The sequence below is a fragment of the Aeromonas sp. FDAARGOS 1404 genome, from assembly GCF_019047085.1.
Lineage (GTDB): Bacteria > Pseudomonadota > Gammaproteobacteria > Enterobacterales > Aeromonadaceae > Aeromonas > Aeromonas veronii.
On record NZ_CP077237.1, the window covers coordinates 3,112,501 to 3,169,001 of the forward strand.

At 59.2% G+C, this 56,501-nt stretch carries 50 protein-coding genes, 1 tRNA gene, 2 rRNA genes, 2 pseudogenes and 1 riboswitch (2 of these 56 only partly in view); of the genes and pseudogenes, 31 read left to right on the forward strand and 24 right to left on the reverse strand.

Annotated elements, in window-relative coordinates:
- From I6L34_RS14515 to I6L34_RS14550, 8 genes and pseudogenes are all read left to right on the forward strand, one after another.
- Positions 1–1,315 (forward strand): 23S ribosomal RNA (locus I6L34_RS14515) (it extends 1,575 nt beyond the left edge of the window).
- 109 nt (positions 1,316–1,424) lie between these two features.
- Positions 1,425–1,539: ribosomal RNA gene (gene rrf / locus I6L34_RS14520) — 5S ribosomal RNA — on the forward strand.
- 95 nt (positions 1,540–1,634) lie between these two features.
- A tRNA-Asp gene (locus I6L34_RS14525) sits at positions 1,635–1,711 on the forward strand.
- Positions 1,712–1,786: 75 nt separating this feature from the next.
- A pseudogene (locus tag I6L34_RS14530) lies at positions 1,787–1,888 on the forward strand (pullulanase); the annotation flags it as partial.
- Positions 1,889–1,955: 67 nt separating this feature from the next.
- A pseudogene (locus tag I6L34_RS14535) lies at positions 1,956–3,135 on the forward strand (IS3 family transposase).
- Between the two features lie 214 nt (positions 3,136–3,349).
- Entirely contained in the window at positions 3,350–5,497 is a 2,148-nt protein-coding gene (locus I6L34_RS14540) for an adenosylcobalamin-dependent ribonucleoside-diphosphate reductase (protein WP_216954888.1), read from the forward strand.
- Between the two features lie 10 nt (positions 5,498–5,507).
- Entirely contained in the window at positions 5,508–6,191 is a 684-nt protein-coding gene (locus I6L34_RS14545; RefSeq protein ID WP_064337293.1) for a hypothetical protein, read from the forward strand.
- Between the two features lie 220 nt (positions 6,192–6,411).
- Entirely contained in the window at positions 6,412–7,782 is a 1,371-nt protein-coding gene (locus I6L34_RS14550) for a PhoH family protein (protein WP_005358170.1), read from the forward strand.
- Between the two features lie 80 nt (positions 7,783–7,862).
- On the opposite strand, the gene thiQ is transcribed toward I6L34_RS14550, so the two are convergent.
- From thiQ to thiB, 3 genes are read right to left on the reverse strand one after another with little or no spacing between them, the layout of a single operon-like run.
- Positions 7,863–8,558 carry a thiamine ABC transporter ATP-binding protein gene (thiQ, locus tag I6L34_RS14555; protein ID WP_216954889.1) on the reverse strand — a complete coding sequence of 232 codons (696 nt, stop codon included), beginning with the start codon at positions 8,556–8,558 and terminating at the stop codon, positions 7,863–7,865.
- Positions 8,545–10,164 (reverse strand): thiamine/thiamine pyrophosphate ABC transporter permease, encoded by a 1,620-nt coding sequence (gene thiP / locus I6L34_RS14560; RefSeq protein WP_216956925.1) that lies wholly within the window; start codon positions 10,162–10,164, stop codon positions 8,545–8,547. Before thiP ends, thiQ begins: the two co-directional genes overlap by 14 nt.
- Positions 10,161–11,141: a thiamine ABC transporter substrate binding subunit gene (gene thiB / locus I6L34_RS14565; protein ID WP_216954890.1), complete on the reverse strand. Its 981-nt coding sequence runs from the start codon at positions 11,139–11,141 to the stop codon at positions 10,161–10,163. Before thiB ends, thiP begins: the two co-directional genes overlap by 4 nt.
- 60 nt (positions 11,142–11,201) lie before the next feature.
- Positions 11,202–11,292: riboswitch (TPP riboswitch) on the reverse strand.
- 89 nt (positions 11,293–11,381) lie between these two features.
- Between thiB and I6L34_RS14570 the strand changes: the two genes are divergently transcribed.
- Positions 11,382–11,672, forward strand: coding sequence for a PilZ domain-containing protein (locus tag I6L34_RS14570; RefSeq protein WP_005339160.1), 291 nt, complete (start codon positions 11,382–11,384; stop codon positions 11,670–11,672).
- A gap of 30 nt (positions 11,673–11,702) precedes the next feature.
- Here the strand turns inward: I6L34_RS14570 and I6L34_RS14575 are convergent, their stop codons facing one another.
- The 5 genes from I6L34_RS14575 to leuA all read right to left on the reverse strand — a co-directional run bounded on the left by I6L34_RS14575 (position 11,703) and on the right by leuA (position 17,573).
- Entirely contained in the window at positions 11,703–12,632 is a 930-nt protein-coding gene (locus tag I6L34_RS14575) for a transglutaminase domain-containing protein (RefSeq protein WP_139428880.1), read from the reverse strand.
- A gap of 117 nt (positions 12,633–12,749) precedes the next feature.
- The gene (leuD, locus tag I6L34_RS14580; protein ID WP_216954891.1) at positions 12,750–13,349 is read right to left on the reverse strand and encodes a 3-isopropylmalate dehydratase small subunit; all 600 of its coding nucleotides are present in this window, start codon (positions 13,347–13,349) and stop codon (positions 12,750–12,752) included.
- A gap of 12 nt (positions 13,350–13,361) precedes the next feature.
- Positions 13,362–14,759 (reverse strand): 3-isopropylmalate dehydratase large subunit, encoded by a 1,398-nt coding sequence (gene leuC, locus I6L34_RS14585; RefSeq protein ID WP_201942642.1) that lies wholly within the window; start codon positions 14,757–14,759, stop codon positions 13,362–13,364.
- 33 nt (positions 14,760–14,792) lie between these two features.
- Complete coding sequence (gene leuB, locus I6L34_RS14590) at positions 14,793–15,878, reverse strand: 3-isopropylmalate dehydrogenase (protein WP_216954892.1); 1,086 nt, start codon at positions 15,876–15,878, stop codon at positions 14,793–14,795.
- 132 nt (positions 15,879–16,010) lie between these two features.
- A complete protein-coding gene (gene leuA / locus I6L34_RS14595; protein ID WP_075115362.1) occupies positions 16,011–17,573 on the reverse strand; it encodes a 2-isopropylmalate synthase in 1,563 nt (520 codons plus the stop codon).
- A 408-nt stretch (positions 17,574–17,981) separates the two neighbouring features.
- On the opposite strand from leuA, the gene I6L34_RS14600 reads away from it, so the two are divergent.
- The 7 genes from I6L34_RS14600 (at position 17,982) to I6L34_RS14630 (ending at position 23,960) form a co-directional block, all read left to right on the forward strand.
- The gene (locus I6L34_RS14600) at positions 17,982–18,602 is read left to right on the forward strand and encodes a TetR/AcrR family transcriptional regulator (RefSeq protein ID WP_005349170.1); all 621 of its coding nucleotides are present in this window, start codon (positions 17,982–17,984) and stop codon (positions 18,600–18,602) included.
- A 126-nt stretch (positions 18,603–18,728) separates the two neighbouring features.
- Positions 18,729–19,232, forward strand: coding sequence for a phosphatase PAP2 family protein (locus I6L34_RS14605; protein WP_075115363.1), 504 nt, complete (start codon positions 18,729–18,731; stop codon positions 19,230–19,232).
- Entirely contained in the window at positions 19,229–20,338 is a 1,110-nt protein-coding gene (locus I6L34_RS14610) for an MJ1255/VC2487 family glycosyltransferase (protein ID WP_005349173.1), read from the forward strand. Before I6L34_RS14605 ends, I6L34_RS14610 begins: the two co-directional genes overlap by 4 nt.
- A gap of 37 nt (positions 20,339–20,375) precedes the next feature.
- The gene (locus tag I6L34_RS14615) at positions 20,376–20,528 is read left to right on the forward strand and encodes a hypothetical protein (RefSeq protein WP_005341188.1); all 153 of its coding nucleotides are present in this window, start codon (positions 20,376–20,378) and stop codon (positions 20,526–20,528) included.
- Positions 20,529–20,918: 390 nt separating this feature from the next.
- Positions 20,919–22,637 (forward strand): acetolactate synthase 3 large subunit, encoded by a 1,719-nt coding sequence (locus I6L34_RS14620; RefSeq protein ID WP_043823044.1) that lies wholly within the window; start codon positions 20,919–20,921, stop codon positions 22,635–22,637.
- Positions 22,638–22,728: 91 nt separating this feature from the next.
- A complete protein-coding gene (gene ilvN, locus I6L34_RS14625; RefSeq protein ID WP_005311605.1) occupies positions 22,729–23,223 on the forward strand; it encodes an acetolactate synthase small subunit in 495 nt (164 codons plus the stop codon).
- Between the two features lie 104 nt (positions 23,224–23,327).
- Complete coding sequence (locus I6L34_RS14630; protein WP_058057325.1) at positions 23,328–23,960, forward strand: LysE family translocator; 633 nt, start codon at positions 23,328–23,330, stop codon at positions 23,958–23,960.
- Positions 23,961–24,120: 160 nt separating this feature from the next.
- Here I6L34_RS14630 and I6L34_RS14635 read toward each other — a convergent pair whose 3' ends face one another.
- The 3 genes from I6L34_RS14635 to dusB all read right to left on the reverse strand — a co-directional run bounded on the left by I6L34_RS14635 (position 24,121) and on the right by dusB (position 26,403).
- Positions 24,121–25,002, reverse strand: coding sequence for a DMT family transporter (locus tag I6L34_RS14635; RefSeq protein WP_058057215.1), 882 nt, complete (start codon positions 25,000–25,002; stop codon positions 24,121–24,123).
- 112 nt (positions 25,003–25,114) lie between these two features.
- Positions 25,115–25,411, reverse strand: coding sequence for a DNA-binding transcriptional regulator Fis (gene fis / locus I6L34_RS14640; RefSeq protein WP_005309538.1), 297 nt, complete (start codon positions 25,409–25,411; stop codon positions 25,115–25,117).
- A gap of 26 nt (positions 25,412–25,437) precedes the next feature.
- Positions 25,438–26,403 (reverse strand): tRNA dihydrouridine synthase DusB, encoded by a 966-nt coding sequence (dusB, locus tag I6L34_RS14645; RefSeq protein ID WP_019445016.1) that lies wholly within the window; start codon positions 26,401–26,403, stop codon positions 25,438–25,440.
- Positions 26,404–26,695: 292 nt separating this feature from the next.
- Here dusB and I6L34_RS14650 point away from each other — a divergent pair, with 292 nt between their 5' ends.
- From I6L34_RS14650 to I6L34_RS14665, 4 genes are all read left to right on the forward strand, one after another.
- Positions 26,696–28,093: a TolC family protein gene (locus I6L34_RS14650; protein ID WP_075115365.1), complete on the forward strand. Its 1,398-nt coding sequence runs from the start codon at positions 26,696–26,698 to the stop codon at positions 28,091–28,093.
- Between the two features lie 73 nt (positions 28,094–28,166).
- Entirely contained in the window at positions 28,167–29,171 is a 1,005-nt protein-coding gene (locus I6L34_RS14655; RefSeq protein ID WP_081042885.1) for an HlyD family secretion protein, read from the forward strand.
- Positions 29,171–30,325, forward strand: a complete 1,155-nt coding sequence (locus tag I6L34_RS14660; RefSeq protein ID WP_075115366.1) for an ABC transporter permease — start codon at positions 29,171–29,173, stop codon at positions 30,323–30,325. The genes I6L34_RS14655 and I6L34_RS14660 overlap by 1 nt, the downstream gene beginning before the upstream one ends.
- Positions 30,325–31,521: an ABC transporter permease gene (locus I6L34_RS14665; RefSeq protein WP_058057218.1), complete on the forward strand. Its 1,197-nt coding sequence runs from the start codon at positions 30,325–30,327 to the stop codon at positions 31,519–31,521. Before I6L34_RS14660 ends, I6L34_RS14665 begins: the two co-directional genes overlap by 1 nt.
- 110 nt (positions 31,522–31,631) lie before the next feature.
- On the opposite strand, the gene I6L34_RS14670 is transcribed toward I6L34_RS14665, so the two are convergent.
- From I6L34_RS14670 to I6L34_RS14680, 3 genes are all read right to left on the reverse strand, one after another.
- A complete protein-coding gene (locus I6L34_RS14670; RefSeq protein WP_216954893.1) occupies positions 31,632–32,267 on the reverse strand; it encodes an NAD(P)-dependent oxidoreductase in 636 nt (211 codons plus the stop codon).
- Between the two features lie 133 nt (positions 32,268–32,400).
- Positions 32,401–33,255, reverse strand: coding sequence for a DnaA/Hda family protein (locus I6L34_RS14675; RefSeq protein ID WP_005349200.1), 855 nt, complete (start codon positions 33,253–33,255; stop codon positions 32,401–32,403).
- Between the two features lie 71 nt (positions 33,256–33,326).
- Positions 33,327–34,025, reverse strand: a complete 699-nt coding sequence (locus I6L34_RS14680) for a DnaT-like ssDNA-binding domain-containing protein (protein WP_021231965.1) — start codon at positions 34,023–34,025, stop codon at positions 33,327–33,329.
- A gap of 238 nt (positions 34,026–34,263) precedes the next feature.
- On the opposite strand from I6L34_RS14680, the gene I6L34_RS14685 reads away from it, so the two are divergent.
- Positions 34,264–35,235, forward strand: a complete 972-nt coding sequence (locus I6L34_RS14685; RefSeq protein ID WP_058057220.1) for a response regulator — start codon at positions 34,264–34,266, stop codon at positions 35,233–35,235.
- Positions 35,236–35,309: 74 nt separating this feature from the next.
- Here the strand turns inward: I6L34_RS14685 and I6L34_RS14690 are convergent, their stop codons facing one another.
- The 5 genes from I6L34_RS14690 to I6L34_RS14710 form a co-directional block, all read right to left on the reverse strand.
- Positions 35,310–36,707: a peptide MFS transporter gene (locus I6L34_RS14690; RefSeq protein WP_058057221.1), complete on the reverse strand. Its 1,398-nt coding sequence runs from the start codon at positions 36,705–36,707 to the stop codon at positions 35,310–35,312.
- Positions 36,708–36,920: 213 nt separating this feature from the next.
- Positions 36,921–37,832, reverse strand: a complete 912-nt coding sequence (galU, locus tag I6L34_RS14695; RefSeq protein ID WP_005339121.1) for a UTP--glucose-1-phosphate uridylyltransferase GalU — start codon at positions 37,830–37,832, stop codon at positions 36,921–36,923.
- 96 nt (positions 37,833–37,928) lie between these two features.
- Complete coding sequence (locus tag I6L34_RS14700) at positions 37,929–38,249, reverse strand: ComEA family DNA-binding protein (RefSeq protein ID WP_058057222.1); 321 nt, start codon at positions 38,247–38,249, stop codon at positions 37,929–37,931.
- A gap of 378 nt (positions 38,250–38,627) precedes the next feature.
- The gene (pta, locus tag I6L34_RS14705) at positions 38,628–40,808 is read right to left on the reverse strand and encodes a phosphate acetyltransferase (RefSeq protein WP_005339119.1); all 2,181 of its coding nucleotides are present in this window, start codon (positions 40,806–40,808) and stop codon (positions 38,628–38,630) included.
- Between the two features lie 55 nt (positions 40,809–40,863).
- A complete protein-coding gene (locus I6L34_RS14710) occupies positions 40,864–42,066 on the reverse strand; it encodes an acetate kinase (protein ID WP_005339118.1) in 1,203 nt (400 codons plus the stop codon).
- A 304-nt stretch (positions 42,067–42,370) separates the two neighbouring features.
- Here I6L34_RS14710 and yfbV point away from each other — a divergent pair, with 304 nt between their 5' ends.
- Positions 42,371–42,811, forward strand: coding sequence for a terminus macrodomain insulation protein YfbV (gene yfbV, locus I6L34_RS14715; protein WP_005339116.1), 441 nt, complete (start codon positions 42,371–42,373; stop codon positions 42,809–42,811).
- A gap of 60 nt (positions 42,812–42,871) precedes the next feature.
- Here yfbV and I6L34_RS14720 read toward each other — a convergent pair whose 3' ends face one another.
- The 3 genes from I6L34_RS14720 to I6L34_RS14730 all read right to left on the reverse strand — a co-directional run bounded on the left by I6L34_RS14720 (position 42,872) and on the right by I6L34_RS14730 (position 44,557).
- The gene (locus tag I6L34_RS14720) at positions 42,872–43,372 is read right to left on the reverse strand and encodes a YfbU family protein (RefSeq protein WP_058059490.1); all 501 of its coding nucleotides are present in this window, start codon (positions 43,370–43,372) and stop codon (positions 42,872–42,874) included.
- A 162-nt stretch (positions 43,373–43,534) separates the two neighbouring features.
- Positions 43,535–43,999 (reverse strand): thioredoxin-dependent thiol peroxidase, encoded by a 465-nt coding sequence (gene bcp, locus I6L34_RS14725; RefSeq protein ID WP_005358255.1) that lies wholly within the window; start codon positions 43,997–43,999, stop codon positions 43,535–43,537.
- Between the two features lie 24 nt (positions 44,000–44,023).
- Positions 44,024–44,557, reverse strand: a complete 534-nt coding sequence (locus tag I6L34_RS14730) for a glycine cleavage system protein R (protein ID WP_005349229.1) — start codon at positions 44,555–44,557, stop codon at positions 44,024–44,026.
- Positions 44,558–44,762: 205 nt separating this feature from the next.
- Between I6L34_RS14730 and dapA the strand changes: the two genes are divergently transcribed.
- From dapA to I6L34_RS14745, 3 genes are all read left to right on the forward strand, one after another.
- Positions 44,763–45,650, forward strand: coding sequence for a 4-hydroxy-tetrahydrodipicolinate synthase (gene dapA, locus I6L34_RS14735; protein ID WP_113740504.1), 888 nt, complete (start codon positions 44,763–44,765; stop codon positions 45,648–45,650).
- Positions 45,643–46,770: an outer membrane protein assembly factor BamC gene (gene bamC / locus I6L34_RS14740; protein ID WP_005349235.1), complete on the forward strand. Its 1,128-nt coding sequence runs from the start codon at positions 45,643–45,645 to the stop codon at positions 46,768–46,770. The genes dapA and bamC overlap by 8 nt, the downstream gene beginning before the upstream one ends.
- A 166-nt stretch (positions 46,771–46,936) precedes the next feature.
- Positions 46,937–48,040, forward strand: a complete 1,104-nt coding sequence (locus I6L34_RS14745; RefSeq protein ID WP_254202866.1) for a phosphoribosylaminoimidazolesuccinocarboxamide synthase — start codon at positions 46,937–46,939, stop codon at positions 48,038–48,040.
- A 128-nt stretch (positions 48,041–48,168) separates the two neighbouring features.
- Here I6L34_RS14745 and I6L34_RS14750 read toward each other — a convergent pair whose 3' ends face one another.
- The gene (locus tag I6L34_RS14750) at positions 48,169–48,771 is read right to left on the reverse strand and encodes a short chain dehydrogenase (RefSeq protein ID WP_058059487.1); all 603 of its coding nucleotides are present in this window, start codon (positions 48,769–48,771) and stop codon (positions 48,169–48,171) included.
- Between the two features lie 97 nt (positions 48,772–48,868).
- Here I6L34_RS14750 and I6L34_RS14755 point away from each other — a divergent pair, with 97 nt between their 5' ends.
- The 4 genes from I6L34_RS14755 (at position 48,869) to I6L34_RS14770 (ending at position 51,790) form a co-directional block, all read left to right on the forward strand.
- A complete protein-coding gene (locus I6L34_RS14755; protein WP_075115372.1) occupies positions 48,869–49,768 on the forward strand; it encodes a LysR family transcriptional regulator in 900 nt (299 codons plus the stop codon).
- A 71-nt stretch (positions 49,769–49,839) separates the two neighbouring features.
- Complete coding sequence (locus tag I6L34_RS14760; protein ID WP_058059485.1) at positions 49,840–50,481, forward strand: DUF2057 domain-containing protein; 642 nt, start codon at positions 49,840–49,842, stop codon at positions 50,479–50,481.
- Positions 50,482–50,555: 74 nt separating this feature from the next.
- Positions 50,556–51,002, forward strand: coding sequence for an HIT domain-containing protein (locus tag I6L34_RS14765; RefSeq protein WP_058059484.1), 447 nt, complete (start codon positions 50,556–50,558; stop codon positions 51,000–51,002).
- 89 nt (positions 51,003–51,091) lie between these two features.
- The gene (locus I6L34_RS14770) at positions 51,092–51,790 is read left to right on the forward strand and encodes a DUF3334 family protein (RefSeq protein ID WP_021231953.1); all 699 of its coding nucleotides are present in this window, start codon (positions 51,092–51,094) and stop codon (positions 51,788–51,790) included.
- Between the two features lie 67 nt (positions 51,791–51,857).
- On the opposite strand, the gene I6L34_RS14775 is transcribed toward I6L34_RS14770, so the two are convergent.
- Positions 51,858–52,856, reverse strand: a complete 999-nt coding sequence (locus tag I6L34_RS14775; protein WP_058059483.1) for a DUF2860 family protein — start codon at positions 52,854–52,856, stop codon at positions 51,858–51,860.
- 206 nt (positions 52,857–53,062) lie between these two features.
- Here I6L34_RS14775 and arcB point away from each other — a divergent pair, with 206 nt between their 5' ends.
- Complete coding sequence (gene arcB / locus I6L34_RS14780) at positions 53,063–55,375, forward strand: aerobic respiration two-component sensor histidine kinase ArcB (protein ID WP_075115373.1); 2,313 nt, start codon at positions 53,063–53,065, stop codon at positions 55,373–55,375.
- Between the two features lie 51 nt (positions 55,376–55,426).
- A protein-coding gene (gene dgt, locus I6L34_RS14785; RefSeq protein ID WP_216954895.1) for a dGTPase crosses the window boundary here: on the forward strand, positions 55,427–56,501 show its 5' portion. The gene runs 290 nt beyond the window's last position; only the first 1,075 of its 1,365 coding nucleotides appear in the window; it begins with the start codon at positions 55,427–55,429; its stop codon lies off the right edge, out of view.

Consider the following 56,501-nt stretch of genomic DNA (forward strand, 5'->3'; position numbering starts at 1 on the left):
TTACAAGTCATCGTACCCCAAACCGACACAGGTGGTCGGGTAGAGAATACCAAGGCGCTTGAGAGAACTCGGGTGAAGGAACTAGGCAAAATAGAACCGTAACTTCGGGAGAAGGTTCGCTCCTGACAGTGAAGTCCCTTGCGGATGGAGCAGTTGGGAGTCGCAGTGACCAGATGGCTGGGACTGTTTATCAAAAACACAGCACTCTGCAAACACGAAAGTGGACGTATAGGGTGTGACACCTGCCCGGTGCCGGAAGGTTAATTGATGGGGTTAGCGCAAGCGAAGCTCTTGATCGAAGCCCCGGTAAACGGCGGCCGTAACTATAACGGTCCTAAGGTAGCGAAATTCCTTGTCGGGTAAGTTCCGACCTGCACGAATGGTGTAACCATGGCCATGCTGTCTCCACCCGAGACTCAGTGAAATCGAATTCGCCGTGAAGATGCGGTGTACCCGCGGCTAGACGGAAAGACCCCGTGAACCTTTACTACAGCTTGGCACTGAACATTGAACCTACATGTGTAGGATAGGTGGGAGGCTTTGAAGGCGTGACGCCAGTTGCGCTGGAGCCGTCCTTGAAATACCACCCTTGTATGTTTGATGTTCTAACGCAGGGCCCTGAATCGGGCTCGCGGACAGTGCCTGGTGGGTAGTTTGACTGGGGCGGTCTCCTCCCAAAGAGTAACGGAGGAGCACGAAGGTTGGCTAATCCTGGTCGGACATCAGGAGGTTAGTGCAATGGCATAAGCCAGCTTAACTGCGAGACGGACAGGTCGAGCAGGTACGAAAGTAGGTCATAGTGATCCGGTGGTTCTGAATGGAAGGGCCATCGCTCAACGGATAAAAGGTACTCCGGGGATAACAGGCTGATACCGCCCAAGAGTTCATATCGACGGCGGTGTTTGGCACCTCGATGTCGGCTCATCACATCCTGGGGCTGAAGTCGGTCCCAAGGGTATGGCTGTTCGCCATTTAAAGTGGTACGCGAGCTGGGTTCAGAACGTCGTGAGACAGTTCGGTCCCTATCTGCCGTGGGCGTTGGATGATTGAAGGGAGTTGCTCCTAGTACGAGAGGACCGGAGTGAACGAACCTCTGGTGTTCGGGTTGTCACGCCAGTGGCACTGCCCGGTAGCTAAGTTCGGAATCGATAACCGCTGAAAGCATCTAAGCGGGAAGCGAGCCCTGAGATGAGTCATCCCTGACCCCTTGAGGGTCCTAAAGGGCCGTTGGAGACCACAACGTTGATAGGTGGGGTGTGTAAGCGCAGTGATGTGTTGAGCTAACCCATACTAATTACCCGTGAGGCTTAACCATACAACACCCAAGAAGTGTTCTAAGGCTTGTAACAGATACCAAGCGAACTACTAATTCAGTGATAATGACCTAGTCGTTATTCACGTCAGCTTTCTAGATTAAGAATTTGCCTGGCGGCCATAGCGCCGTGGAACCACCTGATCCCATGCCGAACTCAGAAGTGAAACGCGGTAGCGCCGATGGTAGTGTGGCATTCGCCATGCGAGAGTAGGACACTGCCAGGCACGCAATTAAACGGTGATGTGAAAACACATAGCCGGCTGCGAGGATGACACCTCAGAAGAAGCGGCAACCAATTTAGCGCAAGCTAACCGAATGCGGAGCGGTAGTTCAGTCGGTTAGAATACCGGCCTGTCACGCCGGGGGTCGCGGGTTCGAGTCCCGTCCGCTCCGCCACTAATTTGAAGGCCTTCCCGATTGGGAAGGCCTTTTTGCTATGGCGGTTTTTGCCCACTGACCCCCAATGTTTCCAACTTTGGCTACAAGAGCCCGAGTGATGGTATTGCCGTGTTGGGTGGTGAGGCGGTGCCGGTCAACCCCTGCTCCAAGTATGAGGACATGAAGTTCTCACCTGTAGTGGTCTAATCATCCCGGAGACCCTTTTAGGTGGTACAGTCGCCACCATGACCTGAGGTGTCCAATGACAAGATTACGTCGCTCATTTACTGCCGAATTCAAACTCGAAGCCGCATCCCTGGTGCTCGACCAGGGATATTCTGTCCCTGAAGCCAGCCGTTCACTGGATGTCGGTGAAACCGTACTGCGCCGCTGGGTTCAGCAACTGCAATCCGAACGCGGTGGTACAACCCCCACCGGAAAAGCACTGACTCCGGAGCAGTAAAAAATTCAGGAGCTGGAAGCCCGCATCAACCGGCTCGAGCGCGAAAAGGACATTCTAAAAAAGGCTACTGCTCTCTTGATGGCGGACGAGTTCACACGTACGCGCTGAATAGACCGATTAAGGGAGCAAGCCCCCATCACCTTGGTCTGCTGCGCTTTCGATGTTCCCACCTTCTGTTTTTACGATTATCTGGCTCGCAGGCGGACGATTAACCGTGAGCGCATGCAGCAACGCTTTGAGTTGCGCCGGTTGTTCAAAGCGAGCCGGAACTCAGCGGGCAGCCGTGCCTTGATGTCGATGATGCGGGAATTGGGGTATCAGATTGGTCGATTCAAAGTACGTAAGCTGATGAAGGAGGGCGGGTTGGCATCCAAACAGCCGGGCGTACACACGTTATAAGGTGGCACGGTCAGAACGACCGAATATACCCAATCTGCTGGCCCGCGAATTTGATGCTCCGCAACCCAATCAGGTGTGGTGTGGTGTGGTGTGGTGTGGCGATATTACCTACATCTGGGCTGGTGGTCGTTGGCATTACCTGGCAGCGGTGCTCGACCTGCATACCCGACGGGTCGTGGGCTGGGCGATATCTGATAAACCTGATGCAGAATTGGCAATCAAAGCACTGGAGATGGCCTATCAGCAGCGGGGTTGCCCATCCGGTGTGCTATTTCACTCCGACCAGGGCAGCCAATATGGTAGCCGGGCATTTCGGCAACGACTGTGGCGTTATCGCATAACCCAGAGCATGAGTCGGCGTGGAAACTGCTGGGATAACGCCCCGATGGAGCGACTGTTCAGGAGCCTGAAGTCAGAGTGGCTGCCGGCTATGGGATATATGAGCTTGCGAGAAGCGAAACGAGATATCAGTTATTACCTGATGGATTACTACAACTGGCGGCGTCCACATTGCCACAATGACGGGATGCCGCCAGCAAAAGCCGAAGATCGGCCTAACCAAGTGTCCGGGTTTAGTTGACCACTACACTCTGCGTGTTAAATCTATCAGCAAATTAATCAGTTAAGTGCCCTGGCCCAGAAATCTGCTGGCCGGGGCATTTTTTTAGGTTAGAATCGGCGCCCTCATGGCATCAGGTGTACTATATGTTGTGCCATTAATTTTAGATGGCACCATTGGTTGTGTTTTCTGCTGTTGTCATGATGTTGATGCATTCACATAAGGTTGATTGAAAATGGCTAAATCGAACCCGGTGCTGGAGAGTGAGCTTGGCTCCCGCCTTATCCCCATGCAGGAAACGTCCCTCGAGATCTGGGATAGCAAGTATCGCCTCAAGAGCAAGGATGGCACTCCCATCGACAGCTCTATTGACGAGACCTTCCAGCGGGTAGCTCGTGCGTTGGCAGAGCAGGAGCTGGAACCGGAGGCCTGGTATGAGCCGTTCCTGTGGGCACTGCGCAATGGGGCCATTCCGGCTGGCCGCATCACCTCTAATGCTGGGGCGTTTGAGCACAAGCCTGCCACTTCAACCATCAACTGTACTGTTTCCGGCACCATCGAAGATTCGATGGACGATATCCTCGGCAAGGTGCACGAGGCCGGTCTGACCCTGAAAGCCGGTTGCGGCATCGGATATGACTTCTCGACCTTGCGCCCGCGCGGGGCCTTTGTCTCCGGTGCCGGTGCTTACACCTCCGGCCCGCTCTCCTTCATGGATATCTATGACAAGATGTGTTTCACCGTCTCGTCAGCCGGTGGTCGTCGCGGCGCCCAGATGGGCACCATGGATATCCGCCATCCCGATGTGATCGAGTTTATTCAGGCCAAGCGCGAAGATGGCCGCCTGCGTCAGTTCAACCTATCGCTGCTCATCACCGAAGATTTCGTCAAGGCGGTGAAAGAGGATGCACCCTGGTCGCTGATCTTCCCCTACACCGCCAAAGAGGTGGAGCAGGATGGCATTGCGCTGGACGAGCCCGCTCAGGTGCTATGGGCCGACTGGCCCAACAAGGAAGGGGTGGTGTTCAACGAGCTGGGGCAGGTCGCCTGTAAGGTCTACAAGACCATGCCCGCCCGCAAGCTGTGGAATGTCATCATGACCTCCACCTATGACTATGCAGAGCCCGGTTTCATCCTGATCGACAAGGTCAACCAGATGAACAACAACTGGTTCTGTGAAGAGATCCGCGCGACCAACCCCTGTGGCGAGCAGCCGCTGCCGCCTTACGGTGCCTGTCTGCTGGGTTCGGTCAATCTAACCAAGTTTGTGCGCGACCCTTTTACTGAAAACGCTGCGTTCGATTGGCAGGCGTTTCGCAAGGTGGTAGCCATCTTCACCCGCATGCTCGACAACGTGGTGGAGATCAACCAGCTGCCGCTAGCCAAACAGCGCGAGGAGATCACAGCCAAGCGCCGTCACGGCATGGGTTTCCTGGGGCTTGGTTCGACCCTCACCATGCTGCAGATCAAGTACGGCTCTGCCGCGTCCGTCGCCTTTACCGAGCAGGTATCCCAGGAGCTGGCGATGACCGGCTGGCAGGAGTCCCTGCGTCTGGCCAAGGAGAAAGGCTCTGCCCCCATCATGGAGCAGGAGTTTGAAGTGACTGGCAAGATGCTGCGTCTGCGCCCGGAAATGGCGGCTGATGGCATCAAGGTGGGTGACAAGGTGAAGGGCAAGGTGCTGCATGCGCGTTATAGCCGCTATATGCAGCAGGTTGCCGAGGTAGATCCTGCGCTGGTCGCCGAGCTGGCCGAAGTGGGTGGGCGTTTCACTCACCACAGCAGTATTGCGCCTACCGGCACCATCTCGCTGTCACTGGCCAACAACGCCAGCAACGGCATCGAGCCGAGCTTTGCTCACCACTACAGCCGCAACGTCATCAAGCCGGGCAAGAAGAGCAAGGAGAGCGTGGATGTCTACTCCTTCGAGCTGCTGGCCTATCGCGAGCTGGTGAATCCATCCGCCATGCCCTATGCCGATGATGAGGCGAGTCGTCTGCCGGACTACTTCATTACTGCTGATGACATCACCCCGGCGCAACATGTGGACATTCAGGCGGCGGCCCAGCGCTGGATCGACTCCTCCATCTCCAAGACTGCCAACGTGCCGACTGATTTCCCGTTCGAGCAGTTCAAGGACATCTACATGTATGCCTCGGACTCCGGCCTCAAGGGCTGCACCACCTTCCGCTTCAATCCGGAGGCCTTCCAGGGCGTGCTGGTGAAGGAGAAGGATCTGGAGAACACCCTGTACGATTTCACCCTGGAGGATGGTTCCGTCATCTCCGTCAAGGGGAATGAAGAGATCGAATACGATGGCGAGCTGCATACGGCTGCCAACCTCTATGACGCCTTGAAAGAAGGCTATTACGGTAAATTCTGAGAACGACATTATGGTCAAGAAGATCGACAAGAAAATCGTCGCCTACAAGGTGCGTACCAAGGATGAGCCGCAAGAAGATCTCTCTGTGCAGGATGACGTAGTGCATATGCACGAAACCGTGCTGCGCCCGGAGCGGCTGATGGGCACCACCTACAAACTGAAGACGCCGGAGCATGTCTCCGAGCACTCACTGTTCATCACCATCAACGACATCATTCTCAACGAGGGCACGGTTCACGAAACTCGCCGTCCGTTCGAGATTTTCATCAACTCCAAGAGCCTGGAGCACTATCAGTGGATCGTGGCGCTGACCCGCATCATCTCGGCGGTATTCCGCAAGGGTGGGGATGTCACCTTCCTGGTCGAGGAGCTGCGCTCGGTGTTTGATCCCAAGGGCGGATACTGGAACAAGGGCAAGTATGTGCCGTCGCTGATCGCCGAAATTGGCAACGTGATCGAGAGCCATCTCACCGAGATCGGCATGCTCAAGGCGCCGGGACTGGATGAGCATCAGCAGGCATTTCTGGCCGAGAAGCAGGCCGAGCTGAAAGCCGCTCAGGAGGCTGAAGAGCAGCAGGCGAGCAGTGGTTTTCCGGCCAATGCCGCGCTCTGCTACAAGTGCCACACCAAGGCGCTGGTGCTGAAGGATGGCTGCATGACCTGCCTCAACTGCGGCGACTCCAAGTGCGGCTGACAGACAGGCCCAAGTAGTTGAACGATAGAGAAAAGACCGGCCACAGTGCCGGTCTTTTTATTGCTGTTTTTATGCGCAATCAAATCAGACGGCCCAGTGATTTGTTGCGCGATAGTAAAATCGGGCGTAGCGTTGAGGGTAATAAAACTGTCACGGCCGTGTGGTTTCAATGACATCTGAGATTCACACACGTGGCCCTTCAGTGCCAAGGAGGATGCTTATGGACAATACGGACCGAAAGCTGTTTATCCTGGATACCAACGTTCTGCTTCACGAACCCCTCGCTATCTACTCCTTCAAAGAGCACGACGTGCTCATCCCCATGACGGTGCTGGAAGAGCTCGATAACATCAAGGATCGCAACAAGGATGTCAGCCGCGACGCGCGGGTGGCCATTCGTGCGCTGGAAGATGTGTTCCGCGATGCAACCCCGGATCAGATCACCCAGGGCGTGCCGCTGGCTGGCGAAGCGAGCGGCAATATCTGCATCTTCAGCGATCACCATCTGCCGCAGGATGCCGAGGTTTTTACCGACAAGGAGGCCGACAACCGCATCATCAACGCGGCCCTCTATCTGCAAAAGCACGAGTTGAAGCGTCAGGTGGTGCTGGTCACCAAAGACATCAACATGCGCCTCAAGGCCAAGGGGGCCGGGCTTGCTCACGTTGAAGATTACCGTAGTGACCAGCTGATCGACGATATTCGCCTGCTGGCCAAGGGCTTTCAGGTGGTGCCCGGCAGCTTCTGGGAGCGGGTTGGCGAGTGCGAGAGTGAGACCCATGGCCGCGACACCATCCATGTGATCGATGCCAATCTGCTGGAAGGGGTTCATGTAAACCAGTATCTGGTGGATGAAGAGAATTTCTTCGCCGCCCGGGTGCTCAGCCACGATGGCAACAAGATTCGCATCAAGGATCTGGGCCGCGAGCGGCTGATGTCCCGCAAGGCGTGGGGTGTCCATCCCAAGAATGTCTATCAGGGGATGGCGCTGGATGCACTGCTCGATCCACACATCGATCTGGTGATCCTGACCGGCCCGGCGGGTTGCGGCAAGACCTTGCTGGCCATGGCTGCTGCGCTGGAGTTGGTGATTGAGAAGGGCATTTACGAGAAGGTGATCGTCACCCGAAATACCCCGGAAATTGCCGAAAGCATCGGTTTCCTGCCCGGCACCGAAGAGGAGAAGATGATGCCCTGGCTGGCGGCGGTAACCGACACCCTGGAGGTGCTGCACAAGCAGGACGAGAACATGAGCGGCTCGCTCAGCTACATCATGGAGAAGGCCAATATCCAGTTCAAATCGGTCAACTTCATGCGCGGGCGCAGCATCCAGAACACCTTCGTATTGCTGGATGAGTGCCAGAACCTGACGGCTTCCCAGATCAAGACCATCATTACCCGTTGCGGCGAGGGCACCAAGATCGTCTGCTCCGGTAACCTGGCCCAGATCGACTCCAACTACCTGAGTCCGGTGACCTCGGGTCTGACCTACATTGTCGAGCGTTTCAAGGATTTTGACGGCAGTGCCAATATCTTCCTCAATGGCGTGGTACGTAGCCGACTGGCCTCCTTTGCCGAGGAGAACCTCTGATTTCACCCAATATGTTTGCATGAAAAGGGGAAGCCAATCGGCTTCCCCTTTTTGATCTCGGCACAGTCTTGGGCCAAGGGCTATTGGCCAAGGTAGCGCAGCAGCCCCGGGTGGTTGCTGTTTTGCAGAATATCCGGTTTGCCTTGCAGGGCGATGCGCCCCTCGTCGACAAACAGCACCTGATCGGCGATAAGCTGGGCATCCTCCGGATTGTGGGAAACCATCAACACGGTAATGCCCTGTTCGCAGGCGAGGCGCGCCACTTCGGCCAGCATCTCCCGGCGCAGGGCGGGATCGAGGGCAGAGAAGGGCTCATCCAGCAGCAGCAGCGGTTTGCCGCGCACCAGCGCACGGGCCAGCCCGACCCGCTGCTGCTGGCCGCCGGAGAGCTGTTCAGGCAGGCGGCTTAGCATCTCGCCAAGACCAACCCGTGCGGCTGCATCGATCACCTGTGCCCGCTGGGCGGCACTCAGGCGTAGACCCGGGTGTAGGCCGATAGCGATATTGTCGAACACCGACAGGTGCAGGAACAGGTTGTGATCCTGAAACAGGGTGGTGACTGGCCGCTCGGCTGGCCCCAGCGGCAGCAGATCTTCACCATCGAAGCTGAGGCTGCCTGACTCCACCGGCACGAAACCGGCGATCATTCCGAGCAGGGTCGACTTGCCTGCGCCGCTTGGGCCGATCAGTGCGGTGATCTCCCCCTTGGGCAGCTTCGCGTTGAAGCTGACGCGCCAGTCGGGGTAGCTGGTCACCAGCGTATCAATGTTCAGCATGTTTTCCTCCAAGCCCCCGCTCCACCAGCCAGAACAGGGAGAAACAGAGTGTCAGCAGCAGCAGAGCGGTGGCTGCTGCCTCGGTCAATCGGTAGCTGCCGAGCTGCTGGTAGAGCAGCCAGGGCAGAGTGGTGAGCTCCTGACTGCCAAACATGGCAATGGCGCCAAGATCCCCCAGCGAGAGGATCATCGACAGCGCCATCGCCAGTGCCAGCGGGCGGCGCAGCAGCGGCCACTCCACCAGCCGCAGGCGATGCAGGCCGCGTACCCCCAGACTGTCCGCCAGCCGATCGTATTGGCGCACCACCAGTTGCATGGGGGCGGAGAGGGTGCGCATCACATAGGGCAGCGCCATCAGGGCGTTGACCAGTACTACCAGCCAGGGGCCGAGGGCGAACACGTCGGCAAAGGGCATAAACAGGATGAAGAGACCGGTAGAGAGCACCACCGCCGGGATCATCAGGATCATCGAGCCGCTGGCCTCCCACAGGGCCGCAGCGCGCCGCTGGCGGGTGCGCACCTTGAGGTGACGGCTGGTGAGCAACAGGCCGCTGCCAAGCAGGGTTGCAAGGGTGCCCGCCGCCAGCGCAATCAGCAGCGACTGGCCGCTCGCCTGCCACAGTTTGGCGGAAGTGAGCGCCGTCAGCAGGCCGGGGTGAAGGCCCGCCACCACGATAGCCAGCAACGGTGGCAGAAAGATGGCGAGCCCGATACCGAGCGAGAGCAGATCCACCACGGCCGTTCCCGGCTGATGGCGATCCGGCCGCAGACAGGGACGACGAGGCGTCACCCGACTGGCCGGGGTGCTCTGCAGCTTGTGTTGCAGGGCGAGCAGGGCGGCGGTCAGGATCAGCTGCACCAGCGCCAGTCCGCCTGCGGTGGCGAGATCGAAGTCAAAGCGCAGCGCCTGATAGACGGCCACCTCCAGCGTGGTGGATTTCGGGCCGCCGCCCAGCGCCAGCACTGTGGTGAAGCTGGTGAAGCAGAGCATGAAGATAAGGCTGGCCAGCCCCGGCAATATGCCGCGAATAAGCGGCCACTCCAGCAGCCGAAAGATGTGGGATGAGCGCATGCCGAGCTGGCTGGCGAGGCGCCAGCTCGATTCGGGGATGCTCTCTATGCTCTGCAACATCAGGCGTGCCGCCAGCGGCATATTGAAGAAGACGTGGGCCAGCAGGATACCGAACAGGCCGTAGAGATAGTTGCCGGGATCCAGCCCCAGTGAGCGCAACAGTTGCGGCAGCCACCCCTGTTTGCCGTGTACCGCTACTATGCCGAAGATGGCGATGATGACCGGCAGCACCAGCGAGAGGCCAAACAACTTGATCAGCAGGGTTCGGCCAATGAAACGGCGCCGCGCCAATGCACGGGCCACCGGAATGGCCAGCCCCAAGCTCAGCAAGGTGGAGAGCAGTGCCTGCCCCAGACTGAAGCCCAGCACATGACGCAGATAAGGATCTGCGAACAGGGTGCGGGGTGCCAGCGAACCGGCCTGCCACAGCAGGGCCGCGAGCGGCCCGAGGGATAACAGCAGGATCAGCAGGGTGGCTGCACTGCCCGGCAGCCACCAGAGGGGACGAGCCTGTGGTTTCAGATAACGGCTCACTGGGTGACGGCTTGCAGCCACTCGCGGATCCACCCTTTGCGATTGGCGGCCACCTCATCGCTGCTGAAGGCGAGCGGCTTGGTTACGGTGATCATCTGCTCGAAGCCCTTGGGCAGCGGCGTGTCGATAACCGGATACATCCAGTTGCCGGTCGGGATTTCCTGCTGGAAGGCGGGGCTTACCATAAATTGCAGGAACTGGTCAGCCAGCTTCTCCTGTTTGGCGCTCTTCAGCTTGGCGGCCACTTCCACCTGACGGTAGTGGCCCTCTTCAAACGCCGCAGCCTGATACTGGGGCTTGTTCTCGGCAATCAGGTGATAGGCCGGAGAGGTGGTGTAGGAGAGCACCATGTCCGCTTCGCCATCGAGGAACATGCCATAGGCCTCTGACCACCCCTTGGTGACGGTGACCGTCTTTTTGGCAAGCTCGGCCCAGGCGGCAGGCGCCTTGTCGCCGTAGACAGACTTCATCCACAGCATCAGCCCCTGCCCCGGGGTGGAGGTGCGGGGATCCTGATAGATCACCTTGAGGTCGGGACGCTCCACCAGCTCTTTCAGGCTCTTGGGCGGCTGCTTGAGTTTGTCTTTGTCATAGACGAAGGCAAAGTAGCCGTAGTCGTAGGGGACGAAGGTGTCATCCTGCCAGCCACCCGGCACCTTGATGCCATCCAGCTTGGCGGGATGGGGGGCGAACAGACCGCTCTGCTTGGCTTCGCTGATGAGGGCATCGTCGAGCCCCAGCACCAGATCAGCCTTGCTGTGGTTGCCCTCCAGCCGCAGCCGGTTGAGGATGGCGACCCCATCTTCGAGGGGAACCAGATTGAGGGTGCAGCCGCACTCTTTCTCGAAGGCCTGTTTGATCTTGGGCCCCGGACCCCACTCGGCAGTGAAAGAGCTGTAGGTGTAGACGGTGAGGGTGTCAGCGGCGAACACATTGGCCGACAGCAGGCAGGTGGTGACCAGCAGCAGGGTCTTCATGGGTGGCACTCCCTATTACTTGTTAATAACGAGGTGCCAGCGGGTGAGGGCGCAAAAAATGAGCGCCATGCCTCAAATTCCTCCGCCAGCATTATCTGGATCAGGTACACGGGTATAATCTCAGCGGTAAACCGCACCCCGTTTGAGAAACGAACCGCATTGTATTAACGTTCTTTTGGGTAGACCAGCACAATTGTGCAATACCCATGAGATGACGCCCACCCAACAGAGGATGTTCGCGTGCTTACCAATACCAAGGAAAGGCGTGCCTTTGCGCGCATGGTCATCAATGCTCCGGTCACCGTCTATCAGCAGCAGCTGGTGCTGGAGGGGATCTGCCGGGATCTCAGTGCCAACGGCATGGGGATTGCGGTCTCTGAACACCAGCTCGACATCAATCAGCCCATCCGGATCAGTCTTGCCACCAACAACAACCTGTTGCCCCCCTTTGAAGCCCATGCCCGTATTATCCGAGTGCTGGAGGAGGAGAGCGGGTTGCTGCTGGCGGTGGAGTTTCTGCCTCAGGGTTAATCCTCTCTCCTCATCGGCAGAGGGAGGGGGTTAGCCTTTTTCCTGAACCGGTTGCACACTCAACTGCTTGCTATCGACCAGCGTTTTGCTGGTCGATGCTATTTGGCCTGCAGGCAAGGTAGCGGGACCGGTAGGTTCGAGCAGCAGGTAGTTTTGTCCCTGCCAGTTGAGGGTCACATCCCCCGGCTTGGCGGGCAGGTCAACGGCCAGCAGGGCATGGCCGGGGACGAACACCATGGCCTGTTTCAGCTCGGGAAAGAGCTGAGCCAGCATGGCAGCCATCAGGGTTACCTTGCTGTCGCAATCACCCCGGTTCTGCTCCAGCACCTGACGGGGAGATAGAAATCCCTTGCCCTGCCTGCCGTTCAGGCTGTCGAGCTGCTGATAGGGGATGCTCTGGATAAAGGTGAGCATATGGGCCACGGTCTTCTGGCGCGCTTCCGTTTCTGTGCTGCCCTGCTGCTTGAGTTGATCCGCCAGCGGAGCCAGCCCGCTGCGACTCTCCAGCGCTATGCGCACATGATCCTGCTTCACTGCCAGCTGCCCGTCGGGGGTGTTGAAGTACTGGAAGTAGTGTTTGGTCAGCCACGCCTGCTCCTCTTTGCTCCGCTTGGACTGCAGAAAGGCCATCGCCTCGCGCGCCTTGTCCTGATTGCGGCTTTTCAGATGCAGCTCCAGCGAGGGACGGGCGAGGGTGAACTGCACCTCGGGGTAGTTCTGGCGCACCTCCCGCAGCAACACCTGCAACACCTCCTCCTGCATTCTCGCCGGGCGATAGGCGATGAGGGGCGGCAACTTGCCCTGTTCGAGCCGGTAGGTGAGCTGTTGGGGTTTGCCTTCGCTATCTTGCCAGCCGACGCTGATCTGGCCGAGGCTGTTGTTGAAGCTGGTTTGATTGGCCCCCGCAGGCAGGGCAAGCAGCAGGGCACAGAGCAGAGGGATTGCCGTCGGTCTCTTCATCATCCTTTCCTGTGGCACGGGCCAGTTCCGGTGGCCCAAAGTGGGAAGCGTCGCGGACAGTAAAACAGGGAGCCGAAGCTCCCTGTTGATTCTACTCGTTTTTTTGCAACTGGCGCGTTAAATCCAGCTCGGCTGCTTCGCCTCAAAAGCGCTGATGGCGGCCTCGTGCTGCAGGGTCAGACCGATGGCATCCAAGCCGTTGAGCAGACAGTAACGGCGGAATTCATCGATCTCGAAACCGAAGCAGAGGCTATCTGCGCGCACCTGATTCGCTTCCAGATCCACCTCGATCTCGATGCCCGGCTGGGCGGCCACCAGCTGGAACAGGGTATCGACCTCCTCCTCCTTCAGGCGCACCGGCACCATGCCATTGTTGATGGCGTTGCCGTAGAAAATGTCGGCAAAGCTCGGGGCTATGATGGTCTTGAAGCCGTAGTCGGCCAGCGCCCAGGGGGCGTGCTCGCGGCTCGACCCGCAGCCGAAGTTCTCGCGGGCCAGCAGAATGCTGGCACCGGCGAATTGCGGCTGGTTGAGTACAAACTCGGGGTTGGGCTGCTGGCCGGCATCGTCGAGGAAGCGCCAGTCGTGGAACAGGTGCTTGCCAAAACCGATGCGGTTTACTTTTTGCAAAAATTGTTTGGGAATGATGGCGTCGGTGTCGACGTTGGCGCTGTCGAGGGGGACGACGATCCCTTTATGCTGTTTGAATCCTGTCATCGAAATGTCCTCTTACAGTGCACGAATGTCGGCGAAGCGGCCGGTGACGGCGGCGGCGGCGGCCATGGCCGGACTCACCAGATGGGTGCGGCCGGCGCGGCCCTGACGTCCTTCGAAGTTGCGGTTGCTGGTGGAGGCGCAGCGCTCCCCCGGTTGCAGCCGGTCGTTGTTCATGGCCAGGCACATGGAGCAGCCGGGCAGGCGCCACTCAAAGCCAGCCTCGATGAAGATCTTGTCCAGACCCTCGGCTTCGGCTTGTGCCTTCACCTGCTCGGAGCCCGGCACCACCAGCGCCTGCACGCCAGCGGCCACCTTGCGACCGCGGGCGATGGCGGCGGCGGCGCGCAGATCCTCGATGCGGCTGTTGGTGCATGAACCGATGAATACCTTGTCGATGGCAACGTCGGAGAGCTTCTGGCCCGGTTGCAAATCCATGTAGGCGAGCGCCTTGCGGGCGGATTGCTGTTCCATCAGATCGCTGAAGGATTCCGGTGCCGGAATGGGCTCATTGACGGCAATCACCTGGCCCGGGTTGGTCCCCCAGGTGACCTGGGGGGCGATATCGGCGGCATCCAACACTACTTCGGCATCGAAGTGGGCACCTTCATCGCTCTTGAGGCTCTGCCAGTAGGCGATGGCCTGCTCCAGTGCCTCGCCCCTGGGGGCGAATTCCTTGCCACGGATATAGTCGATGGTGGTCTGGTCGGGGGCAATCATCCCCGCCTTGGCGCCCAGCTCGATGGCCATGTTGCACACCGTCATCCGCCCTTCCATGGTGAGCCCTTCGATGGCCTCGCCGGCGAACTCCACTACGTAGCCGGTACCACCGGCATGGCCGACCTTGCCGATGATAGCCAGCACCACGTCCTTGGCGCTGATGCCCTCGGCCAGCTTGCCGTTGACCGAAATGCGCATGGTTTTGGCGCGGCCCTGTTTCAGGGTCTGGGTCGCCATCACATGTTCCACTTCGGAAGTGCCGATGCCGAAGGCCAGCGAGCCGAAGGCGCCGTGGGTGGCGGTGTGGGAGTCGCCGCAGACGATGGTGGTGCCGGGCAGGGTAATGCCGAGCTCGGGGCCCATCACATGGACGATCCCCTGATATTTGTGGTTCAGATCGTAGAGGCGAACCCCGAACTCCTTGCAGTTGTCCGCCAGCGTCTCCATCTGGATGCGGGCCATCTCGCCGGAGGCGGCGATGTCCTTGGTGGTGGTGGAGACGTTGTGATCCATAGTGGCCCAGGTCAGGTCCGGGCGACGCAGCTGGCGGTTCATGGCGCGCAGGCCGTCGAATGCCTGCGGGCTGGTCACTTCATGCACCAGATGGCGGTCGATGTAGATGAGGGGGGTCTCCCCTTCCACTTCCCGTACCACGTGGGCGTCGAATACTTTCTGATAGAGGGTCTTGGCCATTGCTTCTCTTTTCCTTGTTATCTGTTCTTTAGCTCAGATCCGGGCGGCGATCTGGCTGCCCATCTCGGACGTGCTCTGCACCGGATGGCGGGCGCTGGCCTGATGCAGGTCGGCGGTGAAGTAACCCTCGGCCAGGGTCTGGGCCACGGCCTGCTCGATGGCCTGGGCGGCAGCCTCCTGGCCCAGGCTGTAGCGCAGCATCAGGGCGGCGGAGAGGATCTGGGCGATGGGGTTGGCGATCCCTTTGCCTGCGATATCCGGGGCCGAACCTCCGGCCGGTTCGAACAGGCCGAAACCCGATTCGTTGAGGCTGGCAGAGGGGAGCAGCCCCATGGAGCCGGTGATCATGGCGCACTCGTCGGAGAGGATGTCACCGAACAGGTTGGAGCAGAGCAGCACGTCGAACTGGGAGGGATCCTTGATGAGCTGCATGGTGGCGTTGTCGATATACATATGATTCAGTTCGACGTCGGGATAATCCTTGGCCACTTGCGTCACCACCTCGCGCCACAGGATGGAGGAGGCGAGCACGTTGGCCTTGTCGATGGAGGTGACCTTGGCCTTGCGCACGCGAGCCGATTCGAACGCTATCTTGGCGATGCGCTCGATTTCGAAGCGGTGGTACACCTCGGTGTCGAACGCCTTCTCGTTCGCTCCTTCTCCCTCGCGCCCCTTGGGTTGGCCAAAGTAGATGCCGCCGGTCAGCTCGCGCACACAGGCGATGTCAAAACCGCGATCGGAGATATCGGCGCGCAGGGGTGAGAACTGCTCCAGACCGGTGTAGATGCGGGCCGGACGCAGGTTGCAGAACAGTTTGAAGTGAGCGCGCAGGGGCAGCAGGGCACCACGCTCCGGCTGATCGTTGGGCGGCAGATGCTCCCATTTCGGGCCACCGACCGAGCCGAACAGCACGGCATCGGATGCTTCGCAACCCGCGATGGTGCTCTGCGGCAGCGGGGTGCCATGGTTGTCGATGGCAATACCGCCCACATCAAAGTGCTGATAGTCGAGGGAGAAGCCGAATTTAGCCTGTACTTTTGCCAGCACCTTGACGGCCTCGGCCATCACTTCCGGGCCAATGCCGTCACCCGGCAATACTGCGATCCGATAACTGCTCATACACTCTCCATCCTGATATTGTCTTTGAGATCCTTCTGTCCGGTTTCCCCAACGCTGCGCGCGGTTGCCGGTTCAGACGTTCCCCGTCCTGATGTTGTCATTCCATGCCGTCTGTGTGGCTGCGAGTCCTGCTCAGACGGTTTCTGATTTGATGCTGTTATTGCGTTCCATCTGCTCGGCTACCTGATCGGCGCGCCAGATGCTGTTGATCACATGGAGCAGGGCATGGGCCGAGGATTCGATGATGTCGGTAGCCAGCCCCATGCCGTGGAATTTGCGCCCCTTGTACTCGGCGACGATATCGACCTGACCGAGGGCATCTTCCCCTTCGCCCTTACTCTTGAGGGCATATTTGTCGATGCGGATCTCATAGCCGGTGATGCGGTTGATGCACTGGTAGACCGCATCCACCGGGCCATTTCCGGTGGCCGCTTCACAGATCAGATCCTGCCCCACTTTCAATTTGACCGAGGCGGTGGCCAGTACCGAGCTGCCGCTCTGCACCCCGAGGTACTCCAGCTTGAAGTGCTCCGGCTCCTCGTGGATCTGGCTGAAGAAGGCCAGCGCTTCGAGGTCGTAGTCGAATACCTGCCCCTTCTTGTCGGCCAGGGTCAGGAACTTGCCGTAGAGGTGGTCGAGGTCGTAGCTGCTCTCGGCGTAGCCCATGGACTCCATCCGGTGCTTGATGACGTGACGGCCGGAGCGGGAGGTCATATTGAGGTTGTTCTGGGTCAGGCCAATGCTCTCGGGAGTGATGATTTCGTAGGTATTTTTCGCCTTGAGCACCCCATCCTGATGGATGCCGGAGCTGTGGGAGAAAGCGTTGGCCCCGACGATCGCCTTGTTGGGTTGCACCGGCATGTTGCAGAGCTGGCTGACCAGCGTGCTGGTGCGATGAATTTCGCTGTGGCGGATATTGGTTTGCACCCCGAGCAGGTCGGCGCGGGTTTTGAGGATCATCGCTACCTCTTCCAGCGAGCAGTTGCCCGCCCGCTCGCCGATGCCGTTGATGGTGCACTCGATCTGGCGGGCCCCCATCTGCACCGCGCCGATGGAGTTGGCCACCGAGAGCCCCAGATCGTCGTGGCAGTGCACCGAGATGATGGCCTTGTCGATGTTGGGTACCCGGTTGAACAGGGTGTGGATGATGCCGGAGAATTCGGTCGGCACCGTGTAGCCCACGGTGTCAGGAATGTTGATGGTGCGGGCGCCGGCCTTGATGGCGGCTTCCACCATGCGGCACAGGTTATCGATCGGCGTGCGGCCCGCATCCTCGCAGGAGAACTCCACGTCATCGGTGTAGCGCAAGGCGTGCTTGATGGCGCCGACCCCCATCTCCAGCACATCCTCGAAGCTCTTTTTCAGCTTGCTCTCCACATGGATGGAGGAGGTGGAGATAAAGGTGTGGATGCGAAACGCCTCTGCCACTTTCAAGGCTTCGCCGGCGGCGTCGATATCCTTGGGCAGGGCGCGGGCGAGGGCGCAGACTCGGCTGTTCTTGATGTGGCGGGCGATGGTCTGCACCGATTGAAAATCGCCGGGAGAAGAGACCGGGAAGCCCACCTCTATGACGTCGACACCGAGCCGTTCCAGTGCCTGGGCGATCTGCAGCTTCTCCTTGACAGTCAAACTGGCCGCCAGGGCCTGCTCACCATCACGCAAGGTGGTGTCGAATATGATGACCCGATCTGACATGTGACTTCCCTCTTCCTAAGTTCGGTAACGTGCATCCTGCGGCGGCATAAAAAAACCCGTGCAGGGTGCACGGGTTTTTGTAAATTCCGGCTATGCCTTAGCCCGGCTACAAGGATCCCGCGCGAGTTAACGCGATTAGGGAGATTAGTAGTAGCGGGGTGGCGATATGCATGACGTTGTTATTCCTTCCAGTCGATAACGCTTTTACCAATATCGAGATTTTTATGCTGTGTCAACACGGAAGGTCAGGGGCAATCTGCTGACGTATTTAATCGGATTGTAAAGGATTGCAAATTTCCTTGTCCCATATTCGGCCCATGACCGATTATCTGGTCATTCCTGCTGTGCTCTATTCTCTGCACAACCAGATCGACTTATCAGCATTGGCTGAATTATCTGAGGTGTTAAATGGAAAAACGTAGACCTGGTCGTCCGGTCGGACGTTCTGACATTCGTGACAAGTTGCTTGCTGCCGCCCGTGAGCGTTTTCTCAATACTCCCTATAGCAAGGTGACTACACGCGAAATCGCGGAGCTTGCTGGCTCCAATCTGGCAATGATCCACTACTACTTCGGCAGTAAAGAGGGTCTTTACAAAGCGGTGCTGGGCGATGTCGCCGAGCCCCTCGACCATGCCTGGCAAGATGAACACAGCAATCACAGCCTCAACGAGCTGCTCAACACCTACTATCAGGTGATGGCGCCCAACAGCGAGCTGACCTCGGCCATCTCCAGCGCATTGTCAACCGAGAAGAGCCCGGGCCGGGATTTTGTGCTGAACCGCCTGCTGGAACGTCAGCTGCCGCAGTTCGATGCCCTGCTGGAAACCATGAAGTCCAACGGTGAGCTGGGTGACAACCTGGATCCCGACATGCTGAAGATCTCCTTCCTCAGCATGATGTGGCAGCCGTTCGTGATGAAAGATCTCTACGAGCAGGTGTTTGGCCTGAAAGTGGATGAGCACTTTATGGCCCGTCTGGCGGACCACAACTGCCGTCTGATGGAGACCGGTCTGCGCGGCAGCCACTGATTTTGCTGCAACATCGAGATTAAAAAGGGCCATTCGGCCCTTTTTTCATAAATCTGTTATCCCTTGTTCAACGTAACGTCATCCCGCTTTCTTACTCTGCAAGCAGAATTCAGGGAAGGAGGGGATATGAACAAGATCCAGCAATGGGACCTGCAGGTGTGCCGGGTCTGCCTGCTTCACGGCTACAACCGGCAGCAGGCGAGGGTGAGTCGTCTCATTTCCCGCACCGGCGATGGCCCGCTTTACGCTGTGCTGGCCGCCTTGCTCTGGTGGCAGGGGGAGGCAGAGCGGGAGCTGGTGCGACTGGCGCTGCTCGCCTTCGCCATCGAACTGCCCCTCTATCTGCTGCTGAAAAACAGCCTGAAACGGCAACGGCCGGTCGGCTTGCCGGTCTTCATCACTCCTTCCGATCGTTACAGCCTCCCCTCCGGCCACACCGCTGCCGCTTTTCTGATGGCCACCATACTGGCCTCCGGCTTTCCGCTCTGGGCGCCCCTGCTGTTTGGCTGGGCGGCGCTGGTGGGGGCATCCCGGTTGCTGCTCGGGGTACACTACCTGAGCGATCTGGTTGCCGGTGCCCTGCTGGGTGGCGGTTGCGCCGTGCTGGCGCTCAGCTGGAGCCACTCATGAGGATACTGTTCGGGGTGCAAGGCACCGGCAACGGTCATATCAGTCGCAGTCGCACCCTGGCGCGGGCGCTGCGCACGGCAGGGGTCGAGGTGGATTATCTCTTCAGCGGTCGCCCCGCCGACCGCTACTTCGACATGGAGGAGTTTGGCGCCTACCGCGCCTTTCCCGGCCTCACTTTTGTCAGTCACGAGGGGCGAGTTTCTCCGTGGCGCACCCTGCAAGCCGCCTCGCCGCTCACCTTCTGGCGGGATCTGCGGTCTCTCGATTGCAGCGAATACGATCTGGTGGTGAGCGATTTTGAGCCACTCACCGCCCACGCTGCCCGCCGCTATGGCAAGCCGAGCCTCACCGTCAGCCATCAGGCCAGCTTCAACTGGCCCATTCCGCGCTGGGGGGAGGATGGGGTCAGCCGCCAGCTGATGCGCCACTTTGCCCCGGTGGATCAGCCGCTCGGGCTGCACTGGTTTCACTTCGGTCACCCCTTGTTGCCGCCGGTGATCGACCCTATCGCCGCTGCGCCGGATAACGGCGAGATCCTGGTCTATCTGCCGTTCGAGCAGACCGAGGCGATCGCCGCCCTGTTGTCGCGTTTTGGTCAGCAGCGCTTCGTCTGCTTTCACCCTGCCATTCGCACCCCCAGCCAATGGCGCAACCTGCGCTTCGAACCGCCATCGCGGCACGGATTTATCGCCGTGCTGGCCGGTTGTCGCGGCGTTATATCCAACGCGGGTTTCGAGCTGGCTTCCGAGGCGCTCACCCTCGGCAAGAAGCTGTTGGTCAAGCCCCTCGGCGGCCAGTTCGAGCAGCTGACCAATGGCAAGACTTTGGAGATGATGGGGCTGGCGACCCTGATGGATGTGCTCGATGCCAATCTGGTGCGTACCTGGCTCGACAGCGCCTCGCCGGGGGCGGTCTGTTACCCCGATGTAGCAGGGGAGCTGGCCCGCTGGCTGGCGGCGGGCGCTGACGAGAGCGTGGCCTCTCTGTCACGTCGGCTCTGGGCTCGCACTCTGTTTCCGGAAGAGGTGAGTGATCGCCTGAGCGAGCTGGATGGGGGCGACTGTTTATCCAGTTGCTGGTTATCGCAAGTGAGCGTTGTTGACTAGACTGAAAGGCGATCCCACCAAGGAGAGGACGGAGCAAATGCGCTTTACCAATGAAAACGGCGAAGTCATGAACCTGGCTGACAATCTCACCCTGCACGAGTTGCTTGATATGGGTGTCAGCATTTCGGTCAGTGAAGAGACCGATCCGGATCAGCAGATCTGGCTGGCTGAGCCGGATCAGGACAACTGATTCATCATTCGGCATCAAGCCCACCGCTGAGCGGTGGGCTTTTTTGTGGCTGTTTTTCCCCTCTGCGGAATGATCCGCTGGCCATTCCCCGACTTCCTTCCCTTTTGTCTCATGGTCGCTGCGGCAAGTCATTGAATGTTAATAGCCGGTTGAAATGTATGACTGTTCTGGTCAGATAAAGCCGTGGACAAGCGTTATGAAGCGGGTTAAGTTGGTTTTTCACCCTATTTTCGGGTGAATGACGGAAAAATCCTTTTTTTCTACTGTCGACGGGGCTGAATTGGACCGATCTGCATTCAGATAACAACAAGAAACGGAGCGGGCCGTGCCGGGAAGCACGGCATCGTCGGCGGGATTCGCTAAACGGAGCAAAGCCTGGAGGGCTTTATCATGGAGATGTTATCAGGCGCCCAGATGGTGGTTAGAGCGCTGGAAGATCAGGGAGTTGAGCACGTCTTCGGCTACCCTGGTGGCTCAGTGCTCGACATCTATGACGCTCTCTTCGAAAACGGCAAGATGGAGCATGTCTTGGTGCGGCACGAGCAAGCCGCGGTTCACATGGCTGACGGTTACGCACGTTCCACCGGCAAGGTGGGGACTGTGCTGGTAACGTCGGGCCCGGGAGCGACCAACTGCATTACCGGTATTGCCACCGCCTATATGGATTCCATTCCGCTGGTGATCCTCTCCGGCCAGGTGCCGACCAGCATGATCGGTGAGGATGCGTTCCAGGAGACCGACATGATCGGTATCTCCCGCCCGGTGGTGAAGCACAGCTTCCTGTGCAAGAAGGCGAGCGATATCCCTGAGGCCATCAAGAAGGCCTACTACATTGCCGCCAGCGGCCGCCCGGGGCCTGTGGTGGTGGATCTGCCCAAAGATGTGCAGAACCCGAAAGAGAAATTCCCCTACCAGTATCCCGAGACGGTCTCCCTGCGCTCCTACAACCCGACCAAGTCTGGCCATAAAGGGCAGATCAAGCGGGCAGCCAAGCTGCTGGTGGATGCCCAGCGCCCGGTGATGTACGTGGGCGGCGGCGCTATCAATGCCAATGCGGACCATCTGGTGACCAAGCTGGCGGAGCTGCTGAATCTGCCGGTGACCACCACCCTGATGGGGCTGGGGGCCTTCTCCGGTGTCCATCCGCAATTTATCGGCATGCTGGGGATGCACGGCACCTTCGAAGCCAACAAGACCATGCACAACGCGGATCTCATCTTCGCTGTCGGTGCCCGCTTCGATGACCGCGTCACCAACAACGTGGCCAAGTTCTGCCCCAATGCCACCGTGGTTCATATCGATATCGACCCCACCTCCATCTCCAAAACGGTGCAGGCCCATGTGCCCATCGTCGGCTCGGTGGAAACCGTGCTGGAGCAGATGCTGGAAGTGATCCGCGAGTGTGGCTTCGATAACGACAAGGAGGCGCTGGCGGACTGGTGGAGCCAGATCAACCAGTGGCGCTCCCGTCACTGTCTGGCCTACGAAAAGTCGGCTACCCAGATCAAGCCGCAACAGGTTATCGAGACCCTCTACAAGGTAACTCAGGGTCAGGCGTTCGTTGCCTCCGACGTGGGCCAGCACCAGATGTTTGCTGCCCTCTACTACCCGTTTGCCAAACCGCGCCAGTGGATCAACTCAGGGGGCCTCGGCACCATGGGCTTTGGTATTCCGGCCGCCATGGGGGCCCAGTTTGCCAACCCGGATGCGGTGGTCTGCTGCGTCACCGGCGATGGCTCGGTGCAGATGAACATTCAGGAGCTCTCCACCTGCATGCAGTACGGGGTGCCCATCAAGATCATCTCCATCAACAACCGTGCGCTGGGCATGGTCAAGCAGTGGCAGAAGATGTTCTACGGCGGTCGTCACAGCCACTCCTACATGGAGTCGCTGCCGGACTTCGTCAAACTGGCGGAAGCCTACGGCCACGTCGGTATCGCGGTGAGCGATCCGGCCGAGCTGGAGAGCGCCATGGAGAAAGCCTTCGCCATGAAGGATCGGCTGGTGTTCATGGATATCTCGGTCGACCCGGATGAGCACGTCTATCCGATGCAGATCAAGTTTGGCGCCATGGACGAGATGTGGCTGAGCAAGACGGAGAGAACCTGACGATGGAACATATTATTTCGGTCGTGCTCAAGGAGCTCAAGTTTGGTTCCATCAAGGACGAGATGTGGCTGAGCAAGGCGGGGGAAATATCATGAGACACATCATTTCAGTACTGCTGGAGAACGAATCCGGCGCCCTGAGCCGGGTGGTGGGTCTCTTCTCCCAGCGCGGCTACAACATCGAGACCCTGACGGTGGCGCCGACCGAGGATCCCACCCTGTCGCGCATGACCATAGTCACCATGGGTGACGAGCGGGTGCTGGAGCAGATCCAGAAGCAGCTGCACAAGCTGGTGGATGTGCTCAAGGTGTGCGACTTGAGCGAAGGGGAGCATATCGAGCGGGAGATCGCGCTGGTCAAGGCGCGCGCCGCCGGTGGAGCCCGTGACGAGCTGAAACGGCTGGCGGATATTTTCCGTGGCCAGATTGTCGACGTCACCCCCGAGCAGTACACGGTACAGCTGGTGGGTACCAGCGAGAAGCTGGATGCCTTTATCAAGACTGCCGCCCAGACCAACGAGATCATCGAAGTGGTGCGCTCCGGCGTCTGCGGTATCTCCCGGGCGGACAAGGCGCTGCGGCCCTGATGGCTGGCGGGACAGCTGATGACTCGTCAGCTGCCGCAGAGTGAAAGGAAAGAGGGCTCTGCGGAGCCCTCTTTGTTTGGTTTTGCTTTACGAGGGTAGGGATGATGTTCGGTATTCATGATCTTGCTCTGTTTATGGTCTCGGGGCTGCTGCTCAATATCATGCCGGGGCCCGACTCCCTGCTGGTCATGCTGCGCAGCGGTTCGCAAGGGTGGCGTGCCGGTTCGGTCGCGACCCTTGGCATCGGCACTGGTGTCATGGTGCATGTGTTGGCGGCGGCCCTCGGTCTGTCGGCCCTGCTCAGTGCCTCGGCCGAGTTGTTTGCCCTTATCAAGCTGGCTGGCGCCATCTACCTGATCTATCTGGGGTTCTCCCTGCTGCGCCAGCAAACGACGGGGACAATGGAGAGAGGGATCACCTTGCCCGCCCTATCCTATGGCCAGATTTATCGGCAGGGAGTGCTGACCAATGTGCTCAACCCCAAGGTGGCGCTCTTTTTTCTCGCCTTCGTGCCCCAGTTCATCGCGCCGGATGCCCCCGACAAGGCGCTCGCTTTTATCCTGCTTGGCTGCATCTTCAATCTGGGCGGCATCATCTGGTGTCACCTGCTGGTCTTTACCACCGTCTATGCCAGCCACAAGGTTCGGTTGTCGCAGCGTCTCGGTCGCTGGCTCAACCGGGGCATCGGCACCCTGTTTGTCGGGCTCGGGATCAGGCTGGCTTTTTCAAGCCGCTAACTGGCTGCCAAGGGGCGTTCAAGAAGGGAGCTGGCGCACAGGGCCGAGTCGAGAGCATGGCCCAACCAGTTCGCCGTGACAATGCAACAAAAGGGGCTTGCAACTGCAGGCCCCTTTTCGTTGGTTGTTTCATCTGCATAGAGGCGTTTGCAGTGGGGAGCTAGCGTGCCGGTTTCAGCGTGCGACTGCGCAGCAGCAGGGGGAGCTGGTAGAGCACCAGGGCGCCGAGTACCAGTCCGGCACCGGCCAGTTTGGCGCTGCCGAGGGGTTCGTCGTAGAAGAGGGTGCTCAGCAGCAGAGTCCAGACCGGTTCCAGCAGCATCATCAGGGCGGCGTGGGCAGTGGTCATCTTGCTCAACGCATGAGTGAGCAGCCAGTAGCGCAATGTGGTGGCGATCAAGACGCTCGCCGCAAACCAGCCCCAGATGCCGTGGCTGACTCCAGCCTCGGGCCACTGTTCGGTCAGCAGGGAGAGCAGGGTGCCGAGCAGGCCGGTCATCGCCAGCTGGATGCAGGTGAGCCAGGTAGGGGCAATGGATTGGGCGAAGTGGCGATGGACGGCAAGCTGGATGCCGAGGGTGGTGGCCGCTGCCAGAAACCAGAACAGCGAGAGCGACACGCCCCAGTGGGTACTGCTGGAGAGCAGCAGCAAACCGGCGATGGCGATGGGCAGGGTGAGCCAGTAGTGGCGGCCGGGCTTGGCCCGAAAGGCTGCCCAGGCGGCCAGTGGGGCCATCAGGGTCGCGACGCTCATGATAAAGGCGCCGCTGCCCAGCGCATCGCTCTGGCTGATGGCAGTGACCCACAGCAGCAGGCTGGCACCGAGCAATGTGCCGCAACCGCTAGCCCGCACCAGTTGGGCGCGAGTCGGCGGCGGCTCATGCAGCCAGGCTAAGGGGAGCAACAGCAGCGCGGCCAGCAGGAAGCGGCTGCCGATAAAGGCGGCAGGGGGCAGTTCGCGGATCGCCTCTTTCGAAAAGAGCCAGCCGGCAGCGGCCAGCAGGGTGACCAGTACCATCAGCAGCAGGGGAGTGCGGTTCATCGGGGTCGCCATGGTGAAATGGATGGGAGAGCATAAAGGAAAGGCGCCAGGTATTGCTACCTGGCGCCTTTCGCATCTGCCTTGAACCGCCGTCGCGGCTCGCGGCCAGCAATCAGTTCATGCCGTAACGCTTGAGCTTCTTGCGCAGGGTGCCACGGTTGATACCCATCATCACGGCAGCGCGAGTCTGGTTACCACGGGTGTACTGCATGATCACGTCCAGCATCGGCGCTTCGACTTCGGAGAGAACCATATCGTACAGATCAATCACTTCCTGACCGTTCAACTGGGCCAGGTAGTTACGCAGGGCCTGTTGCACAGAGTCACGCAGGGGGCGCTGGGTCGGCTCGGCAGCGTGATTGTGAGTAGTTGTTACCAATGCATCAGAAGTCAGGGTTTGTTCGAACATATTCGGTCGGCTCTTTAGTTATCTTGTTAACCTAATCCATCGAAATACGCTTCGAGTGCCTCAAGTTGCGCGTCTGCGCAATCCAGGGCATTGAAGTGCTTACGGAATTCTCGGCCCGTCTCTTCTTCATCCAGATACCAGCCCACGTGTTTACGGGCTATGCGCGCTCCCAGATATGCACCATAAAACCGGTGCAGGTTGGTTACATGCTCGTTCATCAGGGTGCGAACCTCTTCCCTCTCGGGAGGCGGCAGCTTGGTGCCCGTCTCAAGAAAATGACGGATTTCCCGGAAAATCCAGGGTCGTCCTTGCGCAGCTCGGCCGATCATCACGGCGTCGACACCGGTATAGTCGAGGACATACCGGGCTTTCTCCGGGCTGTTGATGTCACCATTGGCGACAACAGGAATCGATACGGCCTGCTTAATCGCCCTGATCGTGTCGTACTCCGCTTCGCCCTTGTAGAGGCAGGCACGGGTACGACCATGCACGGCGAGGGCCGCGATACCGCAATCTTCGGCGATTCGGGCGATCTCCACGCCATTGCGGTTATCCGGATCCCATCCTGTGCGGATCTTCAAGGTGACAGGCACCTCCACTGCATCCACCACGGCCCGGCAAATTGCTTTGACCTGATCGGGGGCTCGCAGCAGGGCAGAACCTGCCAACTTCTTATTCACTTTTTTTGCCGGACATCCCATGTTGATGTCGACGATCTGTGCGCCCTGCTCCACGTTGTAGCGGGCAGCAAACGCCATCATCTCGGGGTCGGCTCCGGCAATCTGGACCGATCGTAATCCGCCTTCTGCAGAGTGATCCATCCTCATCCGGGTTTTCTGGGTATCCCAGACATCCGGGTTGGCCAGCAGCATCTCGGAAACGGCCATGCCAGCCCCCAATCGCAAACAAAGTTCACGGAATGGTCGGTCAGTTACACCGGCCATGGGAGCCACAATCAAGGGAGTTTCAAGCGTGTGGGGACCTATCTGCATTCCACGGTTACCATCGGCTTAGGGCGGCGTATATTACGCATTTTTTAGGCAGGAGAAAAGGTTAGTATTTGAGCGTCAGCCATTTTTTTCTGAAAAAAACGTCGCGCCAAGGCTTGCAAATTCTGGAGTTATTGAAAAACGGCCAGATTGCCGGAGAGTGAGCGTTGTACCATTCGGGTCGGACGCCTGCATAATTGTCAGTCCACTTGCAGGCCCTCTTTGCGTTATGATAGCGGGCTTAAGTCGAGCAAATGCTCCAAACATTTATGCAACAAAAGCGGATTGGGGATCTATGACGTCAAGGTTCATTAAATCACTCTGGCCGTGTCTGATGGGGGCCGTGCTGGGGTCGGCGCAGGCGCAAACCATCAGTTTCGGCGAAGCCTGGACCCGGGTCATCCAGCAGGATGAAGGGCTGGCTGCCGAGCAGGCCGGGGTCGATCGGGCCAAGCAGCTGCGCGAGGCGGCCAAGGACATGTATCTGCCCAAGGTGGATCTGGGGGCCAGCTATACCCATCTTGATCAGCCGATTGAACTTGATGCCCTCGATCTCAATCCGCTGGCCAAGCAGAAAGATCTGATCTTGGCGCTCGGCAGCCTGTTCGGGGTCGGGGCCAACGCATTTGTCACCCCCCTGACCAAACAGAATGTGGTGACCAGCTCGGTCAAGATGCTTTGGCCGCTGTTTGCCGGTGGTCGCATCGATGCGGCGCAGGATATCCGCCAGGCGCAGGTGAGCGAGGCGCAGCAGCTGCTGGTGCTCAAGCAGCAATCCACCTTCGAGAGCCTCTCCCAGACCTATTTCGGCGTGGTGCTGGCTGCTCAGGTGGTGCAGACCAAAGAGGAGATCGAAGAGGGGCTCGCCCACCATCTGGATCATGCCAAGAAGCTCGAAGCGCAGGGGCAGATAGCCAGGGTGGAGCGCCTCTCCGCTCAGTCGGCCTATGATCGGGCCCGCATCGATACCCAGAAGGCACGCCGCAGCCTCGAGATCGCCGAGCTGGCCCTCGGCCGCATGCTGAAGTTGCCAAATGCCCAGCCGGGCAGCGGCCTGTTCGTCAACAAGGAGCTGCCGCGCCTTGAGGGGTTGGTGAGCCAGACCCTGGAGGTGCACCCCGGTCTCAAGCTGCTCAGTGCCAAGAAGGAGCAGGCCAAGGGGATGATCCGGGTCGAGCAGGGCAAATATGCCCCTGAGGTGTTTCTGTTCGGTAACTACAACCTCTATGAAGATGATTCGCTCGCCTCCAAGACCACGCCGGACTGGCTGGTGGGGGTGGGGGTCAGCATGCCGCTGGTGAGCCGCGATGGCCGCTCCGAGACGGTACAGGCCGCCAAGAGCGCCGAGCTGCAAGTCAATCTGCTGCAGGCCAAGACCCGCGAGGATCTGGAGTTGCTGGTAGAGAAGACCTGGCGCGAAGCGGCGCAGGGGCTGGAGGAGTATCAATCCCTCTCTTCCACCCAGGCGTTGGCAGAGGAGAATGTGCTGCTGCGGGACAAGGCCTTCGGTCAGGGACTCTCTACCTCCCTTGATGTGGTGGATGCCCAAAACCAGCTGGCGGGGGTCAAGACCCAGCGCGCAGCGGCGGCCTATCAATATGTGGTGTCGCTGGCCCGCCTGCTGGCGCTCTCCGGCCAGATGAACAGTTTCAATCAATATCAGCACGGTCAGGTGATCGAGGTGAACTCATGATCCCGGTCCTGTCTGTTCCTTTTTTCATGTCTTTTCCGACCGTCAAGGGTCGCCCGTTTGTCGAGGTGAAGTGATGAGCCATCCCCCCATCAAAAAGAAGATGAGCCAGGGTAAACCTCTGTTGTTGCCGCTGGCGCTGGTGATCCTGGTGGTCTGGCTCGGCTGGCGCTTCTGGCTCGCTTATCAGCCGGAGCCGGTGCATCTGCAAGGGCAGATTGAAGCGCAGCAGTACTCGGTCTCCTCCAAGGTGCCGGGTCGCATCGACGAGGTGCTGGTGAAAAAGGGCGAGCAGCTGACCAAGGATCAACTGGTTTTTACCCTGGCGAGCCCCGAGATTGAAGCCAAGTTGAGCCAGGCCAAGGCGGGTGAGGCGGCTGCGGGCGCCATGGCGCAAGAGGCGGAGAAAGGGGCCCGTGCCCAACAGATCGCTGCCGCCAAGGATCAGTGGCAAAAAGCCAAGGCTGCCGCCCAGCTGCGTGGCAAGACCTATGAGCGGGTCGCCAGTCTGCACCGAGATGGCGTAATGCCGCTGCAAAAGCGAGACGAGGCCTGGACTGCCTGGCAAGCTGCACGCTACAGCGAAGGGATGGCGTGGCAGCAATATCAGATGGCGCTGGAAGGGGCGCGGGAAGAGACCAAGATCGCCGCCCGCGAGAAGGCCAAGATGGCGGCGGGTTCCGTGGCCGAGGTTGAGGCCTATCTGGCCGATACCCGCATCACCAGCCCCCACAATGGTGAAGTGAGTCAGGTACTGCTGCGCAGCGGCGAGCTGGCGCCGCAAGGCTTCCCGGTGGTGACCCTGCTCGACATGAGCGATGCCTGGGCCCAGTTCCACGTGCGCGAGGATCTGCTGCCCCGCTTCCCGGTCGGTACCGAGTTTGATGCCCGCATCCCGGGTCTTGGCGACCAGATGGTGCGCTTCAAGGTGACCCATGTGGCCGTGATGGGTGATTTCGCCACCTGGCGTGCCACCGATACCAGTCAGGGTTTCGATATGAAGAGCTTCCAGGTGGAGGCTCGCCCGCTGCAACCGGTTGAGGGGCTGCGGGTTGGCATGAGTGTGCTGGTTGAACTCTGATGGGACGTGAATTTCGGCTGCTGTGGCAGGATCCGTTCAGTCGTGCCCTGATGAGCTGGGTGCCGCTGCTGCTGATGGGGATCCTCTGCTGGATCTTCTCGGCAGGGCTGGCCCGCGACCTCAAGGTGGGGCTGGTGGATCTCGACCACAGCATGCTCTCGCGCCAGCTCGCCTTCTCGCTGGATGGCTCGGCCGGGCTCAAGGTGGCGCAACAGTTTGACTCCATCGAGGCCGGGGCGCGCGCCTTGCGCGGTGGCGACATCTATGCGCTGGTGGTGATCCCCAACCATCTGGAGCGGGATGCCCGTCAGGGCACCCAGCCGCAGGTAACGGTGTTCAACAACGGCCAGTTCATCCTGATCGCCAAGCTGGTCAACTCGGCGCTGGCGCAGGTGGTAGGCACCCTTAACGGTCAGGTCGGCGTGCTGGAGGCGATGGCCGATGGCAAGGCGCTGCCTGGCGCGCTCGGGCAGTCGGTGCCTATCAGCAGTCAGGTGACTGCGCTCTATAACCTCAACTCCAGCTATGCCCAATTTCTGCTGAGCGCCATTCTGCCCGCGGTGTGGCAGATCCTGGTGGTGCTGTTTGGCCTCAATGCACTGGCCCGTACCGATCGGCTGGGGCTGGACTGGACCACTCGCGGGGTCTGGTTTGGCCTCTGGCGCACCCTGCTGCCCCACGTGCTGATTGGCTGGGGTTGGGGGATAGTCTGGACTCTGCTGCTGTTCAAGGGCTTCTCCTACCCCATGCACGGCAGCTGGCTAGTGCTGGTGGTGGGTCTGGGGCTCGCCTCGGCCGCCTGCGTCACCATGGGGGCCTTCTTTTACGGCATCATTCGGGATCCGGCCCGCGCCCTGTCGCTGGCGGGGGCTTACACGGCGCCCGGTTTTGCCTTTATGGGGGTCACCTTTCCGGTGAGCGCCATGGGGGATTTCGCCCGCTTCTGGCGCAGCCTGTTGCCGGTCTCTCACTATGTGGAGCTGCAGATTGGTCAGAGCAACTACGGTCTGCCTCTCGCATCGGCGTTGCCGCAACTGGGGGCGCTGCTGCTGTTTCTGCTTCCCTTGCTGCTGGTGGTACGTCGTTACAAGCAGCAGGCCGAGCTGGCCCGTCAATCAGCCGCAGTGGCGAGCGCCGAAAAGGAGCCTGAGTGATGCTGGGATTTGTCGATCTGTTGCGCCTAGAGCTGCGCACCCTGCTGGCGGATCGCGCCATCATGCTGACCCTGTTTGGCGGGGTGATCTTCTACTCGTTTCTCTATCCCCAGCCCTATCTGCATCAGCTGCCGCGGGAAGAGGCGGTGGTGGTGGTCAACGACGATGGCAGTCAGCTGTCCCGTCAGCTGGAGTTTATGGCCGATGCCACGCCGCAGGTGAAGCTGGTGGCGCGGGCCAATTCGCTGGCCGAGGCGCGCCAGCTGATGATGGCCGGGGAGGCGAGCGGCATCCTGCATATCCCCAACCACTTCTATCGGGATCTGATGCAGGGCAAGAGCGTCACCCTGAGCTATGCCGGTGATGCCTCCTACTTTCTGGTCTACGGCACCATTGCCGAAGGACTGGCACAGGCTGGGGGTACCCTCGCTGCGCAGGTGAAGGTGGCGCGGCTGTTGAGCCACGGCGAGGCGCTACCACAAGCGGCCATGGGCTGGAATGCGGTGGCCCTCAACGTGGTGCCGGTGTTCAACCCCACCATGGGCTATGTGAATTACGTGGTGCCGGCGGTATTCGTGCTGATCCTCCATCAGGTGCTGCTGATGGGGGCGGGGATCCTGGGGGCGACCCAGAACCAGCGCAGCTGCCGCGGCGAGCACGGTTACTGGCAAAGCGCGCCGGTGTTGCCGTTGCTGTTGGCCAGAACCCTGGTGCTGGCGGGGTTGTTCCTGCTGCCGGTGAGCTACTTCCTCGGCTTCTGCTTCGATCACTACAACATCGCCCGTCATGCCGATCCGCTGGAGCTGTGGCTGTTCGCCCTGCCGTTCCTGCTGGCGACCTGCTGGTTCGGTATTGTGCTGGGCGCCATCTTTACCCGGCGGGATCTGCCGACTCAGGTGGTGTTGATCTCCTCTCTGCCGCTGGTCTTTCTGGCGGGCTTTATCTGGCCGCTGGAGCTGATCCCGGCGCCCCTCAACTGGCTGGCTCAGTGGGTGCCCACTATCCCCGCCATCGAGGGTTTTCTGCGCCTCAACCAGATGGGGGCCGACTTTGCGCAGGTCTCCCGCTACTGGTGGCAGCAGTGGGGTCTGGCGCTGCTCTACGGTGTGCTGGCCTGCCTGTTGCTGCGTTGGCGGCAGCGGTCGCTGCCGGTTGCTCGCCCGTCAGTCGTGCAGGGTGAAACGACCGCCGGTTAAGCGGGATGGTGCAAGCGCGAGCAAGATGGCGTGTGCGGTAAAGCGAAAACGGTCAGCCCTTGGGCTGACCGTTTTGCTATGTGGTGGGTATGAGCGGTTTTACTGCTGCTTTAGCCGCGCTGGATCGTGGGATCCCCGATGGCGTAGATCTGCCCCACTGCTGTCTCATCCGCCAGCAGGCGTAGTCCTTGGGTGGCCACATCGGCACGGCGTACCAGTCCATGAACCTCCTTGCCCTGACTCAGCTCGGCGCGGCCAGTGGCGTCGCCATCCTGCAGGCCCGCCGGGCGCAGAATGGTCCACGCGAGGGCGCTGGTCTGCAGCCAGCTTTCCGCCAGACTCTTGAGGCGTACCTCGTGACCGAAGGCGGCTCGGGCCCGCTGCGGCAAATATTGCCAGCTGTCGCCACAGCCGAGGGAGGTGACCAGCAGCAGTCGTTTCAGGCCTGCCTGCTCCATGGCATCGATCACATGACGGTTGCCCTGATAGTCCACCGGCGCGGCCTGACGGAAGCTGCCGAGGGTAGAGACGACTTGTGCATCTTGCCCCGCCAGAACACATGCCTGCTGCACCGCAGCCAGCTCCAGCGCATCCCCTTCGATCACCTCGACTCCCAGCTCCCCCAGTTCCGTGGCCATCTCGGGGTTGCGTACCAGCGCAACGACCCGGTGACCCTGGCTCAGGGCGTGATGAGTAAAGGCGCGGCCCAGCCCGCGGCTGGCTCCGAAAATCAGTGTGGTTGGCATAGATGAGCTCCCTTGGCAAAAGGGGCTAGCCTAGTGGCTTGTTCGCCTACTGTAAATGAGAGTTGTTTCTATTTGTGAGCTGGCAGGGAGGAGAGAGTGCGAGCCGCCAGCGACTCGCACTCTTTGGGAGGGATCAGCCGTTGTAGTTGCCGATGCTGGGGCGACGGCTGGGGCCACTCAGGTGGATATCCACCGGATTGAATGCCTTGATCGCTTCATAGCTGAAATCACCGATCGCCTGATGCAGGCTCTGGGGCGTGTGGTTGGTGATGATGATGACGCTCTTTGACAGGTTGCGACGGCGGCGCAGCAGGTGGCCGAGGAAGCTGGACTGACTCTCCGCCATCTTGGCGCGGTTGGCCGATACCTCATCGATGATCAGCAGATCCACCTCTTCCAGCGCGCGGCGGTACTGGTTGCGCTCGTCCTGATCGGGGATCACGTTGAAGAACAGCCGATCGACGATGGAGGCCCACTGCTGGAAGATCACCGATTTCTGGTGACGGGCGATCAGCTCATGCGCCACCGCCCCCGCCAGGGTCGACTTGCCGGTGCCGTAGTCGCCGTAGATCAGCATGCAGCCGCCACCGCTCTTCTCCCAGTGCTCGAAGCCGCTGATAAAGTAACGGGCTGTTTCGATAGGGTATTGCAGCGCCGGGTCACCGGCATCCATCTTGTCAAATACCCAGTCAGGGTTGAGGTCGGCCTGGGCGATCAGCTTCTGGATCCGCTCCTGACGGGCTGCCTTCTGCAGCTCGCGCACCTCGGCGTTGGCCTTGGCATCATACTCCTTGCGCAGGGTCTCGTAGTCATACTGACCGCCGCCGGTCTCTTGTTGCAGGCGACGAATGCGCTCCAGCAGGCCACCCACATGGCGGCTCAATTCCGGGTCGTGAATACGGTGATCCTGCTTGGCCTTGGCGATCTTCTGGCGCTTGGCTTCGATCTCTTCCAGCTCCTGGCGCAGGGGATCTTGCGGGTCAGTCATGGAATGCTCCTTCTGCTCGATCAGGGATGGGTAGACAAGGGGTTGATTCTGCCTGCAGGCGGGGGCCGCTATCAATCATTATCCGGCTCCTGCTGCGCTGCGGGTTCTTGCGTCTGCTGTTGGGCCAGTCGCTTGGCCTCTTCAATCATCTGTTGGGCCCGTTTGCTCGGGCCCGACTCTGGCGGGGCCGGCGTCACCTGCTGGTAGCCCTGCACCTCCATCGGTTTGCGACGGGTATAGCGGCGGGTCTTGAGGGCGCGAATAAACTTGAGCATCCATTGATGCTGGGAGTCGAACACCTCGGGGCGCCCCAGCCAGTAGGCGATAAACTCCCCCAGATCCTCTTCGCTGTAGCTGGCATCGATCACTCCGCACAGACGGGCGAGGGCGGGCAGCTCTTCGTCCGGTCGCCACTGCAGGTGCATCTGGAAGGGGCGCTCCGGCAGCGGGCTGCGCAATTTCTGGGTCAGCAGCGGCAACTGGAACGGGCACTGATGGTAGTGCTCACTCTCGGGCTGAGCTTCGACCTGCAGCAGGCCCGCCTCCATCAGTTCATCGAACAGCTCGGTGAGCTGGCGGGCATTGACCTGAAACGAAAAGCCGCAGGGATCGCCCGGGTCGACCACTGCCAGCGCCCGACCCAGCTCGGGATAGTTGAGCCGGGCCGCCTGATTTTCCAGCACCAGTCGGCGCAGCTGCAGGGTGTAGAGACTGCGAGCCGGATGGGACAATCTGGGGTGGGCAAGTGCGCTGTATTCGGCTGGGGTCATGGTCTTCTTCACGAGCTGGAGTGGGGGGCATTATCCCTTATGGCGCCCACTTGCACAATTCGGATGGGGTTGCGACATAGCGAGGAGATACGGCACTGCTATGTGGTTGTTAATAGAGCTATCTGTATTTCAGAATCTGACCAAGGTCTATTTTTGACACATCGTTTCCGCGGATGCCGGACTTTTGAACTAGTCTTAATACCTAAATAACCAATTGACTAATAAGAGCTTTATCAAGATGTTAAGAGCCGGGCTACGGATCCTGATGGTGGAGGACGAAGCTGTTTTTCGCCACTCGTTAGTGAGTTACCTCGCACGGGACGGTGCAACGGTGTTTCAGGCCGAAGATGGTATTGAGGGGCTGTCGGCGGCGGCCCTCTACCATCCTGATGTGGTGCTCTGCGATCTCAATATGCCCAATATGGATGGCCACGAGGTGATCGCCTGCCTCTCTGCGCGCTATCCCCATATTCCGGTTATCGTTATTTCGGCCCAGAGCACCATGGAGGCGGTTGCCAGCGCCTTGCGTGCCGGTGCGCGGGATTATCTGCTCAAACCCCTCGAGGATTACGCGCTGGTAGAGCGCAGCATCGAACAGTGTCTCAATGGCAGCGCCAACCGGGCGCAGCAACTGGAGCTGATGGATCACATCGACTATTTCAGTGCCCACGACAAGGCGGCCAGCCGCCTGCTGGCGGGGCTCAAGCCGCCGGGCTTGCAGGAGTGGGGCCCCTGGCAGGTCACGTTCAAGGGGCTGGGTCAGTTGTTTATTCCCGATACCTTCAAGGTGGAAGACAAGCTGCTGGTGCTGGTGATGGAGCTGCCGATCATGGGGACGGATGCGGCATTTTGTGGTGCGCTGGTGCGCTCCTTGATGAACGTTCCCTACCGCCAGTTTCAGCAGAACGAGAGCCGGTTGCTGAGCCAGCCGCACCGGTTGCTAGAATACCTCAACCATCAGTTGATGGCGTCCGGGCTTCGCCACTCTTTTGCCATGGCGGCGCTGCTGTTTGATCAGCATGATGGGTTGGTGTTTGCCAACGCAGGGCTCACCTCTCCCCACTGGCTGATGCGCTCCGGCGGCTTGCCCCTTGGCCTGATGCTCAGTAGCCACTACGCCCTGCACAAACGCAGCTGGCATGAACCGTTCGCCCTGCAGTTTCGCAGCGACAGCGGCGGCTCGCTGGATGTGCAGGTTCGTCATCACTGATGCCGCCTGATAAACAGGCTAAAACAAACAGGGCGCCGATGGGCGCCCTGTTTGTTGTTTACAATCCTGACCGTTTAGACGGTGGCGGATTGCAGTTTCTTCTCTTGAGCTTGCGGCTCTTTGGCCGGGCCTTCGGCACCGTGCATCCAGTAAACCAGGCGGTTGGCCATGGTCAGCAGGATCAGGGCGCTCAGTACCGCAGCCAGGGCGATGCCACCGAAGATGGCGATCGGACCGGCTTCACCCACGAAGGAGCCGATAAAGCCCGCAGCGTAGTTGGCTAGGGCAACGAAGCCAAACCAGGCACCCATCATCAGGGAGGCCAGACGCAACGGAGCCAGTTTGGTCACCATGGAGAGGCCGATCGGGGAGAGGCAGAGCTCGCCCAGGGTGTGGAACAGGTAAGCACCTACCAGCCAGAACATGGAGGTCTTGACGGTGTTGTCACCACCCTGCTGCAGCACGGCACCGACCATGAACAGGAAGCCGATAGCCAGGAACAGCAGACCCATGGCGAATTTCACCGGAGAGTTCGGCTCTTTCTTGCCGAGCTTGATCCAGATGGCCGCAACGATCGGTGCCAGGGTGATAATGAAGAAGGGGTTCAGGGACTGGAACCAGGCGGTCGGTACTTCGAAGCTGCCGATCATGCGGTCGGTATACTCCTGGGTGTAGAGGTTCATCAGACCACCGGCCTGCTCGAAACCGGCCCAGAAGATGATGGTGAACAGACCCAGTACCAGAATAACCTTGATGCGATCCACTTCCTGCTTGGTTAGCGGTGCTTTCTGCTCGGTAGTACGCAGGGCGGCTGCGCGCTGGGCGGCAGTGACGCGACCGATGTCACCCAGGAAACGCTGGGCCATGGTGGCCTGGATCACCAGAGAGAGCAGCATACCGATACCGGCGCCGACGAAGGCTGCTTGCCAGCCGTAGGCCGTAGCGGCAGCACCACAGATCACACCTGCCAGCAGGGAACCCAGGTTGATACCCATGTAGAAGATGGTGAAAGCACCATCACGGCGGTGATCGCCCTCTTCATAGAGGTCACCCACCATGGTGGAGATGTTCGGTTTGAACAGGCCGTTACCCACGATCAGCAGCGCGAGGCCCGCATAGAACATGGTGTTGACCATATCCGGGAACATGGCGTGGGGCAGTGCCAGAGTGAACTGACCTGCGGCCATCAGCACGGCACCGATCAGGATGGCGCGACGTTGACCCAGGAAGGTGTCAGCCAGCCAGCCGCCGATCAGCGGAGTGATATAAACCAGACCGGTATAGATACCGTAGAGTTTGAGGGCATCTGCCTGACTCCAGCCCAGACCGCCGTTGGCAGTCAAGTCGGTCAGATAGAGAACCAGTACGGCACGCATGCCGTAATAGGAGAATCTCTCCCACAGTTCGGTACTAAAGAGCAAAAAAAGCCCTTTAGGGTGACCTAAAAAGGTCCCTTTTGACGGGTTATTCATTGGAACTTCCACCTGTGTCTTATATTTTTTTGAGTTTTTTATGCAAGGGCGAGAAACACGCCTCAATCCTTATAGAGCATGTGTGAATAAATTACAACATTATGATTTGCTGAGAGTTTATTTACTCTTGATTGATTTTTTGTTGCAAAAATGAAAAAGGAGCATCATTTGATGCCCCTTAAATACGTCTATAAAAAACAGATTTATCAGCGATTACAACTGCTTGACGAACTGCTTCAGCCAGCCGATGAATTCACCATTCAGCTCGTGATGGCGTACACCATATTCCACATTGGCTTTCATGTAACCGAGCTTGCTGCCGCAATCGTGGCTCTTGCCCTTCATGAAGTAGGCGTTGACCTGCTCCTGCTCCATTAGCATGGCGATGGCGTCAGTCAGCTGGATCTCGTCACCGGCACCGGCCGGGGTCTTCTCCAGCAGCGGCCAGATATTGGAGGAGAGGACGTAACGACCCACCACCGCCAGATTGGAGGGGGCCTCGTCACGGGGCGGCTTCTCGACAATGGCCTGCATCGGCAGGGACATCCCCTCGCTCAGGGCCTCGCCCTTGATGTCGGCGATGCCATACTTGTCCACTTCGCTCTCGGGAACCGCTTCCACCATGATCTGGCTGATCTGGTTCTCTTCGAACATGTGCACCATCTCGGCCAGGTTGTCTTTTTTCGGGTCGCTGGCCACTTCATCAATCAGTACGTCCGGCAGCAGCACGGCAAACGGGTTGTCACCGATCAGCGGGCGGGCGCAGAGCACAGCGTGGCCCAGCCCTTTGGCCTCACCCTGACGGACGTGCATGATGGTGACGTCTTTCGGGCAGATCTGTTGTACCTCTTCCAGCAGCTGACGCTTGACTCGCTTCTCGAGGGTCGCTTCTAGTTCGAAACTCTTGTCGAAGTGGTTTTCGATGGAGTTTTTACTGGAGTGGGTGACCAGCACGATCTCTTTGATACCGGCGGCGATGGCTTCGCGCACTACGTACTGGATCAGCGGTTTGTCGACCACCGGCAACATCTCTTTCGGGATGGCCTTGGTGGCTGGCAGCATACGGGTACCCAGACCGGCTACCGGGAGCACGGCCTTGCGAACTGTCAGAGGAGTCTTTTTCATGGAAAACTATCCAGCGGGATTAAAGTGCGGCCATGATACTCCAAGAAAAATGGGGCAGCCACAGGCTACCCCATTCGTATATGCAGAGCTCGGACGTTATTTGACGATGATCATGTCACGGTTGGCTTCCAGCGTGGCCGGGCCAATGCCATTGACATCTGCCAGCTGATCGACCGAGGTGAACTTTCCCTGTTTTTCCCGATAGTCGACGATGGCTTGTGCCTTCTTGTCGCCAATCCCTTTCAGGCTGGTGAGTTCGGCAAGGGTGGCCGTATTGATGTTCAGCTTGCCGGTCTCCTTGGCGACCTCGGCTGTGGTTGTTTGCTTGGGTGCTGTCTTATCTGCGGCCAGCACGGGTTGGCTGAACAGGGGCAAGCAGGCCAGCAGCATGACTGCAGAGAGCTTCTTCATCAGCATTTCCATTCCTCCATGATGTGGATATTGCCGAGTGGCACATTGATGAATAGCGTATCGAACGGGTCTTTTTCACTGCTATTTCTAACAGGTCAAATTCTCATGCCGATGGTGGCGGATTTGCTATAAGCGCTTAGCCATGAATGCCGCCATATAGCCAACCCTATGATCTGGAATGTATTTCAGATGCATCTTTGATTTGACGAGCAGACTTCCCCGAGATGCTCTGCTCAAACCGTTGTGGAGGTGCCGGATGGCATTATTCTGCGCAACAAGGTGCTGATGGCATGTTTCACTAGTCTTCAAAGAGAGAATCAATAAAAAAGGCTGCTCACCTGGGGTGAGCAGCCTTTGTGATCGGTTTTTTCAGACAGGCACTGATTAGGCTTGTTCGTCAGCCTGTGCTGCCTGGATACCGGTCAGGGCGATGGTGTAGACGATGTCGTCAACCAGGGCGCCACGGGAGAGGTCATTGACCGGCTTGCGCATGCCTTGCAGCATCGGGCCGATGGAGACCAGGTCAGCGGAACGCTGCACCGCTTTGTAAGTGGTGTTACCGGTATTCAGGTCAGGGAACACGAACACGGTGGCTTTACCGGCAACCGGTGAGTTCGGTGCCTTGGACTTGGCCACGTTCTCCATGATGGCCGCGTCGTACTGCAGGGGGCCGTCGATGATGAGGTCGGGGCGCTTGGCCTTGGCCAGCTCGGTCGCTTCACGCACTTTCTCTACATCGGCACCGGCGCCAGAGGTACCGGTGGAGTAGGAGATCATGGCTACGCGCGGCTCGATGCCGAACGCGGCAGCAGAGTCGGCGGACTGGATGGCGATTTCGGCCAGCTGCTCGGCAGTCGGATCCGGGTTGATCGCGCAGTCACCGTAGACCAGAACCTGGTCAGGCAGCAGCATGAAGAAGATGGAGGAGATCAGGGAAGAGCCCGGAGCGGTCTTGATGATCTGCATCGGCGGACGGATGGTGTTGGCCGTGGTGTGCACCGCGCCGGATACCAGGCCGTCAACTTCGTTGCGCTCCAGCATCATGGTACCCAGTACCACGTTGTCTTCCAGCTGCTCGCGAGCAACCACTTCGGTCATGCCCTTGTTCTTGCGCAGCTCGACCAGACGCGGCACATAACGCTCGCGTACAACGGCCGGATCGATGATTTCGACGCGATCGGTCAGTACCACACCCTGCTGCTCGGCAACGCGACGGATCTCTTCCGGGTTACCCAGCAGCACCGGACGGGCGATGCCACGCTCGGCACAGATGGCGGCAGCCTTGATGGTGCGCGGCTCGTCGCCTTCCGGCAGCACGACACGCTTGTTGGCCTGACGGGCCAGCTCGGTCAGCTGATAACGGAATGCCGGCGGGCTCAGGCGACGGGAACGGGTAGAGCTGACGGTCAGCGACTCGATCCAGTGCTTGTCGATGTGGCCAGCCACATAGTCCTGCACCAGCTCGATACGCTCGCGGTCATCTTCCGGAATATCGACGTTGAAGTTCTGCAGACTGACGGCGGTCTGCCAGGTGTTGGTACCGGTCATCATGATCGGCAGGCCGGTGGCCATAGCCTGTTGGCACAGCGCCATGACCTGCGGCTCCGGATGATAGTTACCAGTCAGCAGCAGGGCGCCCAGCTTGACGCCGTTCATGGCGGAGAGGCAGGCGGAGACAATGACGTCAGAGCGGTCGCCGGAGGTCACCAGCAGGCTGCCCGGACGGAAGTGCTCGACCATGTTGTGGATGGAACGGGCACAGAAGGTCACGGTCTGCAGGCGACGGCTGTCCAGCTCACCCTTGTGCAGGATCTTGGCGGCCAGATGCTTGGCGAGATCCTTGGCGCGCGGGGCGATCAGCTGGGTGTTCCAGGGGATGCAACCCAGGATGCGCAGCGGGCTCTTGCCAAACACTTGCAGCACTTCCAGGTTGTGGGCGGCGTCGGAAGCGTGGTGATGGGCTTCGAACATCTCGGTCAGGTCAGGGCGGGTTACGCCATGCTCGTCAACCGGCGCGCCCACCTTGTTGATCACGCAGCCAACGATACGGGGGTTGTTGACACCACCGAAGTTGGAGCAGGCCAGTTCGATGCGCTCTTTCAGCTTCTGGCTGGAGTCATGGCCAGGGTGGGTCACGAATACCATGTCGGCATCCAGCGCCTTGGCAACGTCGTAGTTCAGCTTGTTGGCAAAGGGCTGCTTGTCGGTCGGCACCATACCTTCGACAACCAGCACTTCGGCACCGCTGGATTTCACGTGCTCTTCGAAGCGGGCAACGATCTCTTCCAGCAGGATATCGGTGTTGCTGGAGCTGATCATGTTCTCGGCGTAGGAGAGGGTGAAGGGCTCGGGCGGATTGATGTTGGCAGCTGCGCGGATAACGGCGGTTGAGCGCTCGGCACCGGTTTCACCCGGACGCGGCTGGGCAACCGGTTTGAAGAAGCTGACATTGACACCGTGACGCTCCATGGCGCGAACAACGCCAAGGCTTACGGAAGTTACGCCGACACCAGTGCCGACTGGGATAAGCATAATAGTGCGTGCCACTTTATACCCCTTGTTCATTTTTTGGGATCAGGAAAAGGCCGCCCTGGTGGGCGGCCTCGAGTTACTGCGTCAATTAAGCGCCGACCAGTTCCAGCGCGTCGTGGGCGATAACCCACTCTTCGTTGGTCGGGATTACCAGGGCCTTGGTAGAACCAGCCTTGGTGATCTCGCCACCCTTGCCGAAACGAGCCTTCAGGTTGGCGTCGTGATCGACGTCAAAGCCCAGCAGACCCAGCTTGTTCAGGGTGATTTCACGGATCGGGGCGGAGTTTTCACCGATACCACCGGTGAAAACAACGGCGTCCAGACGACCGTCCATGGCGGCAGCGTAGGCGCCGATGTACTTGGCCAGGCGATAGCAGTAAACGTCCATAGCACGCTTGGCTTCTTCTTTGCTGTCGTAGTTGTCTTCAACAAAACGGCAGTCGGAGGTTACTTCGGTCAGACCCTGCAGGCCGGACTCTTTGGTCAGCATGGTGTTGATATCGGCAACGCTCATGCCCAGCTTGTCGTGCAGGAAGAAGATGATGGCCGGGTCCAGATCGCCGGAGCGAGTACCCATCACCAGACCTTCCAGCGGGGTCAGACCCATGGAGGTATCAACGGATTTGCCGTTCTTGATGGCGCAGACGGAACCGCCGTTGCCCAGGTGGCAGTTGATGATGTTCAGCTCTTCAACCGGCTTGTTCAGCTGCTTGGCAGCTTCCAGGCTGATGTAGTAGTGGCTGGTGCCGTGAGCGCCGTAGCGACGGATGCCGTTCTCTTTGTAGAGCTTGTACGGCAAAGCGTACAGGAAGGCTTCTTCCGGCATGGATTGGTGGAACGCGGTATCGAATACGGCTACGTTCTTGTCAGCCAGTGCCGGGAATACGCGGCGGGCTTCACGGATACCGATCAGGTGAGCCGGGTTGTGCAGCGGTGCGTACGGAACGGCGGCTTCGATGCCGGCGATCACGTCGTCACAGATAACGACGGAAGAGGTGAAGCGCTCACCACCGTGAACAACACGGTGACCGATGGCGATCAGGTTCTTGGACAGTTCCGGATTGAGCGGCAGGATCTTGTTGACGATGAAGTCCAGCGCTTCCTGGTGAGCGGCACCAGCGCCCAGATCGGCACTGCCTTTCTCGCCATTCAGTTTCCACTTGATGCGGGCGTCGTCGAGGTTGAAGCACTCGGCCAGGCCGGACAGCAGGTCATCACCGGTGGTTGCGTCAATGACAGCAAACTTCAGGGAAGAGCTGCCACAGTTAAGAACAAGAACCAGCTTACTCATGAATAAATCCTATCGCAGATTGGGTTGTGTAGGCGGATGCGTTGGACGCCGGACGTCCAAAAACTTTCAACTTATCCTTATGAGGGTTGGCAATCTGTTGCTTGCCCCTTGTATAGTGATACAAGACCCGAAATCCAGACGTCCCTGACAGGTCAATAGCAAGATGCTTTTGACGCAAAAATGGGCGTACAAAGGATAACCCGATTGTTGAAAAATAACAAAGTCATCCTCAACCTTTGTTACTTTGCATCAAATTTTGTCGAGGTTTTGCCGTTAGTACGTTCAAAAAGCGCTCGGAGGTAGTATGAGCATGAACATTTTTGGAACTAAGTTACAGCAAGGCCGCCATTATATGACGCTTTGGCCGCGCCGTCCCGAGCTCAATTCGATGTTTCCTGAAAATCGGGTGATCAAGGCGACCGAATTCGCTCTCAAGGTGATTCCGGCGCTGGCGGTGCTGAGCGTGATGCTGCAGTTCCAGTTTGGCGAGCTGCACTACTGGCCTTCCGTCATCACTTCCGTACTGTTTCTGCTCAGTTTGCCGCTGCAGGGTTACTACTGGCTCGGTCAGCGGGCCGACACCCGGTTGCCCCCGTCGCTGGCGAGCTGGTATCGGGAGATCAACGGCAAGATGAACGAGCAGGGGGGTCGCCGTCAGCTGGTCTCCCAGCCTCGCTATGAAGAGCTGGCCGATACCCTCAAGGCTGCGTTTCAGCAGCTGGACAAATCGTTTCTCTACGAATAACCCGATTCAAACGTAAAAAAGGCGCCAGTGGCGCCTTTTTTGTTGTCTGATGGCATGCCATCAGGCTGCCAGCACTTTGCGGATCTCCTGAATGGAGAGCTTGTACTGACGTGGGCACTGACGCCATACAGTCAGCATCCGCTGGTACTTGTCGCGCATGGCGATGTCGCTGGAGAGCTCGTCGCACGGGCACTTGAGCTCGGGGAAGCGCTTGTCCACTTCCAGCAGGAAGCAGACATAGTCGGCCAGCTCCCGCTCCTGACTGCGGCTGTAGCCGTTGAACTCCAGCCGGCTGGCGTTGATCTCGCCCTGATCGGCGGCATCCAGATTACCCCATGAGATGGCCAGCGCGTGGTGCAGCTCGAGGGTATCAATCACCTCCTGGCAGGTCGCCAGATCCAGATGGCCGAAGCTCTTCTCCAGCTCGAGGATCTGCAGGCAGTAGCCGCGCTCGATGATGGTGCTGGCACGCTGGTAGAACTCCGCTTTCTCCGGATTGAGTTTTGCCAGAATTTCGTACTGGTTGCTCAGGATCAAACGCTCTGTGTTGCTCATGTTCATGGGATATCTCGCTGGAAGATGATTCTGGGGTCACGTTAACCCATATATAAAATGAATTTTTTGATCTGGGCGGGGGGTTGGTGAGAAAAATCTTCAGGCAAGAGATGGCTTGCCAGAACAAAAAGGCCTGCGTGGCAGGCCTTTTAATAATGCAGAGGAGGGTTACCCCTTGAGGAAATCCAGCACCACCTGATGGTGATCGCTGGTCTTGAACTTGTCGAAGTGGTGGGCAATCTTGCCCTCTTCGTCGATCAGGAAGCTCTGGCGGTGAATGCCGTCATACTCCTTGCCCATAAATTTCTTCGGGCCCCAGACGCCAAAGGCATCGGCGACGGCGTGGTCTTCATCAGCCAGCAGGGTGAAGTTGAGCTGGTCCCGCTCTTCGAACTTTTTCAGCCGTTTGGCCGGATCAGGGCTGATGCCAAGCACCACCACATTGAGGGCGGCCAACTCGGCGTTCACATCGCGCAGGCTGCAGGCCTGGGTGGTGCAGCCGGGGGTCATCGCCTTGGGGTAGAAATAGACCAGCACCTTCTTGCCGCGCAGGCCAGCGAGGCTGACCTGATTGCCATTCTGGTCGGGCAGGGAGAAATCGGGGGCGGGGCTGCCAGCTTGTAGTGGTTGCATGGGGTCTCCTCGGGTAAAACGCCCTCAGGCGTGTTTGCGATTGACGATAAACTCGAACGATTCGGCACCCAGTTGACGACAGAATTCGGCGAAGGCGGTTTGCGAACCTTCCACTTCACCCTCTCTGGCCAGATTGAGCTGAAAACTGATCTTCAGCAGGTTGAACGGCTGCTGCTCCAGGGTCATGGATTGCATCGCCTGAATGTTCCAGCCATGTTCGCTGAAGAACTGGGTGCACTGGCTTACGATGCCGGGCTCGTCGCGGATCAACAGGTCGGCACTGGCGCGGACGTCATACTGCAGGGACTGGTGGCGTTCGGTGCGTTTCATCATGGTGATGAGATCCCACTCCTGGCTGCGCAGGGGCAGGCTGATTTCGAGTTGCATCATGCTGTTCCAGTCGCCCGAGAGCAGCATGATAAAGGTAAATTCATTGCCGAAGATGCCAAGGCGGCTGTCCACAATGTTGCAACCACAGCCACTGACGTGGCGGGTCACTTCATTGACGATGCCAGGCCTGTCCGTGCCGATGGCCGTTACGACCAGGTAGTGAGTCATAAATCTTCTCTCGTCCGTTATTTCGTTGCGAAAGCCGCGCTGGCAAGCCAACCCTCCGGCCCTGATGACCACTCCCTGAGGGACGCTGCCGACTTTCGTCCATTACTTTTTGTTCCGGATGGTATCACGGCTTGCCCCCTCTCTCCCTTGTTTTTCAAAGGGGTCAGCTTTACCATTACGCCCCTGAAAATCGGGAGAAAAGTCCATGTTACGCGGTAGTATTGTTGCGCTCGTTACCCCCATGCTGGCTTCAGGTGAAGTCGATTGGGCCAGTCTGGCCAAACTGGTCGACTATCATGTCAGCGCCGGGACCAGCGCCATTGTTGCGGTGGGTACCACAGGGGAATCGGTGACCCTGAGCGAGCAGGAGCATATCGCCGTCGTTGAAAAGACCGTTGAGTATGCCGCCGGACGCATTCCCGTCATCGCCGGTTGCGGCTCCAACAATACTGCCCATGCCATTGAATTGACCAAACGACTGGCCAAAACCGGCGTGGTGGCAGGCCTCTCGGTGACTCCTTACTACAACAAGCCCACTCAGGAAGGTCTCTATCGCCACTATTGTGCGATCGCCGAGGCTAGTGGTCTGCCCCAAATTCTTTATAATGTGCCCGGTCGCACCTGTTGCGATCTCAAACCGGAGACCGTGGCCCGTCTGGCCAAGGTTCCCGGCATTATCGGTTTGAAAGAGGCAACCGGCGATTTGAGCCGCACCCCGCTGCTGCGCGAGCTGTGCGGGCCGGAGTTTGCCCTTTACAGTGGCGACGATGCCACTGGTTGTGATTTTATGCTGCAAGGTGGCGATGGCGTGATTTCTGTCACCACCAATATTGCAGCGGCCCAGATGGCCGACATGTGTCGTGCTGCGCTGGCCGGTGATGCCGGGCAGGCGCATGACATCAACAATCTCTTGATGCCGTTGCACAAGACTCTGTTCTGCGAACCGAGCCCCACCCCGGTGAAATGGGCCTGTGCCCAACTGGGGTTGATTGCAACAGCCACCTTGCGCCTGCCGCTGGTTGACCTCACCCCCGAGGGCGAACAGCTGATGGCGCGAGCACTGACCACAGCGGAGTTGATGGCGAGTGTTTAAATCTAATGGAAAGGGAAATAGAGCCCGTCTGGTGCTGAGCGTTGCGACTGTGGCCGTCTTGGCCGGTTGCAGCACCCCCCAGGATCGCAAAATGGCCAACCGCGACTTCGGTTATGAAGATGCCCGCCTCGAGGGCCGCGCGTTCTTGATCCCCGCAGGATTGAGTGCCCCCACCTTCAACAGCCAGTACGACATCCCGCCGCTTCCCGAGAGCAGCCGTGAAGGTGCCCTCGGCGCCCAGGTCGATGTGCGCCCACCCGCCCAACTGCTGACCGTGGTACCGGGCAGTCAGGTGGTGCAGAGTGCAACCGAACCGACCGTTGCCTTCTATGCCCTGAGCACCAGCCAGAGCGTGGAGCGCGATACCTGGTCGTTCCTGATGAACTTCCTGGCCAAATACAAGGTCACCACCGAGAAGCTGGATCAGCAGGATGGCGTATTGCAGACCGGCTGGTTTGACAACACGGTCGCTCTCGATGGCTGGGGTGAAGATGACGAAGATTTCAAAATCCGTCAGCGTTACCAGTTCACCGTGCGCAACGATGCCCAGCGCCACGCCGTCAACATGTCGGTCCGTGTACTGGATCACGAAGAGACCATCGACGGTGAGACCAGCAACAAGCTGACCCCTGCCGATGCTCAGCGCTATGCCGCGCGAGTGCTGAACCAGTTCTCGCTCTATTACGACAGCCAGCTGAAAGCCCGCGAGCAGCACAAGTCCAACGATGGCATGGGTCTGCAACTGGGTCTGGACAACAACGAGCTGAGCGCCTGGATTGCCGAAGGCTCCTTTGATCAGGTGTGGCGTCGCCTTAATCAGGTACTGCCCGCTTATGGTTTCACCATCAAGGATACCCAGCAGTCACTGGGCTGGATCGACGTCGAATACGAAGAGCCGGGCGCCGAGTTCTGGAAGGCGAAAGGGAGCGAGCCGTTCAAACTGGAGGAGGAGAAATACCGCTTCCAGCTTGGTGAAATGGCGGGAGGCAAGACCTCCATCACCCTGTTCGACAAGGACAAGAAGCCGGTATCGTCCGGGGTTATCTCCCAGATGTATATCAGCCTGTCCGAGGCGTTCGCCAAGGGGCTGGCCGATCAGGCAGCAGCAAAAGCAGAATAAATACAGGGGCCTTGTGCCCCTGTTTTGTTATCAAAATCCCCCTGAAAACGCGGGGATTCCGAGCGGTTTTCGATGATGCGAGCCCCTTGCCAGCCCGTTGCAAACAGAGCGCGCAGGTGAGGAACTCGCGATGTTTACCCCCCACAAACAGGAAGTGTTATTAGCCATGAGTCTTGCAGATCAAGTATTGGCGGTGAATGACGATTTGCCGATCCGTACCGATAAACCTGTCCATTCCGGCAAAGTGCGCAGCGTCTACTGGTTGACCCCCGAAGACAGTGCCCGGCTCATAAAAGAGAAAGGCTATGATGTGCCGGCCGATGCGCCCCTCGCCCTCATGGTGATCAGCGATCGCATCTCGGCCTTCGATTGCATCTGGCAAGGTGTGGATGGCCTGAACGGCGTGCCGGGCAAAGGGGCGGCGCTCAACGCCATCTCCAGCCACTGGTTCAAGCTGTTCAAGGAGAAGGGACTGGCCGACAGCCACATTCTGGATATTCCACACCCCTTCGTCTGGATCGTGCAAAAAGCCCGTCCGGTGATGATCGAGGCGATTGCCCGCCAGTACATCACCGGCTCCATGTGGCGTGCCTACAAGGATGGCGAGCGCGAGTTCTGCGGCATCACCCTGCCGGAAGGGCTCAAAAAGGATCAAAAGCTGCCGGAAATTCTCATCACTCCCTCCACCAAGGGCGTGCTGACAGGGCTGGATGGCGTGCCGGAAGCCGATGACGTCAACGTCTCCCGTGCCGATATCGAGCGCCATTATAAAGGCTTTAACTTCAGCAAACCGGCCGACATCGACCGCTACGAAGTGCTGCTCAAAGAGGGCTTCAACGTCATCAGCGACGCGCTGGCCGGGCTGGATCAGATCTTCGTCGATACCAAGTTCGAGTTTGGCTACGTCCACGATGCCGCCGGCAACGAGAAGCTGATCTACATGGACGAAGTGGGCACCCCCGACAGCTCCCGTATCTGGGATGGCGCCGCCCTGCGCGATGGCCAGATCGTCGAGAAGTCGAAAGAGGGTTTCCGTCAGTGGCTGCTCAACCACTTCCCGGATCCGGACATCCTGCTCAACAAGAACCGCATGCCGGAACGTTTCGCCCTGGCCCGCGACAACAAGCTGCCGACTGAAGTGATGATGGATATCTCCAACACCTACGTCGGGATCGCCGAGAAGATCATCGGCCACAAGCTGGTGCGCTCTGCCAATCCCAAGCAGGAGATCATCGAGGTGCTGCGCGATCAGTACGGTCTGATCGACTAAGGGTTGCGCTCTTTTTTTGTCGCCTAGAAACAAACGTTTGCCGGTGGCGAAAGATAGAGGCAAATAAACAGACGGGCCCCTCAGTGGGGCCCGTTTTTATTGCTGGTCTGGCGGCAAGCGAGCTGCGCTCAGCCGTTGACCCTGAACACCTGACCGGTCTGGATGCCCAACACCGACTTCTTGTAAGCCTGCGCTACCTTGGCGGCGGGCACCGGCACGAAGCCCGGGAAGAAGTCGGCGTATTTGTCCATCGACTCCGCCAGCACGGTGGGGCTCACCACGTTGATGCGAAGGCCCCTTGGCAGCTCGCAGGCGGCCGCTTTCACAAAGTGATCGATGGCGCCGTTGACTGTGCTGGCGCTCACGCCCCAGTTGATCGGCTCCTCGCTCAGGATGCCGCTGATCAGGGTGATGGAACCTTTGTCGCTCAGGTGGGGGATAGCGGCACGGGTCAGGTTGATCTGGCCCATCAGCTTGCTCTGAAGCCCCACCTGCCACTGCTCGTCTGTCATCTCGGTCAGGCCGTTGAAGGCCACGCTGCCGCTGGCGACGACCAGCGCATCGAACTGCCCCAGCTTGGCAAACAGCGCCTTGATGGAGGCGGGATCGCGCATGTCGACCGTGGCATCGCCACGGCTGTGGCCGACCCGGATCACCTGATGATCTTTGGCAAGCAGTTCACTGACCGCGGAGCCGACGGTGCCGGAGGCACCCACAATCACAATTTTCATCTGCATCACTCCTGGTTGGGATGTATCGATTCTAGCGCAACAGAAAATGCGAAAAAGCGCGTAAAATAAACCCATTGTTTCCATATTGGAGCTAATGATGGATATCGCCCATCTGGCCAGCTTTTACGAGGTGGTGCTGCGCGGCAGTTTCTCGGCTGCGGCCGATACGCTGGGGGTCAGCAAGGGGATGTTGAGCCGCCACGTCAGCGCGCTGGAGACTTCCCTCAATGCGCAACTGTTGCAGCGCACCACCCGCCGCCTCAGCCTGACCGAGGCGGGCAAGACCCTCTACCAGCAGGCGGGGGAGATCTTCGCGCTGGCGCGGCAAGCGGAGCAGGATATTCAGGCGCTGACCGAAGAGGATGGCGGTCGGCTGCGTTTTACTTGCCCGGTCAGTACCGGCGATCGCATGGTGAGCGAGCTGCTGACCAGCTTTGCCGCGCTTTGCCCGGGAGTGGAGGTGGAGCTCAATTTCACCAACCAGATGGTCGACATGAGTCAGGGAGAAAACGACATCGCCCTGCGCGCCATGAGCGAGGTGCCGGACAATCTGGTGGCCCTGCCGCTGGGGCGGCTCAAGGATGTGGTGGTGGCCAGCCCCGCGCTGGTGGTGCGCGAGGGGCGTCCTGCCACCCCCTATGAGCTGAGCGGGCGCAGTTGCCTGTTGCAGGGGCACAATCCAGCTTGGGAGCAGTGGCACTTTATCCGTGAGGGGGAAGAGGCCCACATTCTGGTGCAGGGCAAGGTGCGGGCCAACCATTACAGCACAGTGCTGCAACTGGCTCGCGCCGGCATGGGCTATGCCAAGTGCCCGCTGATGCTGGTGGAGTCGCTGCTGACGGCGGGGGAGCTGGTGACCGTGCTCGACGAGTGGCAGAGCGGCCTGCATCAGCTCCATGTGCTGCACGCCCAGCAGCGGCGGGTGCCGCGCAAGATCCGGCTGTTCAAGCAGCTGCTGGCCCAGTGGTTTGCCGAGCGACCCCACTACCTGCTCTGAGCGGCGTTATTTTTCTGTCATCTTCGGCTGCTACCCTGCGCCCATCATCGGCATCAGGAAGATCAGCGGGAATGAAGAGTAATAGAGGGTTGACCGGTTTTGTACTGCTCTGTGCAGTGTTGGGGGCCGGCAGTGTACAGGCCATGGTGGAAGTGAAGGTGCCGGAGAATTTCCGCATCCTCGCGGTGAGCAACGGTACCTTGCAGGATGAGCAGCATGCCACCCTGGCGGATGGCGAGCAGCAACTGCTGGTGCGCTTCGAGGGGGTGATCCCCAGTCGCAGCAGCAGCGAGAATGATCGGCAGGTACGCTCCGAGCCGCAGGTGGTGCGCTATCAGGGCAGCAATCAGCATTTGCAGCTGACGGCCAGCGTACCGGGAGACGAGCGGGGGATGCAGGCGTATGCCAAGGCTCCTGTGGTGGCGTTGCAGGAGAATGGCCGCGCGCTTGCCATCCAGCAGGACGCGCTGGTGACCAGCGGCATGCTGCTTGGGGTGGATTGGAACGGGAAACTGGCTGAATACAACCGCAGCGGCGGCAAGGCGGCGCTGACGGCTGGCGCCGTTGCTACGCAGCCAACTGCCACGATCGCCAGCGGGGCGCAACCCGTTGTGGCTGCCAGCGAGCTGGAAGGGCAGTTGCAGCAGCTGTTCCTCCAGGCCGATCCTGCCCTGCGCAAGCGCTTTATCGGTTGGGCCGTCCCACAGCTTTAAGTTTTCTGCCCGTTGCAGTAACGTGGACACTCCTTTTTTCAGGCGCTCTGTTCATCGTACTCAACGAGGTTTTCATGTTTGAATTACATTCACGCCTGCAGGCAGATACACGGTGGCTCGGGGATCTGCCCCTCTGCCGTGTCTTGCTGGCCAAAGACAGCCAGTATCCCTGGCTGATCCTGGTACCGCGAGTAGCCAACCTGCGGGAAATTCACCATCTGGCGCCGGAGCAGCAGCAACAGCTGATGCAGGAGTCCTGCGCTGTCGCCAACCTGATGGAACAGGCCCTCAGCCCGGATAAGATCAACATCGGCGCGCTCGGCAATCTGGTGCCGCAACTCCATCTTCACCATGTCGCCCGCTTTGCGACGGATCGCGCCTGGCCAGGCCCCATATGGGGCGCTCATCCGGTCGTATCTTATGAGCCACAAGTTTTGGCCCAGCAGGCCGATATATGGCGTGCCCGGCTCGCCAAGCTGAGCGGTTTCATCCCTGTGGCTGCTGATAACGGAGTCAACTGAGAGGCGTGTCGCTATTTCAGTCTCCGGGCCGCGCCATCTGTTAGAGTTATGGTATAGATAAGCCCATTTTCGATGTTCAGGAAGGTCCCATGATAGTGACAAGATCCGATGACGATGCCGTATTGACCACAGAGGATGTGCTGCTCAGCCTGTGCAACTCGGTGACGGATGTTTTGAGTGCCGCGACCATGAGTCAGGTGCGGTTTTCCGGCATGGTGCAGCGGATCAGCAAGACCTGCCTCAAGCCGGATATCGGCTGCTTCGTGCTGTTCGATGGCGGTTTTTCCGGTCTGGTGGTGATCAACTTCTCCGCCGCCGCCGCCATGGAGCTGTACGAGAGTTACATGCTGAGCATGGGACTCTCCAAGGAGGATCTCGCCATCTCCCACACCTCTGACGAGGTGAGCAACGTGATGGGCGAGCTGATGAACCAGATCGTCGGCAGCTTTACCGTCAAGGTGGGCCGGGATCTGCAGACCCACATCACCCAGAACCAGCCGAAGATGCTGGCCCTCAACAAGCAGGTGATGCTGAGCGTCGATACCAATCTCGACAGCCCGGAGTCCCGCCGCGTCACCTTCTTCACCGCCCGCAACAACATCTTCTATCTGGAGCTGGCGATGGACAAAACCGAGTTCATCCGCATCCACAATGAGGGGATGGAGCATGAAGAGCTGGATCCCGATGCGCTGATCGCCCAGGCCAAGCAGGATGCCGCCAAGCCGGTTCAGGCTGCGGCCCCGGTCGCCAACGATCACGACGATCTGCTCGACTCTCTGGGTATTTGAGGCAAACGCCGGATAACAACAAGGCCACCTTCGGGTGGCCTTGTTGTATCGGTGCGCACAACAGTCGTTAGAAGTTATAGAGCAGGCCGGTGTTGAACATCACGGATTCAGAATCGTAGAAGTTGATGTCGGAATCGGACTTGGCATAGCCAGCGGTAAAGGTTGCGGAGAGCGGCGCGATACCGAACAGGCGGTGCCAGAAGAAGGTACCGGTCAGGGCAAACTCGTCGGAGTCGGCGTTTTGGCCAAAGATCGGGTTGGCCTCATCATATTTGGTCTGGCCCAGATAGGCGTTGCTGACGAAAGACCACTGGGAAGCGCGCATGCCGTAGGTCAACTGCAGGCCGTTGCTCTTGTAGCTTTGGGCGCTGCCATCCAGATCGGCTTGGCGGTAGATAAAGGCTGGCTCCAGCATCTGACCGGGTGCCAGCTGCCATTTGTAGGAGAGGTCGAGGGCGTGGATCTTGCCGTTGCGATCCAGCTTGGCTGCATAGTTTGTCTGGTTATCCTTATCGTATTGCTGGCCGCTGCGCTCCTCATCTACCTCGATGTTGCGGGTGGTCAGGCTGCCATTGAAGTTGCTACCCCAGATGCTGTCCCAGGCGAAGCGAACCCCTTTTGACTTGATATCGGTCGACTGGCGATCAACGCCTACGGCGAAGGGATCGCTCCACTGCTCGGTCGGCATGGCATTAAAGACCACGGAGCCAGCTACGATGCCCTTGTCGCTCATCTCCTGACGGATACCGAGCTGCTGGGTGAAGTCGAAACGGATGGCATCCTGGATCAGGTTACCGAGGAAGACCTGGGTGCGGGTATCGGCAAAGGTGTAGCGGATATCGGCGTTGAGCAGCGGGGCAACGGCGGAGCTGCTCTCGGCACTGCCCAGTCCGCTCAGGCGGCGGTTTTCATCATCACCGCTATAAAAATTTGATTCGTAATTGATGACACTGACCCCGCCGAGCAGGAAACCGGACCAGCCAGACTCCTTGGGAATTTCACCCAAATCAGCATAAGCACTATTTGCGACCAGCAGGCCCAGGCCCAGCAAGGTGGTGTTGCGCATCGGATAACTCCTAAATTAAATGGTGGTGAATTTTTTCGGCCGGTGAGTATAAAGAAAAAACCTTAATGGCAACTGACTCAATATTGCCAATTATCCTAACCCACTCATTTCATTCGGCGAATCGTTAATTAATTGTGCGAGATTAAGAAGAGTTCACTCGGTTGTGCTGGTATTCTGTACCGCGAATATCGGGGGAAAACAATCAGATGAAACAGATTAAATCCTGGGCGCAATATTATGTCGATCTGATGACCAAGCTGGGACTGGTGCGATTCAGCATGTTCCTGGCGGCGGGCATTATCGTGCTGGCGGTCGCCATCCAGATGGGGGTGACCCTGTTCCTGCGCGGCAATATCGATGTGATCGACTTCGTTCGCTCGGTCTTTTTTGGCCTGCTGGTGACCCCCTGGGCGGTCTATTTTCTCTCCATCGTGGTGGATCAGCTGGAGGATTCCCGTCAGCGACTGAGCCGGATGGTGCGCAAGCTGCAAGATATGCGCGAGCGGGATCTGGAGCTCAATACCCAGCTGCAGGAGAACATCAGCCGCCTCAATGCCCAGATTGCCGAGACCAACCGGGCCGAGAGCCTGCGTCTGCAGGCCATCGAGGATCTCGAGAACGAGGTGTTCCAGCGAGAGAAAGCCCAGCTTCATCTGGGGGAGCGCACTGCCCTGCTGCGCTCCTTTATCGACTGCTCCCCCGATCTGGTCTACTACCGCAACGAGGACGAGCAGTTTTCCGGTTGCAACCGCGCCATGGAGGAGCTGACCGGCAAGGTGGAGGCCGAGCTGATCGGTCTGACCCCGTTCGATGTCTACAAGCAGGAGATTGCCAACAAGGTGGTAGAGACCGACAAGCAGGTTTTTGCCAGCAACGAGCCGCTCACCTACGAGCAGTGGCTGGAATATCCCGATGGCCGCAAGGCTTATTTCGAGCTGCGCAAGGTGCCCTTCTTCGACCGCTTCGGCAAGCGACTCGGCCTGCTCGGCTTTGGCCGTGACATCACCGAGCGCAAGCAGTATCAGGACAAGCTGGAGAAGGCGAGCCGCGACAAGACCACCTTCATCTCCACCATCAGCCACGAGCTGCGTACTCCACTCAACGGCATCGTGGGCTTAAGCCGGATGCTGATGGATACCCCCCTCGATCCCAAGCAGCACCAGCAGCTCAAGACCATTCACCTGAGTGCGGTGACCCTTGGCAATATCTTCAACGACATCATTGACTTGGACAAACTGGATCGCCGTCGTCTCGAAATTGCGCCGACCCGTATCGATCTGCCCGCCTTCCTCGACGAGCTGGAGACCCTGTCGCGCATTCAGGCGGAGCAGAAGGGGCTCTATCTCCATTTCGATCGCGATGGCGACATGCCGCAATTCGTGATGGCTGACGGTACCCGCCTGCGTCAGGTGCTGTGGAATCTGGTGGGCAATGCGGTCAAGTTTACCGATGAGGGGGGCGTCACCGTGCGTTGTCTCTCCCATCCCGCCGATGAGCCGGGCAAGCTGGCCCTGCACTTCGAGGTGGAGGATACCGGTATCGGTATCCCGCGCGCTCAGCAGGAGAAGATCTTCGCCATGTACTATCAGGTGCAGGGCAAGAAGCACGCCACCGGCACCGGCATTGGCCTCGCGGTCTCCCGTCAGCTGGTGCAGGCAATGGGCGGCCAGCTCTATGTGGACAGCGATCCGGGCGAAGGTTCCTGCTTCACTGCCGAATTGGAAGTGGCTTGCGCCGATCCTGTGTTGCCAGAGCAGGAGGAGGAGATGCCCTCCCTCGATATCCTGCTGGTGGAGGATGTGGAGCTTAACGTGACGGTGGCCTGCGCCCTGCTGGGCAAGCTGGGTCATCAGGTGCAGGTGGCACGGGACGGCACCCAGGCGTTGGCGATGGCCAACCCGGATGATTTCGACCTCATTTTGCTCGATATCCAGCTGCCGGATATGACCGGCTTCGATGTGGCGAAAACCCTGCTGGAGCGTTATGGCGACAGCCTGCCACCCATGGTGGCACTCACCGCCAACTCTACCGGCGATCGCCAGTACTACCGGGATCACGGCATGCAGGATGTGATTAACAAGCCGCTTGGCTCCAAAGCAGTGCGGGAGGTGATTGGTCACCTGTTTGCCGATCTGGCCGAGGATGAAGCGGATGAGCAGGCGGATGCGGGCAATCAGGATGCCCTGCTGGATATCCCCTTCCTCACCGATTACGCCGATACCGTGGGCAAGCCGGTGCTGCTCTCCAGCGTCGAGTTGTTCGAGAAGATGATGCCGGACTACATGGCTGTGCTCGACTCCAATATGATTGCCAAGGATCAAGCTGGGGTGGTGGAAGAGGCGCACAAGATAAAAGGGGCGGCAGGCTCCATTGGCCTGCGCCGATTGCAGCAGACGGCACAGCTGATCCAGAGCCCGGATCACCCCGCCTGGTGGGAAAACGTGGAAGACTGGATTGAGACGCTGCGCCGGGAATATCCGGGCGATATCGCCCGTCTGCGGCGCTGGTTGCTGTCTTGAGGCTGGAGGTTGTCTTGAGTCTGATGGACGTTGCTGGCAAGGAGCTGCGAGATGTATAGCCGTTTGATTACCCCTGCGCGCATCCACCCCTGGGGGGATGAGGAGCTGCTGGAGGCGACCGAGCAGGATCGCGCCCGTATCGTGCAGGCCGCGCCGGTGCGCCGGTTGCAGCAGAAGACCCAGGTCTTTCCGCTCGATGTGAAGGCCTCGGTGCGCAGCCGCCTCACCCACTCGCTGGAGGTGCAGGAGACCGGTCGCCAGATCAGCCGCCGCATTCTGGCCGCCTTGCCTGCCGGGATGGTCTGTGAAGGGGCTTTTATCAATCTGGTGGAGATGTCCTGCCTGCTTCATGACGTGGGCAACCCGCCGTTTGGCCACTTTGGCGAGCAGGTGATGAGCCAGTGGCTCGGCGAGATGCTTGATCCCCTCTATCAGCAGGCGCTGGCGCAGCCCCCCTCGGCCCAGTGGGCAGAATTGCGTCAGGACCTGCAACTGTTTGATGGCAACGCCCAGAGTCTGCGGCTGGTGCACAGCCTGCACGAGCTTAACCTGACGCTCGGACAACTGGCGGCGCTCTGCAAATACCCGCAGCAGCCCCGACCCGGCGTGAGCTATGGTCAGCATCATGGCTGGAGCAGCAAGCGGGGCATCTTCTTTAGCGAGCAGCCGCTCTACCGTGCCCTCGGCCAGAGTCTGGGATTGGCCCCCGGTTGCCGTCATCCGCTGGTCTACATCATGGAGGCGGCCGATGATATCTCCTACTGCATCGCCGATCTGGAAGATGCGGTAGATCGGCGGATCCTGACTCTGGGTGAACTGCTGGCGGCGCTGCGAGCTGCTGACCAGAGTGACTACATGGGCACCTTGCTGGATGAGGCGCTTGCCAGTGGTCGGGGCTTTTTTCCCCATTTTCGCCAGCAACTGACCCGGGATCTGGTGGCGCTGGCGGCGCAGAGCTATGTCAGCGAACATCAGGCCATTTTGCAGGGATCCTATCCGCAAGCGCTGCTGCACGGTCAGGCGCCGGCGGCGCGGGTGCTTGATATCCTCAAACGGGTGGCCCGCGAGCTGGTCTTTATGCGCCCCGAGGTGGAAGCGCTTGAGCTGGAGGGGTATGCGGCGCTGC

Bases quoted from the DNA above. Each gene is read 5' to 3' on its own strand.
- galU (WP_005339121.1), bottom strand. From the start codon at position 37,832: ATGAAAAAGACTCCTCTGACAGTTCGCAAGGCCGTGCTCCCGGTAGCC.
- dusB (WP_019445016.1), bottom strand. From the start codon at position 26,403: ATGCAGATAGGTCCCCACACGCTTGAAACTCCCTTGATTGTGGCTCCC.
- I6L34_RS14615 (WP_005341188.1), top strand. From the start codon at position 20,376: ATGCGCTTTACCAATGAAAACGGCGAAGTCATGAACCTGGCTGACAAT.
- yfbV (WP_005339116.1), top strand. From the start codon at position 42,371: ATGAGCATGAACATTTTTGGAACTAAGTTACAGCAAGGCCGCCATTAT.
- pta (WP_005339119.1), bottom strand. From the start codon at position 40,808: ATGAACAAGGGGTATAAAGTGGCACGCACTATTATGCTTATCCCAGTC.
- I6L34_RS14720 (WP_058059490.1), bottom strand. From the start codon at position 43,372: ATGAACATGAGCAACACAGAGCGTTTGATCCTGAGCAACCAGTACGAA.
- I6L34_RS14620 (WP_043823044.1), top strand. From the start codon at position 20,919: ATGGAGATGTTATCAGGCGCCCAGATGGTGGTTAGAGCGCTGGAAGAT.
- thiQ (WP_216954889.1), bottom strand. From the start codon at position 8,558: ATGCTGAACATTGATACGCTGGTGACCAGCTACCCCGACTGGCGCGTC.
- I6L34_RS14680 (WP_021231965.1), bottom strand. From the start codon at position 34,025: ATGACCCCAGCCGAATACAGCGCACTTGCCCACCCCAGATTGTCCCAT.
- I6L34_RS14605 (WP_075115363.1), top strand. From the start codon at position 18,729: ATGAACAAGATCCAGCAATGGGACCTGCAGGTGTGCCGGGTCTGCCTG.
- I6L34_RS14635 (WP_058057215.1), bottom strand. From the start codon at position 25,002: ATGAACCGCACTCCCCTGCTGCTGATGGTACTGGTCACCCTGCTGGCC.
- I6L34_RS14655 (WP_081042885.1), top strand. From the start codon at position 28,167: ATGAGCCATCCCCCCATCAAAAAGAAGATGAGCCAGGGTAAACCTCTG.
- leuD (WP_216954891.1), bottom strand. From the start codon at position 13,349: ATGACAGGATTCAAACAGCATAAAGGGATCGTCGTCCCCCTCGACAGC.
- I6L34_RS14685 (WP_058057220.1), top strand. From the start codon at position 34,264: ATGTTAAGAGCCGGGCTACGGATCCTGATGGTGGAGGACGAAGCTGTT.
- I6L34_RS14600 (WP_005349170.1), top strand. From the start codon at position 17,982: ATGGAAAAACGTAGACCTGGTCGTCCGGTCGGACGTTCTGACATTCGT.
- dapA (WP_113740504.1), top strand. From the start codon at position 44,763: ATGTTACGCGGTAGTATTGTTGCGCTCGTTACCCCCATGCTGGCTTCA.
- I6L34_RS14545 (WP_064337293.1), top strand. From the start codon at position 5,508: ATGGTCAAGAAGATCGACAAGAAAATCGTCGCCTACAAGGTGCGTACC.
- I6L34_RS14745 (WP_254202866.1), top strand. From the start codon at position 46,937: ATGAGTCTTGCAGATCAAGTATTGGCGGTGAATGACGATTTGCCGATC.
- I6L34_RS14700 (WP_058057222.1), bottom strand. From the start codon at position 38,249: ATGCTGATGAAGAAGCTCTCTGCAGTCATGCTGCTGGCCTGCTTGCCC.
- I6L34_RS14670 (WP_216954893.1), bottom strand. From the start codon at position 32,267: ATGCCAACCACACTGATTTTCGGAGCCAGCCGCGGGCTGGGCCGCGCC.
- leuA (WP_075115362.1), bottom strand. From the start codon at position 17,573: ATGTCAGATCGGGTCATCATATTCGACACCACCTTGCGTGATGGTGAG.
- I6L34_RS14770 (WP_021231953.1), top strand. From the start codon at position 51,092: ATGATAGTGACAAGATCCGATGACGATGCCGTATTGACCACAGAGGAT.
- I6L34_RS14765 (WP_058059484.1), top strand. From the start codon at position 50,556: ATGTTTGAATTACATTCACGCCTGCAGGCAGATACACGGTGGCTCGGG.
- ilvN (WP_005311605.1), top strand. From the start codon at position 22,729: ATGAGACACATCATTTCAGTACTGCTGGAGAACGAATCCGGCGCCCTG.
- I6L34_RS14710 (WP_005339118.1), bottom strand. From the start codon at position 42,066: ATGAGTAAGCTGGTTCTTGTTCTTAACTGTGGCAGCTCTTCCCTGAAG.
- bcp (WP_005358255.1), bottom strand. From the start codon at position 43,999: ATGCAACCACTACAAGCTGGCAGCCCCGCCCCCGATTTCTCCCTGCCC.
- arcB (WP_075115373.1), top strand. From the start codon at position 53,063: ATGAAACAGATTAAATCCTGGGCGCAATATTATGTCGATCTGATGACC.
- I6L34_RS14650 (WP_075115365.1), top strand. From the start codon at position 26,696: ATGACGTCAAGGTTCATTAAATCACTCTGGCCGTGTCTGATGGGGGCC.
- I6L34_RS14750 (WP_058059487.1), bottom strand. From the start codon at position 48,771: ATGAAAATTGTGATTGTGGGTGCCTCCGGCACCGTCGGCTCCGCGGTC.
- I6L34_RS14610 (WP_005349173.1), top strand. From the start codon at position 19,229: ATGAGGATACTGTTCGGGGTGCAAGGCACCGGCAACGGTCATATCAGT.
- leuB (WP_216954892.1), bottom strand. From the start codon at position 15,878: ATGAGCAGTTATCGGATCGCAGTATTGCCGGGTGACGGCATTGGCCCG.
- I6L34_RS14690 (WP_058057221.1), bottom strand. From the start codon at position 36,707: ATGAATAACCCGTCAAAAGGGACCTTTTTAGGTCACCCTAAAGGGCTT.
- I6L34_RS14775 (WP_058059483.1), bottom strand. From the start codon at position 52,856: ATGCGCAACACCACCTTGCTGGGCCTGGGCCTGCTGGTCGCAAATAGT.
- I6L34_RS14550 (WP_005358170.1), top strand. From the start codon at position 6,412: ATGGACAATACGGACCGAAAGCTGTTTATCCTGGATACCAACGTTCTG.
- I6L34_RS14540 (WP_216954888.1), top strand. From the start codon at position 3,350: ATGGCTAAATCGAACCCGGTGCTGGAGAGTGAGCTTGGCTCCCGCCTT.
- I6L34_RS14755 (WP_075115372.1), top strand. From the start codon at position 48,869: ATGGATATCGCCCATCTGGCCAGCTTTTACGAGGTGGTGCTGCGCGGC.
- I6L34_RS14630 (WP_058057325.1), top strand. From the start codon at position 23,328: ATGTTCGGTATTCATGATCTTGCTCTGTTTATGGTCTCGGGGCTGCTG.
- I6L34_RS14675 (WP_005349200.1), bottom strand. From the start codon at position 33,255: ATGACTGACCCGCAAGATCCCCTGCGCCAGGAGCTGGAAGAGATCGAA.
- leuC (WP_201942642.1), bottom strand. From the start codon at position 14,759: ATGGCCAAGACCCTCTATCAGAAAGTATTCGACGCCCACGTGGTACGG.
- I6L34_RS14730 (WP_005349229.1), bottom strand. From the start codon at position 44,557: ATGACTCACTACCTGGTCGTAACGGCCATCGGCACGGACAGGCCTGGC.
- I6L34_RS14575 (WP_139428880.1), bottom strand. From the start codon at position 12,632: ATGAAGAGACCGACGGCAATCCCTCTGCTCTGTGCCCTGCTGCTTGCC.
- I6L34_RS14665 (WP_058057218.1), top strand. From the start codon at position 30,325: ATGCTGGGATTTGTCGATCTGTTGCGCCTAGAGCTGCGCACCCTGCTG.
- I6L34_RS14760 (WP_058059485.1), top strand. From the start codon at position 49,840: ATGAAGAGTAATAGAGGGTTGACCGGTTTTGTACTGCTCTGTGCAGTG.
- I6L34_RS14660 (WP_075115366.1), top strand. From the start codon at position 29,171: ATGGGACGTGAATTTCGGCTGCTGTGGCAGGATCCGTTCAGTCGTGCC.
- fis (WP_005309538.1), bottom strand. From the start codon at position 25,411: ATGTTCGAACAAACCCTGACTTCTGATGCATTGGTAACAACTACTCAC.
- thiB (WP_216954890.1), bottom strand. From the start codon at position 11,141: ATGAAGACCCTGCTGCTGGTCACCACCTGCCTGCTGTCGGCCAATGTG.